The organism is Microbacterium sp. Soil_C_42, from assembly GCF_057656735.1.
On record NZ_JBDGJU010000020.1, the window covers coordinates 1 to 57,122 of the forward strand.

Sequence of the window (57,122 nt, forward strand, 5' to 3'; positions counted from 1 at the left end):
TCGGCCGGGACGGGCTCCGCGGGTGCGGGCTCCGCCGGTGCGGGCTCAGCCGGGGCGGGCTCCGCCGGTGCGGGGGGCTCGGGCGCGGGGAGGATCGACGCGTCCACGCCCCGGCTCTCACCGGGCGACAGCGTCTCGGCCATGAGCCCGCCGCGGTGGCCGGCGCCGAGCGCGTGTCCGACCTCGTGCCGCACGACGGTGAGGAGGTCCATGCGTGACCAGCCCCAGCCGGCGGCGTCATCGTCGATCACGATCGTGCGACCGGATGCCTCGCCGAGGCGGCCGTCCGGCAGCGAACCGACGGACGCGGTGATGCCCGAGACGTCCGCTCCGGTGTTCGCCCACTCGCCCAGGACCTGCGCCAGGGCGCCTGCGAGAGCGCCCGCGCCGAGGAACTGGTCGGGGCCGACGGGGTCGCCGGGCGCGCTGGACGCGGTCATGGGCTGCGCGGCGTCGTCCTCCCCGGCCGCAGGCGGCGCGGTCGGCGTCGGTGTCGGCGTCGTCGTCGGCGTTGGTGCGGGCGGGGGCGTCGTCACTCCCGCGCCGTCATCGCCCGAGATCGTCGCATCGCCGTTCTCCATCGGGCACGAGATCGACGCGGGCTGCCCGTTGGTCCCACCGACAGTGGTGCACTGACTCGTCGAGAGCGCCTTGGCAAGCGCCGCGAGCGCCTCCTGCAGCTTCGCATCGGCTTCCGCCTGGGCCTGCGCGGCCTGCTGGGCCACGGCCAGCTCCGTGACGTACGCACTCTGCTCCGTTTGCACCACGCGCTCGCGACGAGCCGCCTCCGTGCGCCGGTCCTCTTGAGCGGCGAAGACGGAATCGAGCGCTGCGCGAGCCTCGTCGCGGGGGAGCACCTGGACGACGACGACCTCGGCGTCGCGCAGGTGGATGATCTCGGCCGGGGTCTGCGCGGGAATCGTTGCGGGAGCTGTCTGCGCCACCGGCGCTCGCTCGACCGCGGGGGGCTCCGGGGCGGCGGCATGTGCGGGTGCGACGCCGGCGACGACGAGAGCGACGCTCACGAGGGCGGCGATGGCGGCGGAGCCGGCACCGTGCGCGCGCCGAAGAGCGGCGCTCTTGCGCGCACTCGATTCAGCGGCCCCCGACGGCACGATTCCCCCCACGCCTGACCCCACCACCCGAAGTGGGGTCGACGTCGCCGAGTATGGCACCGACCTCTGATCGCGTACAAGCAAAATCCTCAAACACCTGGACTTCTACGGCGTGTCGCGAAAGCTCGCCGGCGTGTCGCGAAGCTGTCGCCGGGGTCTTGGCTCTCAGGAGCCGCCCTGGCTCAGCGCGCAGGAATTCGGTCCCATCGTCGGTGCGGCGCCGCTGGAGACCACGATGCCGAACGGCACGTCTTGGCAGGCCACGCCGCCGATCCATCCCCCCGACTCGCCCCCGAGGATCACGGCCGCAGTGGTCGCGCCGCCGATGTCCATCCCGTCCACCGTGGGAGCCGCGGAATCGTCCGTCTGCAACGCGACCGACCCGCCGCTCGCAGTGGTCGACAACAGTGTCGGCGAGGCGGTGCCGGCGATCGCGACCCCGACCGTGTTGTCGGCAAACGTGCTCGAGCGCACCGAGCCGCTGGTCGCGTCCATGAACAGCAGTCCCACCTCGCCGTTGCCGGCGAACCGGGAGGCTTCGATGCTCACGCGGTGCCGGCCGGTCACCGCGAGGCCCGCCCACGCGTTCCGCTCGAACAGGGTGTCGGTGACCTCGAGCGTGGTCTGCTCGCCGGTGATGTCGTCCGCGCCGGCGGAAAGATACACGCCGGCCCCGCCGATGCCGTCGGCGATGGTCGCGCCTGCCACCCGCGCGCCGCTCAGCACGAGCGAGGCCCACGGACCGGCGACGACGGCCGATGCGGGATCGGCACCCGCGACCTCGACAGTCAGGTCGACCACCTGCACCAGGCCGGTCGCGGCGATCAGGACGGCGGCGTCGGACGCCGAGGAGCGCAGGACGGTGGCGTCCCGACCGGCGCCGCGCAGCGTCACGCCGTCGAGGAGGACGATGGTGTCGTCCGCCTCCACCGTCCCCGCCGGCAGTACGAGGGTTCCGCTTTCGGGGATCTGCGAGATCACCTCGGCGAGATCCTCGCCGGCCTCCAGCGTGCGCTCCGTCGTGTCCGCGGGGATGCGGCCGAGCAGCGTCGCCGAGACCCTGCGCCAGACGGCGGTCGCGATCGCGCCCTCGGGACGCACCTCGTCGAGCCCCGTCTGCAGGGCGTCCTCGAACCGGTCGGCGTCGCAGCCGAGGCGTTCGCGTGTCTCGCGCGCCGCGGCGACCGCGGCGGAGAGCGGGTCGCCGGACCCGTCGGCGTCAGGCGTTGCGCTCGGCAGCGGCTCCGGCGATGCCGTCATCGATCCGTCGGGACCCAACGGCCCTTCATAGCCGGCCACGACACCCGCGACCGCGTCCGAGACGGCGGCGGCCGCCGCGTCGCATTCCGCCAGACGGGTGTCTTCGGTGGGCGTCGGTCCGGGCGTCTCCGCGGCGGTGCACCCGCAGAGCAGCACGACCAGGCCCAGGACGGCGGCGGCACGCGGCAGCATCACATTGCGGAGCCTAGCGGCATGCCCGACGCACGGCCCGCGCCACCCGCGGGCCGTGCCGCCCGATCCGACGGGTACGCAGGGATAATTGACCCGTGCCCACCTACCGCGATGAAGTCGTGGTCCTGCGCACCCACAAGCTGGGGGAGGCCGACAGGATCGTGACGATGCTCAGCCGCCGTCACGGCAAGCTGCGCGCCGTCGCGAAGGGGGTGCGGCGCACATCGTCGCGGTTCGGCGCACGCCTCGAGCCCTTCATGGTCGCCGATGTGCAGCTGTACCAGGGGCGCTCGCTCGACATCGTCCAGCAGGCCGAATCGCTCGGCTCCTACGGCGCCGAGATCGTCGCCCACTACGACCGGTACACCTCCGCGCACGCCATGGTCGAGGCGGCCGATCGCCTCAACGAGGCCGAGGCGACGCCCCAGCAGTACCTGCTCCTCGTCGGAGGGCTTCGCGCGCTCTCACGGGGCGAGCACGCCTCGCGCAGCGTCCTGGATTCCTACCTGCTCCGCGCGATGGCACTGTCGGGCTGGGCGCCCGGCCTCGGCGAGTGCGCGCTCTGCGGTCGCCGCGGCCCCCACGACACGTTCGTCGCCCAGCAGGGAGGCATCGTCTGCCGCGACTGCGCTCCCACCGGAGCCGCCCGCGTCGACGCCGCCACGGTGTCACTCCTGCAGTCGCTGATGACGGGGGAGTGGGACGTGGTGGATGCCGCGGCACCGGGGTCGACCGCCGCCGCCTCGGGTCTCATCGCGGCCTACGCGCAGTGGCATCTCGAGCGCGGCATCCGTTCGCTCTCCCACGTCTCGGCAGCCCCGCAGGAAGGCCCCAGGTGACCCCGAAGCCCTACACGCACCGCGACGCGGTGCCGTACCGCCCGCTCGACTGGACCGGCGTCTACCCGCCGGAGTACCCCCGCGGTGCCGTGCCGAACCACGTGGCCATCGTGATGGACGGCAACGGCCGCTGGGCCAATCGCCGGGGTCTCACCCGCATCGAGGGACACAAGGCGGGCGAGGTCGCGCTGCTGGACGTCGTGGCCGGCGCCATCCAGGCGGGCGTGAAGCATCTCTCGGTCTACGCGTTCTCGACCGAGAACTGGTCGCGCTCGCCCGAAGAGGTGCGCTTCCTCATGGGCTACAACCGCGACGTGCTGCACCGTCGGCGCGATCAGCTCAACGAGTGGGGCGTGCGCATCCAGTGGGCCGGCCGCAAGCCGCGCCTGTGGGGGAGCGTCATCAAGGAGCTGCAGTTCGCGGAGCAGCTGACCGGCGGCAACGACGTGCTGACCCTCACGATGTGCGTGAACTACGGCGGCCGCATCGAGCTCGTCGACGCGATGCGGTCGATCGCCGACGACGTCGCGGCGGGGCGGCTCAAGCCGTCGGCGGTGTCGGAGAAGCTGATCCAGCGACGCCTCTACCGCCCGGACATGCCGGATGTCGACCTGTTCCTGCGGTCGAGCGGCGAGCAGCGCACGTCGAACTTCCTGCTGTGGGAATCGGCGTATGCGGAGTTCGTGTTCCTCGACACGCTCTGGCCCGACTTCACGCGAGAGGACCTGTGGCACGGCATCGACGCCTACCTCGGACGTGATCGCCGATTCGGCGGCGCTGTGGACGCCCCGGACGCCTCCACGTCCTGATGGCACGCCGGCGTCCGACGGGGTATCCAGCGAGCCCTCGCGCCCTCATCATTGACGTGAGCCGCGTATGCGGCCGGTCAGGAGGCGCGTCATGGCGCTGTCAGGGCCTCGGGTGGGCCTCGCTGCAATCCTGAGCCTTTTCGCGGCCTTCGCCCTGGTGGGCTGCGGGACGCCGGTGACCGTCGAGGACGCGGGACGCACCACCCCGGCAAGCCCTTCCTCCTCCGCGGACGCCGCGGACGAGGCCACCGCCGAAGGGGAGACCGACACCGGCGGCGGAGACCCGGGGCAGCCGGAGTCCGACGGCGGAGAGGATCCCGCCCAGGACCGTGTGCGCACCGGCCCCGTCGCCCAGTACGGCGGACCCGCCTACGGCGACCAGGGCACTGCCGAGGTCCTCGAGCCGGGGGTGTGGTGCAAGACCATCGCGGTGTTCTGGGGCGGCGAAGAGGTGCCGGACGGCGTCAGCTTCACGTTCGAGAACGCGGTGACCGATCGACCCGGCCTGCGGGTCGACGGCGGCGTTTGCGGAACCCGCGGCGCGGACCGCTCCTGCCTGGGCATGCTCGTCGCGGCGAACGAGTCCGGCATCTTCTGCAGCCTCGTCCTCCGCCCCGGCGGCGACTTCCAGGACGGCACCGCCATCACCTTCCGGGGCACGCTCGAGTGCCCCACCGCCGAGATCTGCGACGAGGTCGCGGTGCGCGAGGTCGACCCGGGACCCCCGATCATCGTCAACGACCCGGAGTCGTCCGCCGAGCAGGACCAGGAGCAGGTCGAGGACCCGGAGCAGCGGCCGCAGCCCTCCGATACGCCCACCACAGAGGGGGACGGCTGATGGCAGCTCACCCGTCTGCCGCAGCGGCGCCCGAGCCTCCGGCCGCGAGAGCAGCGGACGCCGCGGACCACGGCGCCCCCGCACCCGCCGGGCCCTCCGCACCGACGGCCGAGGAGCCGCTGCGGGTCGACCCCGGGCTCGGCTTCGAGAAGTGGATGGGCTTCCTCTCCTCCTTCGTGGCTCCGCTCACCCTGGTCACGGCGCTGCTCTTCTACTTCGGCTATGTGTCCACGCGCGAGTTCTTCCGCTACTTCGGCGTGGACGTCGACATCATCGGGCTGAGCTCTCAGGAGTTCGTCATGCGCAGCCCCGGCGCGCTGTTCATCCCGGTGATGGTGCTCACCCTGCTCGCCGCCGCCGCGATCCTCGGCCATCGCGCTCTGCGGAAGCGACTGCTGACGCAGGAGCGCCCCGCGCAGCGGCGGGTGATCGGCATCCTCGCCTGGACCGGGATCGGCTTCATCCTCGCGGGCCTCGTCCTGGCCTTCCTCGTGCCGTTCCTGCCGGGGTGGACGTACGGCCAGCTCCTCACCCCGCTCTTCCTCGCGATCGGTGCGGGGCTCGCGGCCTACGCCTCGGCCACCGTGCGCGCCCTCGACCGTTCGAGCGGCGGGCGCGGCGTGGTCGTGCTCCTCGTCCTCGTGATGATCGCCGGTACGTTCTGGTCGACCGCGACCATCGCGCAATGGTGGGGCCTCGGGCAGGCCCGCGCCCTCGCCGCCGATCTCACGACGCTTCCCGCCGTCGTGCTCGACACCCCCGAGCGGCTCTACCCCGGCAACGACGCCATCACCTTCCAGCAGCTCGGGCAGGAGGCATCCGTCGAAGATCCCGCAGCCCCGCCGCAGACGTTCGCGTACCGCTACTTCGGTCTGAGACTGCTCGCGCAGGGCGGCGGACGCCTCTACCTCGTGCCCGACGCCTGGTCGCCGGATGCCTCGACCCTGGTGGTGCCGTACGACGATGTGCGGGTGCGATTCCGGTTCGTGCCCGACGCCGATCCGCCGGTTCCCTGAGCATCCGCACCGGACCGACGCATTCGGCGGAATAGATGCGCGGACGTGCGCGGTTGTCCTCAGCATGACGGACGCCATCAAGATCGACGTGTGGAGCGACATCGCCTGCCCCTGGTGCTACATCGGCAAGCGCAACCTCGAGAACGGACTGGCCGCGGCATCCGCGGACGACGACGCCCCCGCTGTGGAGGTGACGTACCACTCGTTCGAGCTGTCGCCCGATACGCCCGTCGATTTCGAGGGCGATGAGCTCGACTTCCTCGCGAAGCACAAGGGCATGCCGCGCGACCAGGTGCAGCAGATGCTCGAGCGCGTGACCGGCGTCGCCGCCGACGCCGGGCTGGAGTACCGGTTCGACCTCCTCAAGCACACCAACACCGTGAAGGCCCACGAGCTCCTGCACTTCGCGAAGGAGCACGGCCGCCAGCACGAGCTGGCCGAGCGCCTCATGGCCGCGTACTTCACCGAAGGGCGCCACCTCGGGCGGCAGGACGAACTGGTCGACCTCGCCACCGATGCCGGACTCGACGCAGACGCCGCCCGGGAGTCCCTCGAGAGCGGCCGCTACCTCGACGCGGTGCGTGCCGACCAGGCGCAGGCCACGGCCTACGGCATCAACGGGGTGCCCTTCTTCGTGATCGACGGCAAGTACGGCGTGTCGGGTGCGCAGCCCGCTGAGGCCTTCGCGCAGATCGTGCGGCAGGTGTGGTCCGAGCACCGCGAGCCCGCCGACGTCGACGCCTGAGCCTCCGAACGAGAACGGGCCCGCCGCGATTCGTCGCGGCGGGCCCGTGGGATGTCTACGGGTCAGCGGGGCAGATTCGCCTCGATGACCTCGACGATCGCCGGGTCGTCGGGCTTGACGTTCGGACGGAAGCGGTGGATGCCGCCCTCCGGCGTCAGGACGAACTTCTCGAAGTTCCAGACGATCGGGCCCTTCTTGCCCTCGGCATCGCGCGACTTCTTCAGCGCCTTGTAGACGGGAGCGGCGCCCGGGCCGTTCACCCGGACCTTGTCGAAGACGGGGAACGTCACACCCCACGCGACCGAGCAGTATTCGAGGATCTCGTCCATCGATCCCGGCTCCTGCCCCATGAACTGGTTGCAGGGGAAGCCCAGCACCGTGAAGCCGCGGTCGGCGTACGCGCGCTGCAGCTGCTCGAGCTGCTCGTACTGCGGAGTCAGGCCGCACTTGGACGCGACGTTGACGACGAGGAGCACCTGGTCGCCGTACTCGGAGAGGGTCGCGGTGCCGCCGTCGGCGGTGGTGAAGGGGATCTCGCGCAGGTCGGTGATCGTGGCCTCGGTCATCCCCCCAGGCTAAGCCCTGTGCACAGGGGCGCGGCCGTTCAGCCAAGGGACGGATTCCTGTAAGAGAATGGAACGCGTGACTACTGCCCTCGCCCCCGCGCCGACACTGCGCATCGGGCCCATCGCACTCGACGCCCCCGTGGTGCTCGCGCCGATGGCGGGCATCACGAACACCGCATTCCGGCGCCTCTGCCGCGAATACGGGGCCGGCCTCTACGTCAGCGAGATGATCACGACGCGCGCCCTCGTCGAGCGCAACGCGACGACGATGCGCCTGATCACCCACCACGAGTCCGAGACGCCCCGCTCGATCCAGCTGTACGGCGTCGATCCCGCGACGACGGAGGCCGCGGTGCGCCTGCTCGTCGAAGAGGATCGCGCCGATCACATCGATCTGAACTTCGGATGCCCCGTCCCGAAGGTGACCCGCAAGGGCGGGGGAGCGGCCCTCCCGTGGAAGCTCGGCCTGTTCCGCGACATCGTGACGCGCGCCGCCCGCGCCGCCGGTGACGTCCCCCTCACGGTGAAGATGCGCAAAGGCATCGACGCCGACCACCTCACCTACCTCGACGCCGGGCGCATCGCCGAGGACGCCGGAGTGGCCGCCGTCGCCCTGCACGCCCGCACCGCGTCCGAGTTCTACTCCGGTCAGGCGGACTGGTCCGCGATCGCCCGGCTCAAAGAGACGGTCACCAGCGTCCCGGTGCTCGGCAACGGCGACATCTGGTCGGCCGACGACGCGGTGCGCATGATGGACGAGACCGGGTGCGACGGTGTCGTCGTCGGTCGCGGCTGCCTCGGGCGTCCGTGGCTGTTCGGCGATCTCGCCCGCGCGCTCGGCGGCCCCGGCGCCGCGCCGGCCGAGCCGGTCGACGCGACCCTCGGTTTCGTGTCGCGCGCGTTCCGCCGTCACGCCGAGCTGCTCGTCGAGTTCTTCGAGGACGAGGACCGCGGCTGCCGCGACATCCGCAAGCACGTCGCGTGGTACTTCAAGGGCTACCCGGTGGGCGGCGAGCTCCGCGCGAGCCTCGCCACCGCATCGAGCCTCACCGAGATCGACGACCTGCTCGCCACCCTCGACGCCGATGCTCCCTACCCGGGCGCGGCCGCCGAAGGCCAGCGAGGGCGCGCCGGAACCCCGAAGCGCCCCGCTCTGCCCGACCGCTGGCTCGAATCGCGCGAGCTCAGCGCCGAGGCCACCACCGCCATCGCCGAAGCGGAACTCGACAACAGTGGCGGGTGATCTGGCCGGCGCGTCCGAGCGCCCGATGGGCTACGACGACGCCGATGCCGCCCGCTTCCATGCCGAGCGCCACCGCTCTCAGCGCGACGACTTCGCGCGCGACCGCGCGCGTGTGCTGCACTCGGCCGCGCTGCGCCGGCTGGCCGCGAAGACCCAGGTGCTGAGTCCCGCCAGTCCCGCAGACTTCGCGCGGAACCGCCTCACCCACTCGCTCGAGGTCGCCCAGGTCGGCCGCGAACTGGCGACGGCCCTCGACCTCGCCGCCGATGTCGTCGACACCGCCTGCCTCAGCCACGATCTCGGACACCCGCCCTTCGGCCACAACGGCGAGCGGGCCATGAACGAGTGGGCCGAGGACGTCGGCGGCTTCGAGGGCAACGCGCAGACCCTGCGCATCCTCACACGGCTCGAGCCCAAAGTGGTCGACGACGGGCGCAGCTTCGGACTCAACCTCACGCGGGCGAGCCTCGACGCCGCCTGCAAGTACCCGTGGACGGTCGATCACCCGCTGCCCGATCCCGGCGGCCGGCTCAAGTTCGGCGTGTACCCCGAAGACGAAGAGGTGTTCCGCTGGGTGCGCGAGGGCGCACCGGGCCGGCTCCGCTGCATCGAGGCCGAGGTCATGGACCTCTCCGACGACATCGCCTACTCGGTCCATGACTTCGAGGACGCGGTCGTCAACGGCTACCTCGACCCGGCGCGCCTGGTCGACCCGCGCGAGCACGAATGGCTCCTCACCGCGATCCAGTCGTGGGTCGGCTTCGACTTCGCCCGCGACGAGCTCGAGGACGCGCTCTTCCGGCTCACCCGCATGCCCGAGTGGATCGATTCCTTCGACGGCACCCGCGCCGCGCTGGCGCGGCTGAAGAACCTCACCTCCGACCTCATCGGCCGCTTCGCGCGCGCCGCGACGACGGCGACACGCGAGTCGTACGCGACATCCGTGCTCACCCGGTATCGCGGCCACCTCATCGTGCCCCGCATCGTCGAGGCCGAGATGGCCGTGCTCAAGGGCATCATCGGCGCCGCGGTCGTGTCGATCGAAGGTCGCAAGGACCTCTACAAGGAGCAGCGACGCGTCCTCAAGCGCGTCGCGACAGCCCTGTGGGAGCACCCCGACGCGCTCGACGCGCTCCACGCCGAGGACTTCGCAGCGGCCGACACGGATGCGGCGCGCCGCCGTGTGATCGTCGACCAGGTCGCCAGCCTCACCGATCAGCTCGCGATCGCGTGGCACGGAGCGCTCGTGGGACCTGTGGACGCAGCATCCGTCGGCGTCTGGGCTCCCGGCGCACGGCCCATGGACACCGCCTCCCGCGCCTTCCGCGCGTCCGAGGCGCGCTGATGGCGGGGCGGATCCGCCAGGCGGACGTCGACGAGGTCAAGGCGCGCACGAACATCGCCGACATCATCGGAGAGCGGGTCGCCCTCAAGTCCGCCGGCGTGGGGTCGATGAAGGGGCTCTGCCCGTTCCACGACGAGCGCAGTCCGAGCTTCAACGTGCGCCCCCAGGCCGGCTTCTACCACTGCTTCGGCTGCGGCGAGTCCGGAGATGTGTACTCGTTCCTGCGTGCAATGGACCACGTGACGTTCACCGAGGCCGTCGAGCGCCTGGCCGGCCGCATCGGCTACGCCCTGCATTACGAGGACGGCGGCGCGGCCCCCGAGCACACGGGTCGCGCCCGCCTCTATGCGGCGAACGCCGCGGCCGCGGAGTTCTTCCGCGCGCAGCTCATGACGCCCGAGGCCGACATCGCGCGACGCTTCCTCGGTCAGCGCGGCTTCGATGCCGGCGCCGCGGCCCACTTCGGCGTCGGATTCGCCCCGAAGGGCTGGGAGGGCATGACAAAGGCGCTGCGCACCCAGGGCTTCACCGACGAGGAGCTCTCGTCCGCGGGCCTCGTGTCGCAGGGGCAGCGCGGCGTGTACGACCGCTTCCGCGGACGAGTGGTCTGGCCCATCCGCGATGTGACCGGGCAGGTGATCGGGTTCGGGGCGCGGAAGCTCTTCGACGACGACAACGGCCCCAAGTACCTGAACACGCCCGAGACGACCATCTACAAGAAGGCGCAGGTGCTCTACGGGCTCGACCTCGCCAAGCGCGAGGTGTCCCGCCAGCATCAGGTCGTCGTGGTCGAGGGCTACACCGACGTGATGGCGTGCCATCTCGCGGGCATCACGACCGCGATCGCGACCTGCGGCACGGCATTCGGCTCCGACCACATCACGGTGCTCCGGCGCGTGATGGGCGACGACTCCACGGCCGGCGAGGTCGTGTTCACCTTCGACCCGGACGCCGCGGGACAGAAGGCGGCGCTGCGCGCCTTCGCCGACGCCAAGCGGTTCAACGCGCAGACCTACGTCGCCACGGGTCCGGAAGGACTCGATCCGTGCGATCTGCGCCTGGCGCGCGGCGACGGCGCCGTGCGGGGGCTCCTGGAGACGAAGGTGCCGATGGTCGAGTTCGTGCTCGACCAGCGCATCTCGGGCTACGACCTGCGCAGCGTCGAAGGGCGTGTCGGCGCGCTGCGCACCGCCGCACCTGTCGTGGCGGAACTGCGCGATCCGCTGCTGCAGCCGGAATACGTGCGAGTGCTGGCCAGGCGACTCGGCATGGACACCGAGGACGTCCGCCGCGAAGTCGAGCGGGCGGGCCGCAGCAGCAGCGGCGGCCGGCGCGACGCCGGGCCCGGCGTGGCCGAGCCCGCGGATCCGCCGGTCGACGACGGCGCTCTGCGCGTGACGCTCGCAACCCTGCCACGCACCCCGGAGGTCGGGCTGGAGCGAGGCGCGGTGATGGGCGTGCTGCAGTTCGGCCATCGCATGGACCCGTCGCTCGTCGCGCGCGCCCTCGATCTGCCGTTCCGGCACCCGGCACTCGATGCCGTGCGCATCGCCGTGCGCGACGCTGCCGGCATGCAGCGGCCCGGCTGGGCCGTGGATGCCGTCGCCACCGTCCGCGAGCCCTACCGGTCGCTCGCAGCGGAGTTGCTCGCCGCCGATTTCCCGGCGCTGAGCGACGACGAGGCGGTCTCTTCGGCGAGCGACCTCGCGCGCAGGCTGGTGATGCGCGGGTTCGACCGCGAGAAGGCGGAGCTGCTCGGAGCGATCCAGCGCGTGCCGGCGGAGTCGGAGGAAGGCCGCACCATCCGGCTGCGCCTGCGCGAGCTCGACGCCCAGCGTCAGGCCCTCGCGGACGAGGCGTCCTGATCCGGTCCCGTCGGCTGGCGTCGACGCCTGTCACCAGGCAGGATGAGGAGATGGCTCACCGGCGAGATGCGGATGTCGCGATCGACTGTTCGGATCTGTCGATCGCCCGTTCCGGTCGCGGCGGTCCGTCGCAGCGCGTCGTCGACGGGGTGTCGTTTCGACTGCCGCACGGCGGCATCCTGGCGCTGATGGGCCCGACAGGCTCCGGCAAATCGTCGCTTGCCGCGGTGCTGGCCGGCGCCGATGAGCCCGGCCTCGCCGTCGTGGGCGGCCGCGGCATCGTCGAAGGCGTGGCGGTGCGGCGTCCCGGCCGCGCCCACCGCTACCTCACGTACTACGCCGGCTACGTCCCGCAGGCCGCGGGCGCCCACCTTCCGGCCCGTCTCACCGTCGCCGAGGTGATCGGCGAGCCGATCACCAGTCGCGACCGGCACGTCAGCGCGCGCGCGCTCGCGGTGCGGGTGGCGTCGCTGCTCGACGAGCTCATGCTGCCCCTCGGCGCCGCGCCCAAGTACCCGTACGAACTGAGCGCGGGCATGCGCCAGCGCGTGGCGCTCGCCCGAGCCCTCGTGCTGCAGCCCCGCGTGCTGATCGCCGACGAGCCCTTCGCCAACATGGACGTCGAGGTGCGCAAGGCCGCACGTGAAGCGGTGCTCCGCCGTCGACGCGAACTCGACATGGCCGCCCTCGTCGTGACCAACGAGCCGGAGGTCGTGAGCGAGCTGGACGCGGACGTCCTCGTGCTGCGCGCGGGCCACGCCGTCGCCTTCGGGCACGGCACCGAGGATCTTCTGTGGACGCCGGACGGGCAGGCCGATCGACGCATCGTCCACTCCTGATTTGGCCCCGCGTGGTCATGAGCACGGCTCGAGCTTTGCTAGTATGGACTGGTTGCCCGCGCGAGAGTGCGGAACATTCCTCCATAGCTCAATTGGCAGAGCAATCGGCTGTTAACCGATAGGTTCTTGGTTCGAGTCCAAGTGGGGGAGCGAAAGCCTCGGGGCTCCACCCCCGAGGCTTTCTCCGTCTCCGGGGATCACATCGAGGAGTGCACATGGCGGCTCGCGCGAAGCCTTCGCCGCGTCTGGCCGTCGAAGGCGGCGTCCCTGCGCCGGCGCCCGTCTATCGCTCGGTCCCCCTTCTGATCGCCCTCGCCGTCTTCGGCGGCGCCGTGCTGTGGGTCGGGCTCGTGGTGCTGTTCGGCGGGGAACCCTGGATGTTCCCGGTCTCCGCACCGGCGCCCTGGCTTTTCCTCGCGATCGTGCCGTCGATCATCGCGATCCTGCTCGCCGTCCGGGGGATCGTGCTGTGGTCGCTGCTGTCCGCCATGGCGAGCCTCTGGCTCGTTCCCACGGGCATCGCCACGATCGCCGTCGTCCTGGTCGCCCTCTGGACCGTGCGGGGCATCCGACGGCAGTGGGCCGCCCACGATCTCGATTCGGTGATCGCCACCGCCGCCGCGCACGATCTCCCGGTGCTCGTCGTGCAGCATGTCGCGGGCAAGCCCGGTGCGCGCAGACGCACCGACACCACCCAGGTGCAGGTGCGCGACGTCGACACCGGAGAGCTCTCCACCGCTCGCGTGTGGGGCCCGATGCGCATCGGCACGACCCTCGTGCGGCAGGGCATGAACGTCATCGCCCAGGCGCCTCCCGGAGCGGATGCGGAGCTGCGCCGGTGGGTCGAGCGCCAGAACCGCCGGAGCATGGCAGCCTCCGCCTGATCGCCGCCGGGTCTTGGGGTCGGAAAGGGCGAGCCGACTCAGGCGTCGATCTGGTCGACGCCCGGCGTCCACGAGCTTCCGGGACGCCCCCATCCCCGCTTGCGCGCGAGCTTCTGCACGGTCTTCCAGTCGCCGTCGTCGAGACGGTCGACGTAGAGGATTCCGTCGAGGTGGTCGAACTCGTGCTGCATGATGCGCGCCCGCCAGCCGTCGACCTGGACGCGGACCGGGTCGCCCTCGAGGTCGGTGCCGGTCACCAGCACTTCGTCCGACCGGCGCAGCGGGAACCGCTCGCCGGGGAACGAGAGGCATCCCTCGGACTCCTCGTCGGGGTCGGGCGCACCCGGTTCGAGCGGCCTCATCCAGAGTTCGGGGTTGATGATCACGCCCCGCCAGGGCGTACCGTCGTCGTCGGCGTAGTTGTACGTGTAGATGCGCAGCGGCACGCCGACCTGCGGGGCCGCGAGGCCCACGCCGGGAGCGGCATCCATCGTCTCGAACATGTCGGCGACCAAGGTGCGGATCTCGTCCGTGATCTCTTCGACGGCGGACGCGGGGGAGTGCAGGACGGGATCGCCCATGATGCGAATCGGGAGAACAGCCACGCCTTGAGCCTATCGACCGGTGCCTGCGGCTAGTGTCGATGTGTGGTGTGGACGGCGGTTGAGCTCGAGGACGTAGGCGATCAGCTCGTCGGCGCGTTCCAGAATCCCGGAATCCTCATCGGCATCCCGCTGGCGCTGCTCGGCGCGATCTTCATGTCGTTCGGCGCCCAGTACCAGCACCGCGGAGTGACGAAGGTCGAGCGTCTCTACGGCTCGCAGGGGAACGGCGGGCTGGGCGCGAACCACCTGCTGAAGCTCCTCTCTCGACCGTCCTGGGTGATCGGGACCGTCATGCTGGGGCTCGCGATCGTGTGCCAGCTCTCGGCGCTCGCGTTCGCGCCGCTCATCGTCGTGCAGCCTCTGGGGGCGATCGCCCTCGTGATCACGACGCTGCTGAACGCCCAGATCAGCGGGCACAAGCCCACCAGACGTTCGCTGATCGCGATCGGCGCCTGCGTGGGCGGCATCTTCATCTTCGTGACCATCGCGGCGCTGTTCGCGACCGAGAAGCCGGTGTCGAACGGTCAGCTGATCACGATCCTCGTGATGCTCGGGATCGTCACCGTCGTCTTCGCGGGCCTGTGGATCTGGCTGCGCTCGCGCATGGGCGCACTCTTCTACATCATCGCCGCCGGCGTCATCTACGGCTTCGTCGCGACGCTGGCCAAGGTCGTGATCGTGCGCATCCAGTCGCAGGACTTCGACTGGCTCACTTTCACGTGCCTCGCCGCGCTCATCGCGGGAGCCATCGTCGGCGCGTACTTCGTGCAGAACGCGTACGCCTCCGGGCCGCCCGACCTCGTCGTCGCCGGCCTCACCGTCATCGACCCGATCGTCGCGATCTTCATCGGCCTGACGGTGCTGCAGGAGGCGGCCGGCGCACCGGTGTGGGTCTACATCTCGTTCGCGATGGTCGGCGCTGTCGCGGTGTGGGGCGTATTCCAGCTCGCCCGCCATCATCCCCAGGTGCTGAGCGAGAGTCAGGAGCTCCCGATCCAGCGGGGAAGCGCCGGAGGGGCGATGGATGCTGCGCACCCGCGCACCGGATCCGTCAAGGTGACCGAGGCGGTCGCCAAGGTGTGGCCCGAACCGCCCGTCAAGGACCCCGCGGACGAGCCCGGGGGCACGGCGGGCAGGTAGGCTCGTCTCCGCGCGCCAGACGCGCACGGGGCGGTGGCCAAGCTGGTCAAGGCAGCGGGCTCATAACCCGACGATCGTGGGTTCAAGTCCCACCCGCCCTACGCATCGAGGTCCGTCGCAACCCACGGGGTTGCGACGGACCTCACTTCATCCCCGGCGCGGATCGCGGGTCGACAAGAAATTCGTTCATACCCCTAACTTTCGGAGGGGGACCCAGTGACGCGCGACGCGGTTTGGCTGTAGCGTCAGCGGCAGCAACTGTCCCTCGCGCCTTTTGGAGGCGAACAATGAAGTTCTTGCAGAGGCTCGGCAGGTCGATCATGCTCCCGGTGGCTGTGCTTCCGGTGGCTGCGATCCTGTCCGGCATTTCGTACTGGATCAGCGACGGCGGGAAGAGTCCCAACATCGCCTCGGCCTTCCTCGGCGCGGCGGGCGGATCGCTGCTCGACAACATGGCGCTGCTGTTCGCCGTCGGCATCGCCCTCGGCATGGCGCAGAAGTCCGACGGAACGTCAGCCCTGGCGGGGCTGGTGTCGTGGCTCGTGGTCACGACGCTCCTCAAGCCCGAGACGGTGGCGCTGTACACGGGCGTGGCGGACGTCAACGAGGTCGACCCCTCGTTCTTGAAGGTGCAGAACGTCTTCGTCGGCATCATCTGCGGCCTGATCGGCGCATTCTGCTACAACCGCTTCAAGGACACGAAGCTGCCCGATGCCCTGTCGTTCTTCTCGGGCAAGCGTTCGGTCGCGATCGTCACCGCCGGCATCTCGCTCGTCGTCGCCATCGCGCTGTACTTCGTGTGGCCGTGGGTGTACGGCGGACTCGTCACCTTCGGTGAGTGGATCGTGACGCTGGGAGCCTTCGGCACGGGGATCTACGGCTTCTTGAACCGGCTCCTCATCCCTGTCGGCCTGCATCACGCGCTCAACTCGGTGTTCTGGTTCGATGTCGCCGGCATCAACGACCTCAACAACTTCCTCTCCGGAGAGGGCACGTATGGCGTCACCGGCCAGTACATGACCGGGTTCTTCCCGATCATGATGTTCGGACTGCCCGGCGCCGCCCTCGCTATGTATCTCACCGCGAAGACCACGCGCAAGAAGCTCGCCTACGGCATCCTGTTCGCCGGCGCGGTCTCGTCGTTCTTCGTGGGCGTGACCGAACCTCTCGAGTTCGCTTTCATGTTCCTGGCGCCCGTGCTGTACGTGACCCACGCGCTCTTCACCGGCATCTCGATGGCGATCAGTCAGCTTCTGCCGGTGCGCATGGGCTTCGGGTTCTCGGGCGGCTTCGTGGACCTCGTCCTCAACTGGATGAACCCGATGGCCCAGAACCCGTGGCTCATCCCCGTGATGGGTGTGTTCTGGTTCTTCATCTATTTCGGGGTGTTCTACTTCTTCATCAAGCGGTTCAACCTGAAGACGCCCGGCCGCGAGGATGACGACATCCTCGGCGAGGGCACCGAGTACGACACGCACGCCGCGGACGACAAGTACCTCATCACCGGCAGCCGCTTCATCGACGCGCTCGGAGGCAAAGAGAACATCCTCGAGCTCGAGAACTGCGCGACGCGCCTGCGGATGGAGGTCGACGACGTCAGCAAGGTCGATGACACCGCCCTAAAGCGCGCGGGCGCGGCGGGCACGATGAAGCCCGGTGGCAAATCGGTGCAGGTGGTCTACGGCACGAACGTCCAGTTCGTCAAAGACGCGATGGAGCAGATCATTGCGGGCGAGGTGGTAGCCCCGACCGGTGCTGCGCCGGAGCCGGCCATCGCACCCGCTGCGGCCGGCACCGCGGTCCTGACCGGCACTCACGCCACGACGACCGTCAGGCTCCGCCAGCCGCTCGAGGGTGAGGTCGTGCCGCTGACGGCGGTGCCCGACCCGACGTTCGCGCAGGGGATCATGGGCCCGGGCGTCGCGATCGAGCCGACCGGCGACACGGTGGTCGCGCCCGCTGACGGCACCATCGGCGCCACGTTCGACAGCAGCCATGCGGTGGCGCTCGTCCTCGACGACGGCACCGAGCTGCTCATCCACGTCGGCATCGACACGGTCGGCATGAAGGGCGACGGCTTCCAGACCCTCGTCGAGAAGGGCCAGAAGGTCACGGCGGGAACGCCGCTCCTGCGCTTCGACCTCGCGAAGATCCAGGCCGCCGGGCACCCCGCGATCACGCCGGTGATCGTGCTCAACAACGAGAACGCCGCCGTCACCTTCGAGTGACGCCGGCGTCCCATGAACGGGACGGATGCCTCGGGGCGAGGCATCCGTCCCGTTCTCACATCGCGTTGCCGATGTAGGAGTACTTCACGAAGACCTCGGAGGCGAGCCCTGCCTCTTCCAGCACGCCCTGCACGGCGCTGAGCATGTAGCTGGAGTCCCAGCCCATGTAGAGCGAGTGCTCGTCGTCGAGACGGTCCCACTGGCCGTTCCAGGACTGCGCCGTGTAGACCGGACCACCCCGGCGCGCGCTGTACGCCAGGACCGACTCTCGGGAATCCGCCCACAGCCGCTTGAAGACGCGGTTGAAGAGGTACTTGACGTCGGGCACCTCCCAGTGCTCGCCGCAGTACTCGACATACGACCACTCCCGGTGCCATCCGGGAGGCCATCCACGACGGCGGACGGCGTCGAGGATCGGGGTGAGGCCGTCGTCGTCGATCGCCGGACCGCCCGGACGCTTCCAGATCTCGACGAACCGGCCGGTGAGCTGCGCCGAACGGTCCGCGATCGCCGCCGTGCCCCAGGACGGGAGCGCAGCGAGCTCGGCGGTGGTGGCGACGGCGCTGCGCGCGTAGAGGGCCTGCTTCTCGGGGAACGAGCGATCGAGAGCGCGGAGGGCGAGATCCTCCTCGAGGACGGTGAGATTGCCGATCGTGTTCGCGAGGGCGCGATGGCTGTTCTGCTCGTCGTCGGTGTAGGACGCCCACTCGCGCACACCGTCGCCCGACCAGCCGTCACCGGGGGCGAGCGGGAAGATGTGCTCGACGTCGAGCCCGCCCGCGCCGTCCACACCCGCGATGCGGCCGAGGACGTAGGCCGCGTGGGGGAGGTCCGAGTACTTCAGGGCGACCGCGATCCGCTCGTCGGACGGCGTGATGCGCGAGATCGCCGCGACGAGCGCTCCGGCACTCTCTTCGCGCGCGCGGCAGAGGCGCGCGACCAGGCGATCCACCCCGGTGCCGACCACCGCTCGGCGCACGAGCAGCGACTGCACCATCTCGAGCGTGTCGATCAGCCCGTCGCGCCCGAGCGACCCCAGCTCGAAGTCGCGGTACGCCCGCATCACGAGCGGGTACATGCCCGTGCCGAAGGTGCCGAGGTAGGCGAGGTGACGCGTGATCTCGGCGTCCGGCGCCTCTTTGGGCCGCAGCAGGATGCGGTACACGCGGGAGAGCTCTCGCCATTCGTCGGCGTGGCTCAGGAGTGCCTCGAAGTCGAGCCGCGGGAACTCGTGACGGAAAGCGTCGTACACGCCGCGGCCGCCGACGACGGTGACCTCTCGGCCTGTCCGCATGACGAGGTACTGCCGCCAGAACTCCGCGATCGAATCGCCGGTGTTCTGCTCGATCGCCTGCCAGTAGTCAGCCTCGATCTGCCGCTGCTCCGAGTGGTTGAGGCCCATCAGCACGTAGTTGTGGATGAGCTCGTGGTCGCGCAGCGGCTCGCCGGTCGAGTTGAGGCTCTCGAAGATTTGCTGGGCGTTGGCGCCGGCACCGAGCGTGATCGCCACGTGCTCGAGCTTCTGGAGCCCTCGCCAGATGTGAGGAGCCTCCTCGAGGCTGATCTGGCTGCGGAAGAACGCGTAGTTGTCATCGAACCGCGAATCACGGTGCTCACCCGCCGCGAGCGGGAGATCGAGCACGACGCGCTCGAACACCGCAGCCCATGCGCGGTGCGGGCGCAGCTTCGTGCGCGTCGCGTCGTGCGAATGGACGAGCACGCGCTGCAGCTGATCGGCGAGGTCTGGATCCGCCTCGCGCACGGTGTGATGCAGGGCGGCGACCAGCAGCATGAGGGTCGTGGTCCGCTGCTGCCCGTCGATCAGCACGAGTTCGGCGTCGGGCCCCTCGCCGCTCGCCGACGAGAGGATCGAGCCGATGAAGTGCATCTGCCGATCGTCGAGATCCGCCACCGCACGAATGTCGGAGAGGAGCTGTTCGCACCCGCCGATGTCCCACCGGTACTGCCGCTGATACACCGGGACGACGATCGTCCAGTCCGAGGCGGAGAGCCAGCCGATGGTATTGACAGCAGTGGCATCGACGTTCGTGGCAGTGACCATGGCCCGTCCAGTCTAGGCCGGGCTTCCCTGCTCGAAGCGGGCGCGCGACGGCCGCCGGTTATTCACGGCGGGGGCTTCGGGGCCGTTCAGACCCCCGAGGTAGGCTTGCCTAAGTTGAGCCTGTTAAAACGTGCTGGCTCACTGACCGAAAGGCATGATTCGTCATGGGTTACATCAAGTCCGCCGCTCTCGAAGAGACCGGCTTCGTGGTGCTCGACTCCTACAACGAGGAGATCGACCCGCAGGAGTGGCTGTCGATCGAGTACGTCGACTGGAAGTCGTCAGGCGACACCCGCTTCGCGCCCCTCGCGTCCGCCAAGGGCGAGATCGAGTGCAACGGGTTCTGGAACCACACGCCGCCGCGCACCGACAAGGACGGCGTCTGGATCCCCGAGCAGACCGAGAAGGCGCCGACCCTGACGCGTCGCGCACAGGAGCCGGGCGCGAACGTCGGTCGCTGCCGCATCATCGAACTGCAGCCCAACACCTACGCCGACGCACTGTACAACCTCCACCAGGACGACAACAACCGCCTCAACCCCGACGGCACCGGCTGGGTCGTGCGCGGCTTCTTCAACCTCACCGACGACAAGAACACCTACTTCGTGCTGCGTGAGAACCGCACCGACCCGAGCATCGAGTACCGCGTGGCGCTTCCCGCCGGCGCCCAGCTCATCGTCGACACGCAGCGCCTGTGGCACGCCGTGCACCACGACGGCACCGAGCCGCGCTACTGCCTCATCACCTCCTGGGAGTCGGGCCCCGAGCTCGACGCGTACATGGAGAAGTACCACGCCGTGCCGACCGCGCCGCAGTTCGAGGTCGCGCAGGAGGTGCTCGACGCCGGTCAGGCCGAGCAGGCCCGCCGTGACGCCGCGCGCGCCGCGTACTACGCCGCCAAGGGCAAGGCCGAGGTCCAGGCCATGAGCGAGGCCTGAGCACGGCACGCCTGATCGCGGAGGGCCCGGAAATCACAGTCTTGTGATTCCCGGGCCCTCTCCGCGATAATGGCGGCAGCACAACCGAACAGCACGTCATGACACCGTCACAGGTCGTAGGGGAAGACGCACCTGACGAACGGAGAGATCATGGCGACACAAAAGGCGCGTGGGGTGATCTTCATCCACTCCGCGCCACGAGCGTTGTGCCCCCACCTGGAGTGGGCTGTCGGGCGAGCCCTCGGCCGCGCCGTCAGCTTCGACTGGGCGGATCAGCCGGTGCTGACCGGCAGCCGGCGGTCCGAGTTCTACTGGGAAGGCACCGCCGGGACCGGCTCGGCCCTGGCCACTGCCATCCGCGGCTGGGAGCACCTGCGCTTCGAGGTGACCGAGGATCCCACGCCCCGCAGCGACGGCGGCCGTTGGCTGCACACGCCGGGTCTCGGCATCCATTACGCCCAGACCGATTCCGCCGGCAACGTCGTCATCGGCGAGGACCGCATCCGCTACGCGATGGAGATCGCCGGCGGCGACGCGTTCGAGCTGCAGCGAGAACTCGATGTCGCGCTCGGCGCGGCATGGGACGAGGAGCTCGAGCCGTTCCGCCACGCCAGCGACGATGCGCCCGTCGTCTGGCTGCACAAGGTCGGCTGACGCCCACAACCCCACAGCCGCAGGCGGCGTGAGGCGCCACTACCGAGGCTCGGAGGCCATGAATCCCGGGCCCTGGGAACGCGAACCGCCGCCTGACACGAAAGACGCCCCCGGCATCGCCGGGGGCGTCTTCGCGTGGAGGGTCGTCAGGCCGAGCGGAAGGCGACGACGGCGTTGTGACCGCCGAAGCCGAACGAGTTGCTGATCGCGAGCTGATCGCCCGCACCGAGGGCGATCGGGGCGTCCGAGATGCGCAGCGGGATGTCGGGGTCCTGCGTGCTGACGTTGATGGTCGGCGGCGCCTGGCGCTCGCGCAGCGCAAGGAGCGTGAAGATCGCCTCGAGAGCGCCGGTGCCGCCCAGCAGGTGACCGGTCGCCCCCTTCGTCGCCGAGACGGGGATCTCGTGGACGCGGTCGCCGAAGACGCTCAGGAGCGCCTTGTACTCGGCGATGTCGCCCGTGGGAGTGGACGTCGCGTGCGCGTTGATGTGCGTGACCTCGTCGGGCGTGGCGCCCGCCTGCTCGAGCGCGAGCCGCACGGCGCGCGAGGCGCCCAGGCCCTCGGGCTCCGGAGCCGTGATGTGGTAGGAATCGGCCGTCACGCCACCGCCGACGACCTCGCCGTAGATCTTCGCGCCGCGGGCCTTAGCGTGCTCCTCGGTTTCGAGGACCAGCGCTGCCGCGCCCTCGCCCATGACGAACCCGTCCCGGTCGACGCTGTACGGGCGCGACGCGGTCTCGGGGGAGTCGTTGCGCTTGGACAGCGCCTGCATCGCGGCGAAAGCGGCGATGGTGAGCGGGTGGATGACCGCTTCGGCGCCACCGGCGATGATGACGTCGGCGCGCCCCGCACGAAGGCTCTCGAACGCGTTGACGAGCGACTCGGTGCTCGATGCGCACGCCGAAGCCACGGTGCGCGCGTAGGCGCGGGCGTTCAGGTGCATCGAGACGGCCGCGGCCGGCGCGTTCGGCATGAGCATCGGGACGCTCATCGGCATGACGCGGCGAGGTCCCTTGGTCTTGAGCGTGTCCCAGCCCGCGAGCGTGGTCTGCAGGCCCCCGATGCCGGTCGCGAAGTCCACGGCGAACCGCTCGGGCTCGACCTCCGGCTTGCCCGCGTCCTCCCATGCCTCGAACGCCGCGACGAGCGCGAACTGCGCCGAAGGGTCGAGGCGGTTGGCCACAGGGCGCTCCAGCACGGAGTCGGGCCGGACGAGCGCCTGTGCGGCGAAGGTGACGGGGAGCTGGTACTCCTCGACCCATTCCTGCTCGATCGTGTGCGTGCCGGATGCTCCGCTCATCAGCGCCGACCAGCTCTCGGGGGCGGTGCCGCCGATGGGGGTCGATGCACCGATGCCGGTGACGACGATACGGGGTGTGCTCATGGAGATCAGAGTCCTCGTGATGATGGCCGGTGGGGGCCGCGGCCCCCACCGGGATGGTCCTACGCCTGGTTCGACGTGATGAAGGTGACGGCGTCGCCGACCGTCTTGAGGTTCTTGACCTCGTCGTCCGGAATGGTGACGCCGAACTTCTCCTCGGCGTTGACGACGATCGTCATCATCGAGATCGAGTCGATGTCGAGGTCGTCGGTGAACGACTTCTCCAGCGCGACCTCGTCGGCCGAGATGCCGGTCTCGTCGGTGATGAGCTCCGCGAGTCCCGCGAGGACCTCGTCGTTGGTGAATGCCATGGGATTCTCCTGTTTGTTGGGGGTAGGCGTGCCCGAGCGGGCCGGGAATCAGTCTAGGGTCGCGGTTCGCCGCGTCAGGGAAGGACGACCACCTGCGCGCCGAAGACCAGCCCGGCGCCGAAGCCGATCTGGAGCGCGAGGCCGCCGCTGAGCTCCGGGTGCTCCTCGAGCAGTCGGTGCGTGGCCAGCGGGATGGAGGCCGCCGAGGTGTTCCCGGTGGTCTCGATGTCGCGGCCGATCAGGACGGTGTCGGGCAGGCCCAGCTGCTTGGCGAACTCGTCGATGATGCGCATGTTCGCCTGGTGGGGCACGAAGGCGGCGAGATCGGATGCCTCGACCCCGGCGGCCTCCAGCGCCTGGCGTGCGACCTTCACCATCTCCCAGACCGCCCAGCGGAAGACGGTGGGGCCCTCCTGGCGCAGGGTCGGCCACGGTGCGACGCCGTCGCGGAACTCGGTCAGCGTGTGGTTCATGCCCACGGCCTCGGACTTCGAGCCGTCCGAGCCCCACACGGTGGGGCCGATGCCGGGCGTGTCGCTCGGGCCGACGACGACCGCACCCGCGCCGTCGCCGAGCAGGAACGAGATGCTGCGGTCGGCGGGGTCGACGATGTCGCTGAGCTTCTCCGTGCCGATGACGACGGCGTAGTGCGCGGCGCCGGCGCGGATGAGCGCGTCGGCCTGGGCCACGCCGTAGGCGAAGCCGGCGCACGCGGCGTTCACGTCGTACGCCGCGGCGGGGTTGGCGCCCACGCGATCGGCGACGATCGCCGACACCGACGGGGTCTGCTTCGGGTTGCTGATGGTCGCGACGATGACCGCATCGACCTGCGACGCGTCGACGCCGGACCGCTCGATCGCCTCGCGGGCGGCATCGGTCGCGAGATCGATCGCGTCCGTCTCGGCCAGCGCACGAGTACGCGTGACGATGCCCGTGCGCTGGCGGATCCACTCGTCGCTCGAGTCGATCGGGCCGATGAGGTCGTCGTTCGGCACCGCGATCTCGCCACGGGCGGCGCCGTAGGAATAGATGCGCGTGTGGGCGGCACCGGTGGGCTGAATGAGGCTGCGGGTCATGGGGGGGTACTCCGGTCAGGCGTCGGCGGCCACCAGCGCGGCGGCGGCCTCCAGGTCAGCGGGCGTCTTGACGGCGACGGCGGGAACGCCGCGGAGCGCGCGCTTCGCGAGCCCGACCAGCGTGCCCGCGGGGGACAGCTCCACGATGCCCGAGACGCCGGCGTCGGCGAAAGACGCCATGCAGAGGTCCCAGCGCACCGGCGAGGCGACCTGGTCGACGAGAAGGTCGACGAACGCACGGCCGGACTCCACGGCGGAGCCGTCGCGGTTGGTCCACAGGGTGACGCCCGGGTCCGAGACGTCGTGGTCGGTCGCGGCCGCACGCAGAGCCTCGACGGCGGGCGCCATGTACTGAGTGTGGAAGGCTCCCGCGACCTGGAGCGCGATCACGCGGGTTCCGGCGACCGGCTCGGTCGCGAGGGCCTGGAGCGCGTCGATCGCGCCGGCGACGACGAGCTGGCCGCCGCCGTTGTAGTTCGCGGGGGAGAGGCCCAGCTCTGCGAGGCGGGCGAGGACGGATGCCTCGTCGCCGCCGATCACGGCGCTCATGCCGGTCTCGGCGGCCGCTGCGGCCTCCGCCATCGCGCGGCCGCGGATACCGACGAGCGTGAGTGCGGATTCCTCGCTGAGGACGCCCGCCGCCGCGGCGGCGGCGAACTCGCCGACGGAGTGCCCGGCGACACCGCCGATGCGCTCACGGTCGGGCAGCGCGTTCCACGACAGCAGGCTGGCGGCGACGATGAGCGGCTGGGCCACCCGGGTGTCGCGGATCTGGTCGGCGTCCCACTCGGTGCCGGCTGCGACGAGGTCGACGCCGGACCACTCGGAGTACTGAGCGAGGCGATCCGCCGCGCCGTCCGATTCGAGCCAGGGAGTCAGGAAGCCGGGGGACTGGGAGCCTTGCCCCGGGAAGACCGCGATTCTCACTGTTCCATCCTGCCAAGGATCAGAAAGGTCGTTCTGGCGACACCGTCACAAGAATCACGCGCTGCTTTGTGCGCGGCCCACACCGACGGAGAGATCACGCGGGGTTGCGTCGGGGCGGCGGACGGCGGCGCGAGGCATCCGTCCCGATCGATCCGAGGATCAGCGCCGTCTGCAGGATCAGGGCTTCGCGGGGGCCGGTGGCGTCCCAGCCGATGACCTCGGACACCCGCTTGAGGCGGTAGCGCACCGTGTTCGGGTGCACGAACAGCTCGCGAGCGGTGGCCTCGAGCGAACGGCCGTTGTCGAGATAGGCCCAGAGCGTCGATACGAGGTCGGCGCTGTGAGCCTGGAGCGGGCGGTAGATGCGCTCGACGAGGGTGAGCTTGGCCAGAGGATCGCCGGCGAGGGCGCGCTCGGGGAGGAGGTCGTCAGCCTCCACGGGGCGGGGCGCGTGACGCCAAGCGCGCGCGACGGCGAATCCGGCGAGGGCGGCGCGCGCGCTCTGGCTCGCGTCGACGAGCGCCGGCACCGTCGGGCCGAGCACGAGGTACCCGGCGCCGAAGCCGGGCTCCAGGCGGCGCGCGATCTCGGCGAAGGGAAGGTCGGCCACGGCGTCGTCCGAGCCGGTCGACGCTTCGGAGCGCCCGACGACCAGCACGAGGCGCGAGCCCTGCACACCGATGAGGACGTCGACACCGAGCTTGCGCGCCGTACGACGGAGCTGATCGACGTCGAACTGCGGGGGAGTCGTGCCGACGAGCACCGCGACCTCGCCGTGGCCGTGCCAGCCCAGGGCGGCGATGCGGCTCGGCAGCTCCTCGTCGGCCTCGCCCGTGAGGATCGAGTCGACGACGAGCGCCTCGAGGCGCGCATCCCAGAGGCCCCGCGCCTCGGCTGCGCGGGCGTAGACGTCGGCAGCGGCGAACGCCACCTCGCGGGAGTACAGCAGGATCGCCTCGCGCAGGTGCTCGCCTTTGCCCGCGACCCGCTCCTCCGTCACCTCGACGGTGACGCGGATGAGCTGCAGAGTCTGCTGCAGGCTGACGCTGCGCAGCAGCTCGCGCGGGGCGGCCGCGAAGATGTCGGCCGCGATCCACGGCGTCGAGGCGGGGTCCTCGTACCACTGGATGAACGAGGTGATGCCGGCCTGGGCCACCAGCCCGACGGCGGACCGTCGGGCCGGTGGCATCTCGGCGTACCAGGGCAGCGTCTCCTCGAGGCGCTTGATGGTGACGGTCGCGAGGTCGCCGGAGATGCGTCGCAGCCAGGCGAGCGTCTCGACCTTGTCCATCACCTCGGTGGACTTGCCCATCCGCAGGTCAGCTCTCGCCGCCCGCGTTCCCGCTCGTACCGGCGGTCACGTCGTGCAGACGGTACTTCTGGATCGCCTGCGCGGCGAGGCTGCGGTCGACGGCGCCCTCTTCGGCCAGAGCCTGAAGCGTGCGGACCGCGACCGAGGGTCCGTCGATCTTGAAGAAGCGACGGGCCGCGGCGCGCGTGTCGGAGAAGCCGAAGCCGTCGGCACCGAGCGTCGCAAAGCGGTTCGGCACCCACGGACGGATCTGGTCCTGGACCGCGTGCATGAAGTCGCTGACCGCGACCACTGGGCCGGCGGCGTCCTTCAGCTTCTCGGTCAGGTAGGCGGTGTGCGGCTCGTCCTCCGGGTGGAGGAAGTTGTGCTCATCGGCGGCCAGGCCGTCGCGGCGCAGTTCGCTCCACGAGGTGACCGACCAGACGTCGGCCTGCACGCCCCAGTCGTCGCGCAGCAGCTGCTGCGCCTCGAGCGCCCACGGCACGCCCACGCCCGACGCGAGCAGCTGGGCCTTGGGGCCTTCGCCCTCGGCGGTCGAGACGCGGTGGATGCCGCGCACGATGCCGTCGACGTCCACGCCCTCGGGCTCGGCCGGCTGCACCAGCGGCTCGTTGTACACCGTGAGGTAGTACATGACGTTGGGGTCGGGGTGGTTGCCGCCGTACATGCGCTCGATGCCCGAGCGGACGATGTGCGCGATCTCGTACCCGTAGGCCGGGTCGTACGACACGGTCGCCGGGTTGGTCGAGGCGAGCAGCAGCGAGTGCCCGTCGGCGTGCTGGAGGCCCTCACCGGTCAGCGTCGTGCGTCCGGCGGTGGCGCCGATGATGAAGCCGCGCGCCATCTGGTCGCCCGCCGCCCACTGCGCGTCGCCGGTGCGCTGGAACCCGAACATCGAGTAGAAGACGTACACCGGGATGAGCGGCTCGCCGTGCGTGGCGTACGAGGTGCCCGCCGCGGTGAACGCGGCGACCGCGCCCGCCTCGTTGATGCCGACGTGGACGATCTGGCCCTGCGGGCTCTCCTTGTAGGCCAGGAGCAGCTCGCGGTCGACCGAGGTGTAGTTCTGGCCGTGCGGGTTGTAGATCTTCGCCGAGGGGAAGAACGCGTCCATGCCGAAGGTTCGCGCCTCGTCGGGGATGATCGGCACGATCCGGTGGCCGAAGTCCTTCGCGCGGAGGAGGTCCTTGAGCAGACGGACGAACGCCATCGTCGTGGCGATCTCCTGCGTGCCCGAGCCCTTCTTCGGCAGCGCGTATGCGTCGTCGCCCGGCAGCTGCAGCCCGACGTGGTGCGAGCGACGCTCCGGGAGGAAGCCGCCCAGCGCGCGGCGGCGCTCCAGCATGTACTGGATGGTCTCGTCGTTCGATCCGGGGTTGTAGTACGGCGGCAGGTAGGGGTTCTCCTCGAGCTGCGCGTCCGAGACCGGGATCCGCATCGAGTCGCGGAAGTACTTCAGGTCCTGCAGGGTCATCTTCTTCATCTGGTGGGTCGCGTTGCGGCCCTCGAAGTGATGCCCGAGGCCGTAGCCCTTGATCGTCTTGGCGAGGATCACGGTGGGCTGACCCTTGTGCTCGGTCGCGGCCTTGTACGCGCCGTAGACCTTGCGGTAATCCAGGCCGCCGCGGCGGAGCTTGCCCCAGATGTCGTCGTCCGACCAGTCCTTCACGAGAGCGGCCGTGCGCTCGTCGCGCCCGAAGAAGTGCTCGCGGATGAACGCACCGTCCTCCGCGCGATACGTCTGGAAGTCGCCGTCCGGCGTGGTGTTCATGAGGTGCACAAGGGCGCCGTCGGTGTCCTTGGCGAGGAGCTCGTCCCACCCGCTGCCCCAGACCACCTTGATGACGTTCCATCCGGCGCCGCGGAAGAAGCTCTCGAGCTCCTGGATGATCTTGCCGTTGCCGCGCACCGGGCCGTCGAGGCGCTGGAGGTTGCAGTTGACGACGAACGTGAGGTTGTCCAGACCCTCGTTGGCCGCGACCTGCAGCTGTCCGCGGCTCTCGACCTCGTCCATCTCGCCGTCGCCGAGGAATGCCCACACGTGCGAGTTCGACAGGTCCTTGATGCCGCGATTGGTGAGGTACTTGTTCGACATCGCCTGGTAGATGGCGTTGATCGGTCCGAGCCCCATCGACACCGTCGGGAACTGCCAGTACTCCGGCATGAGGCGCGGGTGCGGGTAGGACGGAAGCGCGTGGGGTGCCTTCGACTTCTCCTGGCGGAAGCCGTCGAGCTGCTCGGAGCTCAGGCGGCCTTCCAGGAAGGACCGGGCGTAGATGCCGGGAGAGGCGTGACCCTGGATGAAGATCTGGTCGCCACCGGTCGGGTCGTCGAGACCACGGAAGAAGTGGTTGAAGCCGACCTCGTACAGCGACGCGGAGGACGCGTACGTCGAGATGTGACCGCCGACGCCGATGCCGGGACGCTGGGCGCGGTGCACCGTGACCGCGGCGTTCCAGCGGATCCACCGACGGTACCGGCGCTCGAGCTCCTCGTCGCCCGGGAACTCGGGCTCGTTATCGGGGGCGATCGTGTTGATGTAGTCCGTCGTGGGAACCTGCGGAACGTTGAGCTGCAGCTCGTGGGAGGTCTGCAGCAGGCTCAGCATGATCTCGCGGCCACGTCCGTGGCCCTTCGCCTGCACGAGCTGCTGGAGGGATTCCTGCCACTCGGAGGTCTCATCGGGATCGCTGTCGAGGGGTTCCTGCGAGTACGGATCCTGATCGTTGACAGTCACAGAAGACCTTTCGTCGTCTGGCAGATCGTGCCAGGTAATCGCTACCGGAGCGGCGCGGGCGTTGTCTGCCCTGCACAAACGCACCACCTGCCAGCCTAGCGAGTTCGAGACGGTGCGGACGCACCTCGTAGACTGGCCGCGAGGGCCTTTAGCTCAGCTGGTAGAGCGCCACGTTTACACCGTGGATGTCGTCGGTTCGATCCCGGCAGGGCCCACCGAAGTCCCTTCAGGACCCATCCGCCCGCTGATCGGGGTCTCCGCCCCGATCGCCGTCGTCCCGCTGGTGCGAGACGACGTGCGGCAGCGCGAACTCCTCGTAGCCGGGCTGGCCGATCCTGGAGTGCCGGTGCGAGTACGCGAAGTAGATCACGAAGCCGATGGCGAGCCACACCAGGAATCGCAACCACGTCTCGACGGTGAGATTGAGCATCAGGTAGATGCAGATCGCCGCCGACAGCGCCGGAAGCCACGGGTTGAGCGGCACGCGGAAGCTGCGGTGCAGGTCCGGGCGCTTGCGCCGCAGCACGATGACGCCGATCGACACGAGCACGAACGCCGACAGGGTGCCGATGTTCACCATCTCCTCGAGCAGGCCGATCGGCGTGAAGCCCGCGACGACGGCGACGATGATCGTGACGAGGATCGAGATGACCCACGGCGTGCGGAACCGCGGGTGCACCTTCGCGAGCCGAACGGGCAGGAGCGCGTCACGCGACATCGCGAAGATGATGCGCGTCGCCCCGATCAGCAGCGTGAGCACGACCGTGGTGAGACCGGCCACGGCGCCCGCCGAGATCAGCGTCGCCATCCACGTCGCGCCGTGGAAGGCGAAGGCGTTGGCGAGAGCGGCCGCCGGGTCGAGGTCCTGGTAGGGGACCATCCCCGTCACCACCAGCGCGACGGCGCAGTACAGCAGCGTGCAGATCACCAGCGACGCGATGATGCCGATCGGCAGGTCGCGCTGCGGGTTGCGGGTCTCCTCCGCTGTGGTCGCGACGACATCGAATCCGATGTAGGCGAAGAACACGAGCGCGGCGCCGGCGAAGATGCCCCCGACGCCGAACGCGGTGGGCTCGACGCCGGAGAAGAACTGCAGCAGCGGCTGACTCAGTCCCGTCGCGGTCTCCCTCGGCGCGGGCGCCGGCACGAACGGCGACCAGTTCGCCGGATTCACGAACAGGAGGCCCGCGACGATCACGAACAGGACGATGAAGAGCTTCACGGCGACGAGCACCATGTTGACGCGCAGCGATTCCTTGATCCCGAAGGTCATCAGGCCGCCGAGCACGAGGACGAGGAGGATCGCCATGAGGTCGACGGTGCCGCCGTATCCGATCTCGGCGGGGATCGGCATCCCGAGCTGCTCGAAGAGCGTGCCGAGATACGCGCTCCATCCCTGCGCGACCACGCTCGCACCCAGGAACATCTCGAGGATGAGGTCCCACCCGATGATCCAGGCGAACAGCTCGCCGAGCGAGGAGTAGGAGAACGTGTAGGCGGACCCCGACACGGGCACCGTCGACGCGAACTCGGCGTAGCAGAGCGCCGCGAGCGTGCAGGCGATCGCGGCCACCACGAAGCTGATCACGATGGCGGGGCCCGCAACCTCGTGCGCGGCACGGCCGGTGAGGGTGAAGATGCCGGCGCCGATGACCACGCCGATGCCGAAGACGGTGAGGTCGAGGGCCGACAGGGACTTCTTGAGTCGGAATTCCGGTTCGTCGGTGTCGGCGATCGACTGCTCGACGGACTTGGTGCGGAGAACGCCCATGGTTCGCGCCTTTCGTCTTCGGAGGGGCCGGTCGTCGAATGCTAGTCCCCACCGCTCGCGCCGTCGATGCCCCACGGTAGGTTGGTGACGTGAACGCCAGCCCCGCAGACCAGCGCCGCCTCGTCGAGGTCGCCCAGCTCGACGCCCGCATCCGCCAGGCCGACAACGCACGCAAGAACCCGCCTCAGGCCGGTCGGGTGCAGGAGCTGCTGGGCCGGCGTCAGGAGCTCTCGCAGGAGCTCGGCGCGCGCCTCGGCGCCCGCGACGATCTGCGCACGGAACTGTCGCGCATCGAGTCCGACGTCGCCGTCGTGGACGCCCGCGCGGCTCGCGACTCGGACCGTCTCGCCGCCTCGACGAACTCGAAGGAGGCACAGGGGCTCGAGAGCGAGCTGGCCGCCCTCGCCCGCCGGAAGAACGACCTCGAAGACGCGGAGCTCGCCGTCATGGAGCGGCTCGAGATCGCCGACGCCGCCGTCGCCGAGCAGGAGTCGCTCATCGCGGCGACCAACGCCGAGGGTGCCGAGCTGAGCGCCGAAGGCAAGCGCGCCGTCGCCGAGGCGACCGCGGCCTTCGACGCCGCCACCCGTGACCGCGCGGCCGTCGCCGGCGGCCTCCCGGCAGACCTCCTCGCCCTGTACGACCGCCTCGCCGTCCGCAGCGCCGGTGCCGCGTTCCTGCGACGTCGCACGTGCGAGGGCTGCCACATGGTGCTCGCCGGCACCGACCTGCACGCGCTGCGCCAGGCCGGCGAGAACGACGTCGTGATGTGCCCGGAGTGCGGCTGCATCCTCGTCCGCGACGACGAATCCGGGCTGTGATCGCACCACGTCCCTCTTGCGGTGGGCGTGTCTGACGCCCCGGGCTGGATCGTCCTCGGGCGGACCGAACGCGGTGCCTCCGTCATCCTGCTCGACGCGAACGCTCACGAGGTCGGGCGCGAGGAGATCGGCAGCGGCGCGCTGACGTCGTGGATCTCGGACGCCGAGATCCGCTGGGCACCCCGATGGGTCTGGCACGACACCCCGCAGTGGTACGCCGCGCTGCTCGCCGACGGCATCCGCGTGGCCCGGTGCCATGACCTGCGCCTGTGCCACGCGATCCTCCGCGACTCCGCGCTGGTGCCCGAGACGGCTCCGGTGAGACGGTCGCGGGAGTGGGACGCCGCCCCGCACGTCGAGGCCGAAGAGTCCGCGCCGGCCTTGTTCGAGCTGGACGCCGTCGGGCGGCCCTCCGGTCCGCCCGCGGACGCCGACGCGGCGCTGGCCGAGTTCGTGCGGCAGCGCGACGCGATAGCCGGCAGCACCGAACCCGGCCGCCTGCGGCTGCTGACGGCGGCCGAATCGGCGGGCGCGCTCGTGGCCGCGGAGATGCGCGCCGCGGGACTTCCGTGGGACGCCGAGGCGCACGACCGCATCCTCGTCGAGACGCTCGGGCAGCGCCGCCCCGGCGGCGCGCAGCCCGCCAAGCTCGCCGCCGCGGCGGAGCGCGTCCGCGCGGCACTGGGCGACCCCGCGGCGAGTCTCGACTCGCAGCCGAAGCTGCTGCGGTCGCTGCACCGCGCCGGGGTTCTCGTCGACTCCACGAGCCGATGGGAGCTCGCCGAGCAGCGGCATCCCGTCATCGAACCGCTCCTCGAGTACAAGAAGCTCGCGCGACTGCTGTCGGCGAACGGGTGGACGTGGCTGGCCGAGTGGGTCGGCGACGGCCGGTTCCGTCCCGTCTTCGTGCCGGGCGGAGTCGTCACCGGGCGCTGGGCGTCGTCGGGCGGGGGAGCCCTGCAGCTGCCGCGCCAGCTGCGCGAGGCCGTGCGCGCCGACCCAGGCTGGCGGCTCGTCGTCGCCGACGTCGCGCAGCTCGAGCCGCGCGTGCTCGCGGCGATGTCGGGCGACACCGCGCTCGCGGCTGCGGCACGCGGACGCGACCTCTACGCCGGGATCGTCGACAGCGGCGCGGTGGCGACCCGGCAGGAGGCGAAGATCACTCTCCTCGGCGCGATGTACGGCGCCACGACGGGGGAGTCCGGCCGGCTGGTCCCCCGTCTGCGTCGCGCGTACCCCCGCGCGATGGGGCTGGTCGACGACGCCGCGCGCACCGGCGAGGACGGCGGCATCGTCTCCACGTGGCTCGGACGCACGTCGCCCGCGCCGTCACCGGACTGGTCGGCGGCGCAGTCGCGCGCGACCGAAGCCGAGGCATCCGGAGCCGACGAGGCCCGCGCCCGGCGCTGGGCGCGCGATCGGGGCCGGTTCACGCGCAACTTCGTCGTGCAGGGCACCGCCGCCGAGTGGGCGCTCGTGTGGCTGGCCGACCTCCGCGGGCGGCTGGCCGCCCTCCCGTCCGTGCCCGCGGAGCGGGGCGCGCCGCGCTCCGGACCTGCGTTCGCGCGACAGCCGCATCTCGCGTTCTTCCTCCACGACGAGGTGATCGTGCACACACCCGAGGAGCACGCGGATGCTGCCGCTCAAGCGGTGACGGAGGCGGCGGCCACCGCCGGGCACCTGCTCTTCGGCGGCTTCCCGCTCGACTTCCGGCTCGACGTGCGCATCGCCGAGACCGCGCTCAAGGACTGATGTCCCCAGCGCAACCTTCGCCGATGCGCACCTCTGCCGGATTCATGAGCGGCGTGTGCACGATGGCCAGGGATTCGGCGCCGCTCCGGGGCATCAGGAATCGGAACTCGAGCACATTCGCCTCACCGGGTGACAGGTTCACCCGCGCGGTGCTGGCGGCCCGGTCGACGTCGATCGCCGTCGGCGCCGGGTAGGGCTCGCCTTTGACATCCACGGCGCCGACGTACGAACCCGCGGGAGCGGTGACCGTGACGTTGGTGCCGATGTCGCCGACACCGACCCCGAAGTGTCCGCCTCCGGTGACGCTCACCGGCAGCGAGGCGACGTCCGCGGGTGCGCGGCTGGCCATCGTCAGGGTGACCGCGACCTCCGCGATGCCGTCCCCGCGGCAGCCGATCGTCCGCGTCTCGACGGCGATGTCCAGATAGTCCGCCATCTTGCCGCCGGTCGCGTCGTTGAAGTACACGGCGAACGCGCCCGGGCCCGCAGCATCCTGCCGCGCTCGAGGGCCACCGAGGACGCTGTGCTCGAGAAGCCGCTGCTCCACCGGATGCGCGCTCCAGGCGGACAGCCGCCCGTCAGCGGCGGGCTGCTCCAGTGCCCGCAGGAGTGCGAGCGGATCGACGGACCCGGATGCGAGACGAGTGAACACCGCTTCCGCCGCACTCGAGAACAGCGACGTCTGCTCATCCGAGGTCAGTGACAGGTAAGGGTCCACGAGAAGGCTGTCGAGCACGTTGCCGGCGTCCAGCACTGCGCCCGTGGAGAGCTCGACAGGACCCGTGACGGTCAGCAGCGCCTGCAGCACGAAGGGATCGACCGCCACCACCGTGTCAGGTGCATGACCGGTCAGGCCCGCCCACCACGCCGAGGCGATCCTGCCGGTGGCGGCGAAGTCCGGCGTCATCGCAGCGTTCTGCACGTAGCGTCCCACACCGTCTCCGTACAGCGCCGTCGTGGCTTCGGGAAGCTCCGCGACCGGATGCGTCACGGCGGCGAACTCGGACGACTCCGCCTGCCGGACCAGTGTCAGACGGCCGGCGTCAGCCCGCATTTCGACGAAGGTGCCCGAGATCCCCCCGCCTGTCCGCAGCTCGGCAGGATTGAGCACCATGACGAGGATCGACCGCTCGCCGCCGTCGCCGAGCGCGCCCGGGAGGATGCGCGCGGCGCCCGCCGCGGCGCCGGCCAGCGGCACGAGCTCGTCGACCGCTTCGCGCGCCTTCTCCACGCCGCGCGCCACGGGGCCGATCAGCTCGCCGGTGCGCAGCGCGTCCAGCGCCGTCGACGAGGCCTCGAGCGACGTCGCCGCATCCTCGGCGTCCGCGGACCCGGCAGCCAGTCGAGAGGTGTCCACGACCGCGCCGTCGGCGCGGTTCTCGAACCCGTGCGCGATCGTCAGCACGGCGGGTGCGGCTCCCGCGATCCGGCCGAGCTCCGCCGCCACGACGCGCACCGCAGTGAAGTTGGGTCCCGCGCCGGGCACCGCTTCGGCCAGGCGCCAGACCGGATCCGTCATGGCTGCGGATGCTCGGTCTGCCGAGGCGGCCATCGCCTGCGCAGCATCCGACAGCTCCGTCGGATCGCCGGCATCGATCGCCGCCCGTGCGTCGCTCGAGAGCGTGATGAGCTGGTCCAGTTCACCCTTCACCGTCCACACACGCCATCCGAGCCAGGCGGCGCCGATCACGAGCACACCCAGCGACAGCACGCCGACCCAGACCCATCGGCGACGCCTCTGCAGACGCCCCATCGCCGTCGAGGAACGTCAGCGCCGCGCTGCGCGCCGTCGCAGCAGGAACAGGACGAGCCCGGCGAGCACCACCGATGCTCCGACGGCTGCGATGGGCCCGACAGCGGCGGTCAAGCCGGTCGCCGGCAGAGCGGCCGATGCCGGCGAGGGTGAGCCCGGCGGATTCGCGTCGCACTGTGGCGTGGCCGGTGGGTACGACAACGGCACGACGACCGAGGGGTTGACCTCGATGGTGGCGGTGATCCTGCCGCGGGTCCACGCGAAGTTGCCGTCGATCTCGACCCACTGCCCGTTCTCGAATGCCCAGCCGGGCCATCCCGTCGCCTCACCCGCGGCGTTGACCGCGGCTCCGGGCCACAGCACCCGGCCCGCCAGCCTGCCGTCGACGAGCGTGCCCAGCGGGATGGTCGAGGTGTTGGTGCCATCGGTGAGGATGAGACTCGCTGAATTGCCCGTGACCTGCTCGTCGGGGTCGGTGAGCCTCACGTCGAAAGATATCCACGGCGCATCCTTGTCGCATACGCCGACGGCGGTCGAGCCGGCCAAGGTCGGCGTCTGACGCTCACTGGGCGTGTAATCCTCGGAATCTGCCTGAGCGGATGCCGGTGCTCCCAGCGCGACGAGGATCAGGACTGCGAGCACACTGAATGATGAACGCTTCACAACTGCCTCCCCAGAGGCTCGTGACCGGGCTCGGGTGGGCCCGGTGGACGATCCTCCTCCCCAGGAGGAGCGCGCGCGTGATTCTACTCCGACATTCAGCCGGGCGAAACCTCTCTCCCCACGCAAGCCTCGGGAGGATCGCCTAAGATCGGGCAAGCGAATGGGTCGGCTGGACGGTCGCGTCGCGAGCGGTTCGCCGCTCTGCGCCGAGGAACGTCCGGGCTCCACAGGGCAGGGCGGTGGGTAACACCCACCCGGAGCGATCCGCGAGACAGTGCCACAGAAAGCAGACCGCCCGGCTTCGGCCGGGTAAGGGTGAAAGGGTGGTGTAAGAGACCACCGGGGTCGTGGTGACGCGACCCGCACGGTAAACCTCGCCCGGAGCAAGGCCAGACAGGGGATGACGACGCGGCCCGCCGAGTCCCCGGGTAGGCCGCTGGAGCGGCACGGCAACGTGTCGCCGAGAGAGATGACCGTCCACGGGGCTCACGCCCCCGGACAGAACCCGGCGTACAGGCCGGCCCATTCGCCCTCTCCGTCGCCCGCGGCCGGCGCGGGCCGCCGTGTCAGCCGCGCGCGAGCGCCGCGGCGCCGATGATCCCCGCGTTGTTGCGGTGGACCGCCGGCACGATCGGCGTCGTGAGGTCGAGCAGGTGCAGGAACTTGTCGGCGTGCTTGGACACACCCCCGCCCACGACGAACAGGTCGGGGCTGAAGAGGAACTCGATGTGGCTGTAGTACCACTGCAGCCGCTTGGCCCACTGCTCCCACGAGAGGTCGTGCCGCTCCATCGCGGAGTACGCGGCGTATGCCTCGGCATCCTTCCCGTGCCGGGCACGTTGCACGTGACCGAGCTCGGAGTTCGGCACCAGCACGCCGTTGTACAGCAGCGCCGAGCCGATCCCGGTGCCGAGGGTTGTCAGGATCGTGAGTCCGGGACGGTCCTTCGCGGCGCCGTAGCGGACCTCCGCGACGCCAGCGACATCCGCGTCGTTCGCGAAGTGGATGTCGCGGCCCAGGCCGTCTTCGAAGAACTTCTCGGCGGCGAAGTCGATCCACGTGTCCGACACGTTCGCGGCCGACAGCGTGCGCCCGTTCTTGACGATCGCGGGGAAGGCGACTCCGAGCGCAATCGACCGGTCGTCGGCGACGCCGAGCGTCGACAGCACCTCCCGCACCGCGGCCAGCACGTCCGGCGGGTGCGCCCCGGCGGGAGTCGCGACCTTCACGCGGTCGCTGACGAGCTCGCCCTTGTCGAGATCGACGATCCCCGCCTTGATTCCGGTGCCGCCGATGTCCACGCCGACGGCGCGTGCCGCGTCAGATGCCATGTCGACAGCCTATCGACGCGGACGCCGTCGCCGACGAGGCGGGCGTCAGTAGGATCATGCTGACGGCGACCAGACCGCGATGCGAGGAGCGTGCACCATGACGAGCGGCAGCGAAAAGTACTGGTACAACCTCAAGACCGGCGAGGTCGAGAAGGGCTTCGAATCACCGGCCCCCGATCGCGCCGGCCCCTTCGACACTCCCGAGGACGCCGCGAAAGCTCCCGAGGTCATCAAGGAGCGCTCGCGCGCCTGGGCGGCGGAGGAGGCACGCGAGGACTCCTGGGGCTCCGACACGGTGTCCGGCGAGGGCGGCGACGACCAGTAGTCTGGCTTTCACCGCGGTCGTAGAGACGCCTCGGGGGATCCGGCACCGGAGAGGACGCGATGGACAAGCAGCGTGACTTCGTTCTGAGGACCATCGAAGAACGAGGCGTGAAGTTCGTACGGCTGTGGTTCACAGACGTGATCGGCACGCTGAAGTCCGTCGCCATCGCCCCCGCCGAGGTCGAGGGCGCGTTCAGCGAGGGACTCGGATTCGACGGCTCCGCCATCGAGGGTCTGACGCGCTCGTACGAGTCGGACCTCCTGGCGCACCCCGACCCGACCACGTTCCAGACCCTGCCCTGGCGCGGCGAGATCGATCCGACCGCGCGCATGTTCTGCGACATCACCACGCCCGACGGGCAGCCGGCCGTCGCCGACCCGCGCCACGTCCTCAAGCGGACGCTCGCGAAGGCCGCCGACGCGGGCTTCACGTTCTACACGCACCCCGAGATCGAGTTCTATCTGTTGAAGTCCTCGTCGTTCGGCACCGAGGGCCCCGAGCCGGTCGACTCGGCCGGCTACTTCGACAACGTGCCGGGCGGCACCGCCCATGACTTCCGCCGCCGTTCGGTCCGCATGCTCGAGGACCTCGGCATCTCGGTGGAGTTCAGCCACCACGAGGGCGGTCCGGGCCAGAACGAGATCGACCTGCGCTACGCGGACGCCCTCACCACGGCCGACAACATCATGACGTTCCGCACCGTCATCAAAGAGGTCGCGATCGAGCAGGGCGTCTACGCGACGTTCATGCCGAAGCCGATGACGGGCAAGCCCGGCAGCGGCATGCACACGCACATGTCGCTGTTCGAGGGCGACGTCAACGCGTTCTACGAAGAGGGAGCGCAGTACCAGCTCTCGAAGGTCGGCCGTCAGTTCATCGCCGGCCTGCTGCGCCATGCGAACGAGATCTCGGCGGTGACGAATCAGTTCGTCAACTCGTACAAGCGGCTCTGGGGCGGCGACGAGGCGCCCAGCTTCATCTGCTGGGGTCACAACAACCGGTCGGCGCTCGTGCGCGTGCCCCTGTACAAGCCCAGCAAGGGCCAGTCGTCGCGCGTCGAGTACCGCGCCCTCGACTCTGCCGCGAACCCGTACCTGTCGTACGCGCTCATGCTCGCGGCGGGCCTCAAGGGCATCGAGAACGAGTACGAGCTCCCGCCCGAGGCGGAGGACAACGTCTGGTCGCTGACGGATGCTGAGCGCCGCGCTCTCGGGTACGCCCCGCTGCCTGCGAGCCTCGACCACGCGCTGGAGTACATGGAGGAGTCCGAGCTCGTCGCCGAGACGCTGGGCGAGCAGGTCTTCAATCACGTGCTGCTCAACAAGCGCCGCGAGTGGCAGGAGTATCGCTCCCAGGTCACGCCGTTCGAGCTCAAGAGCAACCTCGAGCTGCTCTGAGACCGGCTGACGCATGTCTGCGAGCGACCGGCCGCGTTCCCTGACCCCGCTCGCCCGCCTCGGCTTCAGCCGCCTCACCGACGCCGAGGCGCTCCTCGCAGAACTGTCGGGGCTCATCGGCGCACCGCGGGACGCGCTGCTCGAAGGAGCCGTCGACGCGGCCGATCCGGACGAGGCGCTGCAGGCGCTGACGCGTCTCGCGCGTCGGGACGCCACGCCCGTCCACCGCGCCCGGGAACGGCCCGCGGCGTGGCGCGCGCTGTGGGCGCTGCTCGGCGCATCGACCGGCTTCGGAGAGTTCTTCTTCCGTCACCCCGCCGAGATCGACCAGCTCGCCGATGCGGGGGAGCGGCTGCCCACCCCCAACGAGCTGCGTGGGGAGCTGCTCGATTCGATCGGTGCGGTGGACGGGTTCGCCGCCGACGGCGGCGAGAGCGCCTGGGTCGCGCTGCGCGTGCGGTATCGCCGCATGCTCGCACGCATCGCCGCGTACGATCTCCTGAGCCCCGAACCGGTCGACGAGGTGGCAGCCGTGTCGGCACGGCTCGCGGATGCCGCAGGCGCGGCGCTCGAGGCATCCCTCGCGGTCGCCCGCACCCGAGTCTCGGGCGGCGCGGTCGGAGTCGGACTCTTCCCGCACGAGCAGGTGGCGCGTACGAAGCTCGCGATCATCGGCATGGGCAAGACCGGCGCCCGCGAGCTCAACTACGTCAGCGACGTGGACGTCATCTTCGTCGGAGGCGGAGACGACGACGCGGTCGAAGAGTTCGGCGAGAGCCGCATCGTGGACATCGCGACGCGGCTGGCGGTCCAGACGATGCGCGGCATCTCCGGCGTCGAGATCGAGCCTCCGTTATGGGAGGTCGACGCCAACCTGCGCCCTGAGGGCAAGCAGGGCGCCCTGGTGCGCACGCTCGACTCCCACCGGGCGTACTACGACCGATGGGCGAAGAGCTGGGAGTTCCAGGCGCTGCTGAAGGCTCGGCCCATCGCGGGCGACGCGGACCTCGCGCAGGCCTACATCGAAGCGGTGCAGCCGAAGGTGTGGACGAGCGCCGCGCGCGAGAACTTCGTCGACAGCGTGCAGCGCATGCGCGAGCGCGTCACCGAGCACATCCCGCCTGCCGATGTGCCGTACCAGCTCAAGCTCGGCCCGGGCGGCATCCGCGACATCGAGTTCACCGTCCAGCTCCTTCAGCTGGTGCACGGCCTCACGGACGACCGCATCCGCCAGCGCGGCACGCTCGAGGCGCTGGACGCCCTGGTCGCCGAGGGGTACATCGGCCGTGCCGAAGCATCCGCCTTCTCGCGCGACTACCGCGTCCTGCGGCTCCTCGAGCACCGCGTGCAGCTGCGGCAGCTGCGCCGCACTCATCTCATGCCGTCGCGTCCGGAGGAGCTGCGCGTCCTCGCGCGTGCGACGGGCCTCGCCGACACCGGCGAGGGGATCTGGGGCCTGTGGGAGTCGGTCAAGCGCGAGGTGCGCGACATCCATGTCCGGCTCTTCTACCGGCCGCTGCTCTCGGCGGTCGCGGCGCTCCCCGCCGATGAACGGGTGCTGTCGACCGCGCAGGCACACGACCGTCTCGCGGCCATCGGCTTCGCCGACCCCGCGGGGGCGCTGCGGCACATCGCTGCCCTCACCACCGGTCTGAGCCGCAAGGCGACGATCCAGCGCCACCTGATGCCCGTCATGATCCGCTGGTTCGCCGACGGCGTCGATCCGGATTACGGCCTTCTGGCCTTCCGCCGACTGAGCGAGCGACTCGGCGACACGCACTGGTTCCTGCGCATGCTGAGGGACTCCTCAGGGGCCGCGGAGAGCCTCTCCCGCGTGCTGTCGGGCTCCCGCTACGTCGGCGAGCTCATCGAGTGGATCCCCGAGTCCGCCGCGTGGCTCGACGACCCCGATCTGCTCCGTCCGCGCTCCGGTCTCGCGCTGCAGCAGGAGGCGCGGGCCATCCAGACCCGGCACAAGACTGTCATCGACGCGATGCGCGCGGTGCGGGCGCTCCGGCGCCGCGAGCAGCTGCGCATCGCGATGGGAGCGATCCTCGGCAGCGTCACGATCGAAGAGGTCGCGGACGCGCTCACGACGATCACCGATGTGACGATCCAGGCGACGCTGCGGGCGGTGCGCCGCGAAGTCGTGCCTCCGGAGGACGCGGCGCTCGACTTCTCCGTGATCGCGATGGGGCGCTTCGGCGGAGCGGAGCTCGGCTTCGGCTCGGATGCCGACGTCATGTACGTCTACCGCCCGAACGGCGTGGATCCGCAGCGCGCTCATGAGCTCGCCCTGAAGCTGGTCGCCGCACTGCGCACCCACTCCGAGGACCACCGCGTCCCGCTCGAGCTCGACGCCGATCTGCGCCCGGAGGGCCGCAACGGCCCGCTCGCGCGCTCCCTCGAGGCGTACGAGGAGTACTACCGGCGATGGGCGCTCTCGTGGGAGGCGCAGGCGCTGCTGCGGGCACGCGGCGTGGCCGGCAGCGTCAAGCTCATCGGCGACTTCATGAAGCTCGCCGACCGGGTGCGCTATCCCGAGAGCGTCGACCTCGCCGCCACCCGCGAGATCAAGCGCATCAAGGCGCGCGTCGAGAGTGAGCGCCTGCCGCAGGGCGTCGACCCCTCGCGGCACCTCAAGCTCGGCCCGGGCTCGCTCAGCGACGTGGAGTGGCTCGTGCAGCTCCTGCAGCTCCAGCACGCCCACGCGGTGCCCGAGATGCGCACGACGTCGACCCTCGGTGCGCTCCGCGCCGCCGAGGGCGCCGGGCTGATCCCCGCCGGCGCGGCGGACCGCCTGGCGGAGGCCTGGCGTCTCGCGAGCCGCCTCCGCTCGGCGAACACGCTCCTGTCGGGTCAGACGAGCGATGTCCTTCCCGTGGACCGCAAGAAGCTGGACGGGATCGGACGACTGCTGGAGTACCCGCCCCGTTCGGCCACACAGGTCGAGGAGGACTACCTGGGCACCACCCGCCGGGCACGTCGCGTCTTCGAGAAGCTCTTCTACGGCTGATCCGGATGCTGCGCCCCGCGGCCGTTCACGCGCCCGGGCAGTGCGGGATGCCGTCGATGCGGTCGCCCTCCAGCGGGTACCCGGTGACGGCCGCCACCACGCGGACCGCACGATCCCAGTAGCGGGCGTAGTGATCGGGGTCGGCGTTGATCTGGGTGCGGTGCGCGACGAGGGTCGGCTCCACCGCGGCCCGGTCGGGCACACGCTCTGCCATGGCGCGGTAGAACACCGTCGCGGCCGTGTACGGATCCAGGCGCGCTTCGCGCGTGCCCCAGGAGTCCTGCTGCTGGAAGAGGCCGATCGAGGTGGTACGGGAGCCGTCGGGGTTGGTCACGCCGCTCGTCTCCCAGTCGCCGTAGTCGATGTTGCGCAGCGACGACTCGCCCATCGCCGTCATGACGGCGATGGTCTGATCCCGCGCGTCGAATCCGAGGTCCCTGCCGGCGGCCAGGATCGTGCAGGCGTTCGTGAGCTGCTCGAACCGGTACCCGGCGACCGCGGGCTCGATGATCGGCGGCGGCGCGGGCGCACGATCGTCCGGAGCGAGTGCCATCTCGTCCGTCCAGGACATCCGGAAGCTCCCCGCGAGGACTGCCGCACCGACCAGGAGAGCGGCGAACAGGATCACCGGCAAGGCGATCGCCAGCGCGACGCCCGTTCGCCGGCCCCGCCGGCGGGCGTGTCGCTGCGGCCTGCGCCTGCGCGCCGGCGGCGACCGACGGGCGCTGCGCCGTCGTGTCGTCGCGGAGGTGCGGCTGGGCATCGTCTTCGCCTTCTGTCGGTACACGTTCCGGGCGCGGAGCGCTCGTTCAGCCTAGGCCGCGCCCCGTGCCGCGGCATCCTTCTCCCAGCGAACACGGAAGCGGGCCCCGGTCTCCCGGGGCCCGCTTCTGGTGCGGAAACGTCAGACGCCGAAGTACAGCTCGTACTCGAACGGGTGCGGACGCGCGTTGAGCGGCTGGATCTCGTTCTCGATCTTGTACTCGATCCACGTCTCGATCAGCTCGGGCGTGAAGACGCCGCCCTTGAGCAGGAACTCGTGGTCGGCGCGCAGCGCGTCGAGCGAGTCCAGCAGCGAGTTCGGCACCTGCGGGATGTTCTTCGCCTCCTCGGGGGGAAGCTCGTACAGGTCCTTGTCGACGGGCTCGTGCGGCTCGATGCGGTTCTGGATGCCGTCGAGGCCGGCCATGAGCTGCGCGGCGAACGCGAGGTACGGGTTGCCCGAGGCATCGGGGGCGCGGAACTCGATGCGCTTGGCCTTGGGGTTGGAGCCCGTGATGGGGATGCGGATGGCCGCCGAACGGTTGCCGGCCGAGTACACCAGGTTGACCGGCGCCTCGTAGCCCTTGACCAGGCGCTTGTACGAGTTGAGCGTCGGGTTGGTGAAGGCGAGCAGGGCCGGCGCGTGCGCCAGGATGCCGCCGATGTACCAGCGCGCGAGGTCGGAGAGCTGCGCGTAGCCCTTCTCGTCGTAGAAGAGGGGCTTGCCCTCGAGCCACAGCGACTGGTGCGTGTGCATGCCCGAGCCGTTGTCGCCGAAGAGCGGCTTGGGCATGAAGGTCGCGACCTTGCCCCACTCGTTCGCCACGTTCTTGACGATGTACTTGAACTTCAGGATGTCGTCGGCCGCGTGCACCATGGTGTCGAAGCGGTAGTTGATCTCCTGCTGGCCGCCGGTGCCGACCTCGTGGTGCGCGCGCTCGAGGAGCAGGCCCGACTCGATGAGGCGGAGGCTGATGTCGTCGCGGAGGTCGGCCGTCTTGTCGACGGGGGAGACCGGGAAGTAGCCGCCCTTGAAGGGGGTCTTGTTCGCGAGGTTGCCGCCCTCTTCGGCGCGGCCGGTGTTCCACGCGCCCTCTTCGGAGTCGACCGAGTAGAAGCTGGAGTTCTGCTTCACCTCGTAGCGGACGTCGTCGAAGATGTAGAACTCGGCCTCGGGCGCGAAGAACGCGGTGTCGGCGATGCCGGTCGAGGCGAGGTACTTCTCCGCCTTCTTGGCGACCTGGCGCGGGTCCTTCGAGTAGATCTCGCCGTTGCGCGGGTTGTAGATGTCGAAGACCATGATGAGGGTCTTCGCCTCGCGGAACGGGTCGAGATACGCCGTCGACACGTCCGGGATCAGCTGCATGTCCGATTCGTGGATGTTCGCGAAGCCCCGGATGGAGGAGCCGTCGAACAGCTGGCCGACCGTGAAGAACTCTTCGTCGACGGTGGAGGCCGGGATGTTGAAGTGCTGCTGCACGCCAGGAAGGTCCGTGAAACGGATGTCGAGGAACTTGACGTCCTCGTCCTTGATGAACTTCAGCACCTCGGATGAATCTTTGAACATGAAGACTCCAGAGGTAGGGCATTCGGATCCGCCCGTACGGGCCGGGCACTCTGGCAAGGTACCCGCAGGGCATTGCCCTCCAGTATCACCTGTGTTTCAGGGATGTTACGACGACCTGGGTACGCTGGGGAAGTGACGCAGAGCACCCAGGACTACCCCGGCGAACGCCTCGGACTGCCCCGCGAGGGCACCGGATCCATCGGCCGTCTGGGCCGCCGCATCGGCGCTCTCTGCCTCGATTACGGCGCCGCGTATCTCATCTCGGGCTTCTTCGGATGGGACCCGCTCGCGATCCTCGCGATCTTCGCCGCCATCCAGATCGTGTTCCTGCCGACGCTGCAGGGAAGCCCGGGCCACCGCGTCTTCGGCTTGCGCCTGGTGCGCCTCGACGGCGCGTGGGTGGGCCTGTGGCGGCCCGTCATCCGCACCGCGCTCCTGATCCTCGCGATCCCGGCGGTCATCTGGGACGCCGACCAGCGGGGCCTCCACGACAAGGCGGCAGGCACGGTGCTCGTCCGCTCGTGAGACAGAAGAACCCGGCCCGGCGTCTCCGCCGGACCGGGTTCACGCGCGATCGGCTCAGCGCGGACGCGGCGCGCGCACCTTCGTGGGGTCGATGCCCTTCGGGATCGGCAGCGATGTCAGCGACTGCGAGATCGATTCGATGCGCTTGATGACCGCGGCCATCGTGGCGCGGTCGATCTTGGTGGGCAGCGACTTGATGGTCGGCGCGAGCTTCGAGATCGGCGTCTCTCCCTCGCCGTGACCGACGTAGAGCACCGTCACGGGAACGCCCGACGCGACGCGCTGGATCTTCGAGCGCTCGTCATTCACCAGACGCGTGAGCCGCCCGCGGGCGCCTTCGCCCACGATCACGACGCCGCCGCGCCCGACGGCGCGGTAGACCGCTTCCTGCGTCTTGGGGTTGATGCCGACGGGCATCTCGCTGGCCTGCCACTTGCGGCCGAGCGAGGTCGACATGACGTGGCCGGTGGCCCCCGGCATCCCGTCGATCTTCTTGTACATCGCCCGGGTCGAAAGCCGGGTCATCGTCATCATCGACGCGAGGACGCCGAGCATGAGGCCGGTCACGCCCCACAGGATGACGCTCCAGACGGCGACCGGCGGGATGAGGAACCCGATGCCCACACCCACGGCGATGCCGAGGAGGAGGATGCCGACCAGGAGGAACGGCAGCCAGCGGAACTCCTTCTGGGTGAAGGTGTAGAGGGTGCGGATCTGGGAGAAGAATCCCGGGCCCTTCTCGGGGGCGGAACTGCGCGCGGCCATAGCTTCCAGCCTACCTTTTCGCGGGCCCCTGCTCGGCTCCTCCACAGTCGGGCACCGGCGCCGTTCTTCCACAGACGCCCGCCGGTCGGGGCCATCGCCTCTTGCACCATCGCACACTGGCATCATGACGACCGCCGACGGCTCGATCGGGAGCCGCTACCGCGCGATCCGCACGGTGCGCGCACGAGAGGACGGCCCGTGGCCGGGCACCCTCGTCCGCACCGCCGCCGGCGACGCCTGCGTGCTGGTCGACGCCGACGTCCTCGGCCCGCACTGGAGGGGATGGGATGCCGCGTCCGACGGGCACGTGCTGACTCCGAGCGACATCGTGCGACGCGTCGACGGCCACGACGTCGTGCTGCCGGTGTGCTCAGAGCGCCTCGAGGACTTCGTCCGGAGAAGGTCCGCCCGCATGCGCCTCAGCCTGGGCGAGGCCGTCACGCTGGGCGTGAGCGTGCTGCGCGGCTGCACCGAGGTCGCGAGCACACCCGATGCCGAGGGCGACTGGTGGCTCGACGATGCCGGCAGGCCGGTTCTGGCGACGGATGCCTCGGCTCGGCGCGTGTTCGAGGCATCCGCCGCCGTCCTCGAGCAGGTGAGCGTCGACCCGTCCGCGCAGCGCACCTGGCAGACCGCGCTGAGAGCCGTCACCGCGGAGCGCATCTCGGTCCATGAACTGGAGGCCGCGGAAGAGGCGCTGTTCGCCCTCGCCGAGGCAGAGCCCCTCAGCACCGTCAGCCTCAGCCCTCGCAGCGCGAGCGATGGAGTCGCACACCACGCGCACCAGGAGACGCGCCGGGCGACGGACGCACCGCACGACCCCGCACCCCGGTCGATGTGGCAGACGCTCGTGGCCGGCGTGGACGACGAGCTCTCCGACACCGTGTCACGGGCCACGACCGCGGTATGGCGCCGGCTGCGACGCACCGGCGGCACACCGAGATCCGGCACGCGACGCGCGCCGTGGCTGGTCGGAGGGGCCGTGGCGGCGGCGGTGCTGGCCGGCGGTGCGCTCTGGCCGACCGCGAGCGGAGTCGCCACCGATGCGAGACCGGGTGCTTCGCCGACCGCGACGCCCGGGTCGGCGGCAGCCGTCCCGGCGGATGCCGACCCGTCCGCGACACCCGGGAGCGACCCTCAACCCGGCGCGCCGGCCGACCTCGCCCTCCTCACCGGCGAGCTGCTGGACGCACGGATCGCGTGCGCAGGCGACGCCTCCTGCCTCACGACCGTGACGGTCGACGGGGCACCGCTATCCGGCGGCGCCATCGATCGCTCCGCGGCCGAGCGGACGGTCACGCTGCTCGACGACTTCGGCGACATCGCGGTGCTGCGGGTCGATGCGAACGACGGGTCCACGCCGTCGCAGATGGTGGTGATCCTGCGCAGAGACGAGAAATGGCTGCTGCGCGACGTCTCCGACGTCGCGCAGCAGCCCTAGAAGCGGGAACCGCTCCGGATCAGATGCCGAGCTGGCCCTCGAACGCGGCAGCCTCCAGGCGCGTCTTCACGGCGCCGAGGAAACGAGCGGCGTCCGCACCGTCGACGACGCGGTGGTCGTACGACAGCGCCAGGTAGACGTACGAGCGCACCGAGATCGCGTCCTTGCCGTCGACCGACACGACGCCGGGGCGCTTGACGACCACGCCGGTGCCGAGGATGGCGGTCTGGGGCAGGAACACGACGGGGGTGTCGAACAGCGCGCCGCGCGAACCGGTGTTGGTCAGCGTGAACGTGCCGCCCGCAAGCTCGTCGGGCTTCAGCTTGTTGTCGCGGGTACGCGCGGCGAGGTCGGCGATCTCGTGTGCGATCTGGGCGAGGTTCTTGCTCGCCGCGTCACGCAGCACGGGGGTGAGCAGGCCGCGCTCGGTGTCGACGGCGATCGACAGGTTCTCGGTCGCCGGGTAGACGATCTGGTCGCCGTCCACCGTCGAGTTGACGACGGGGTACGCCTGGAGCGCCTCGGCGGCGGCCAGCGCGAAGAACGGCAGGAACGACAGCTTGTCGCCGGTCTTGGCCAGGAAGTCGTTCTTCACCTTGTCGCGGAACGTCGCCAGCTTCGTGACATCGACCTCGACCACCGTCGTGAGCTGCGCCGTCGACTGCATGGACTCGACCGCACGAGAGGCCAGCACCTTGCGCAGGCGCGACATCGGCTGCGTCGTGCCGCGCAGCGGCGAGACCTCGAGCGGCGCGGGCGCGGCCGCAGCAGCAGGAGCTGCGGGAGCCGATGCGGCCTCCGCGGCCTTGAGCACGTCCTCCTTGCGGATGCGGCCACCGACTCCGGTGCCCTTCACCGAGCCGAGGTCGACACCCTGCTGCTGCGCCAGGCGGCGCACGAGCGGCGTGACGTACGTGATCCCGTCCTCCTCGGCGACGAGCGCCGGAGCAGCGGGGGCCGATGCGGCCGCGGGAGCCGGCGCCGGAGCTGCGGCCGGGGCGGGTGCCGCGGCCGGGGCGGGTGCAGCGGCCGGGGCGGGTGCAGCGGCCGGAGCCGGTGCCTCGGCAGCCGGAGCCGGTGCCTCGGCAGCGGGAGCCGGTGCAGCAGCCGGCGTCTCGGCGGGCGCGGCCGCGGCGGGCGCCGCGCCGGCCTCACCGATACGGGCGAGCGGGGCGCCGACGGCCACGGTCTCGTCCTCGGGGACCAGGATCTCGGTGAGCACACCGGCGAACGGCGACGGGATCTCGGTGTCGACCTTGTCGGTCGAGATCTCGAGGAGCGGCTCGTCCACGGCGACCTCGTCACCGATCTGCTTGAGCCAGCGGGTCACGGTGCCCTCGGTCACGCTCTCGCCGAGCTCGGGGAGGACGATCTCCTTCCCGTCGCCTGCGGGTGCGGCGGGCTGCTCGGCTGCCGGCGCCGGCGCCGCCTCAGCGGCAGCTTCCGCAGCCGGAGCCTCGGCGGCCGGAGCCTCGGCGGGGGCTGCGGGAGCGGCCTCGGCGGCAGCGGCCTCGGGGGCCGGGGCGGCCTCGGCGGCAGCGGAGCCGTCGCCGATCTTCGCCAGCACGGCGCCGACCTCGACGGTCTCGTCCTCCTGCACGAGGATCTCCTCGATCACGCCGCTGACCGGCGACGGGATCTCGGTGTCCACCTTGTCCGTGGAGATCTCGAGCAGGCCCTCGTCCGCCTGGACCGTGTCGCCGACGTTCTTGAGCCAGCGGGTGACCGTTCCCTCGGTCACGCTCTCGCCGAGAGCGGGGAGGACCACGGATGTGCTCATGAGGATGTCTCCTTCTGAAGAAATATCGGATCTAGCTTAGTGATGGGGCGCGGCCCGAAGGGTCACAGCGCGTGCAGGGGCTTGCCTGCGAGAGCGAGGAACGCCTCGCCGAGCGCTTCGGACTGGGTCGGGTGCGCGTGGATGAACGGCGCGATGTCTTCGGGGTGAGCCTCCCAGCCCACGACGAGCTGGCCCTCGGTGATGAGTTCGCCGACGCGGTCGCCGATCAGGTGGACGCCGAGGACCGGCCCCTCCTTCGCGCGCACGACCTTGACGATGCCGCTCGTGCCGAGGATCTCGCTCTTGCCGTTGCCCGCGAGGTTGTATTCGTACGCGACGATGCCCTCGGCGCCGTGCGCGTCGGCCGCCTGCGCCTCGGTAAGGCCGACCGACGCGACTTCGGGGTGGCTGTACGTGACCTTCGGGATGTGGGCGTCGGGAATGAGGACGGGGGAGAGTCCGGCGATCTCCTCGGCGACGAAGATGCCCTGCTGGAAGCCGCGGTGCGCGAGCTGCAGGCCAGGGACGATGTCGCCGACGGCCCAGACGTGGTCGACGCCGGTGCGCAGGCGCTCGTCGGCGATGACGAAGCCGCGGTCGATCGTCACGCCCGCCTCCTCATAGCCGAGATCCGCAGTCGCCGGGCCGCGCCCGACGGCGACGAGCAGGTAGTCGGCGGTGAAGGTCTTGCCGTCCTCGAGCGTGACGGTCACGGCGTCGGCGGTCTGCGTGGCGGTCTGGAAGCGCACGCCGAGCGAGTACTGGATGCCGCGTCGCCGGAACGCGCGCTCGAGGCCCTTGCTGAGCGACAGATCCTCGTTGGGCACGAGGTGATCGAGCGCCTCGACGATCGTGACGTCGGTGCCGAACGAGCGCCAGACACTCGCGAACTCGACGCCGATGACGCCGCCACCCAGGATCACGACGCTGCCGGGGACCTCGTCCAGCTCGAGTGCGTGCTCGCTGGTGAGGATGCGGCCGCCGAGCTCGAGGCCGGGCAGCGTCCGGCTGTACGAGCCGGTGGCCAGCACGACGTCGGTGCCGCGATAGAGGTCGTCGCCGACACGGACGGCCGGGCCGGCCTCGAGGCGCCCCTCGCCGTTCACCACGGTGATGCCGCGCGCCTTGACCAGGCCCTCGAGCCCCTTGTACTTCTTCGCGACGATGCCCTCACGGTACGCGCGGACGCCCGCGGGGTCGACGCCCTCGAAGGTCGCGCGGATGCCGATGGCCGAGGCATCCCGTGCCGAGTCGGCCACCTCGGCCGCGTGCAGCAGGGCCTTCGTCGGGATGCAGCCGCGGTGCAGGCACGTCCCGCCCACCTTGTCCTTCTCGACGAGGGCTACGGTCTTGCCGAGTTCCGCGGCGCGGAGCGCGGCCGCATAGCCGCCGCTTCCACCGCCGAGAATGACGAGATCGAAGGAGTGGTCGGTCATCGTGCCTCCTCATCGAGGTCTGCCAGGACGAAGCGGATCAGGCTGCGCACGGTGGCGGCAGTCGGTCCCTTGTCGGTGAAGCCGTACGGCGCGCCCTTGTGGGTCCCGCTGCCGGCGATGTCGAGATGCACCCAGGGGATTCGGGGCGCATCCGTCTCATCGGCCGTGCGGCCGACGAAGTGACGCAGGAACAGTCCTGCGAAGAGCGAGCCGCCCGCAGGGTCGCCGATCTTGGCGTTCTGCAGGTCGGCGATGGGGGAGTCGAGCTCCTCCGCCATGTGGGCGGGAAGGGGCAGCTGCCACGCGAGCTCGCCGGTCTCGGCGGCTGCGGCGAGGTAGGCGGCCACGGCTTCGTCATCGCCCATCACACCGGTGTGGCGCGTGCCGAGGGCGACGAGGATCGCCCCGGTGAGCGTGGCGACGTCGACGATCACATCGGGGTTCTCACGGCTGGCGGCGACCAGCCCGTCGGCGAGCACGAGACGGCCCTCGGCGTCGGTGTTGAGCACCTCCACGGTCGTGCCGTCGAGCAGGCGCAGCACGTCGCCGGGGCGCGTGGCGCGGCCCGACGGCATGTTGTCGGCCACGCAGAGCCACGCCGTCACCTTCACGGGAGCGCCGACGGACGCCACGGCGCGCAGCACGCCCAGGACCGTGGCGGCGCCCGCCATGTCGTACTTCATGCCGACCATCGAGGCGGCGGGTTTGAGCGACAGGCCCCCGGTGTCGAAGGTGATGCCCTTGCCCACCAGCGCGACGTGCCTGCGTGCGTCCGCGGGCGCGTACTCGAGGCGGACGAGGCGCGGCGGACGGTCCGATCCCTGCCCCACGCCGAGGATGCCGCCGAAGCCCTGCTCGCGCAGCGCCACTTCGTCGAGCACCTCGACGGTGACCGGCAGGTCCGCGACGGACTCGGTGGCGCGCTGTGCGACATCGGCGGGTCCGAGCCATTCGGCCGGGGTGTTGACGAGGTCCTTGACGAGGGCGACGGATGCCGCGGTCTCGACGACCAGCTTCAGCGCCGCGTCGTCCGGCTCGGCGCTGCCGTGGATGACCACGCGCTGCGCGCGCGGCTTCGGCGCCTCGGTCTTGTAGCCCTCGAAGCGGTAGCCGCCGAGGGCGGCGCCCTCCGCGGCGGCGGTCCACAGCGAAGGATCGGCGTACGGGGCGGCCACGGCGACCGTCGCGAAGCCGGTGATGGCGCGGATCGCCGCGCCCACCGCGTCGCGCAGGGTCGCGGCATCCGGAGCCGAACCGGTCCCGACGACGGCCAGCGGCAGCGTCGTCGCGTCCGGCGCGTACGCGCGCACCCAGGAACCCGCGGCGCCGGTGAAGCCCACCGCCGACAGCGCCTCGCGCAGGCCCGGCCAGTCGGAGAGATCCAGGGATCCCTCGGCGTCGAGCGGGGGGATCGCGAGGAGAAGAAGGTCGGCGTCGGACTCTCGGACAGGTGCAGTGCGGTACTCGAGGTCGGGGAACGACATGGTCTCCATCCTAGGGACGACGACTGTTCGCTCTGAGCGCGACCGACGCGACCCGACCTCGGCGGACGGCTCGTAGCATGGGTGCATGCCTTTTCCCGGCCCGCTGTTCGAGCGTGCGGCTTCAGCGCCCCCCGTCCCGCGCGGGTTGCCGCTCGTGATCGCCCTGACCGGGTTCACCGATGCCGGCAGCGCCGTGAGCCGCGTGATCGACTACTTCCGCGACGAGCTCTCGCCGTCGCCGCTTGCCGTGTTCTCCAACGACACGCTGCTGGACTACCGGGCGCGCCGCCCGGTCGTGTCCTTCGAGAAGGACCACCTCACCGACTATCGCCCCTCGCGCCTGGAGCTGTCGTTCGCCCACGACGCCCTCGGGCAGCCGTTCCTGCTGCTCGCCGGCTACGAGCCCGATTTCGCGTGGGATGCCTTCACCGAGGCGGTCCTCGAGTTCACGGAGGTGTACGGCGTCTCCACGGTGACGTGGGTCCACGCGATCCCGATGCCCGTGCCGCACACGCGGCCCATCGGCACGACGGTGAGCGGAACGCGGTCGGAGCTCACCGAGGCGCACTCGGTGTGGCAGCCCCACACCCAGGTGCCGGCGACGGCGGGCCACCTGCTGGAGTACCGCCTCGCGGCCGCGGGCGTGCGCGTCGCGGGTTTCGTCCTGCTGATCCCGCACTACCTCGGCGACACCGAGTACCCGGCGGCGGCTCTGGCCGCCCTCGACAGCCTCACCGTCGCGACGGGACTCGTGTTCGCGGGCGACGAGCTGCGTGAGGAGAACCGCGAGTACCTCGAGAAGGTCACCGAGCAGATCGAGGGCAGCGACGAGCTCGCGCGCATGGTGCAGGGCCTGGAAGAGCGCTACGACGCCTACATGGCGGGATCCACGCTGGCGACACCGATGATCCACACGGGCGATCTGCCCAGCGCCGATGAGCTGGCGGCCGAACTCGAGCGCTTCCTGGCGACGCGCCCCGGAGAGGACGACAAGCGCGGCTCGTGATCGTGCACGCCCCGCGCGTCGGCGGAATTCGACGCCGGTCCGGTGTGTTGACACCACCGATGGAGGTGCGCCGGTCTCAGCAGGGCGAATGCTGGCGGCGCACGGCAAGTATGAGATACTAGACGCTCTGACCCGTTGTCAACCGTCTTCGTGGGGCATCCTCTCGAAGACGTGGACTTGACAAGGGTCTTACTAGTGTCCGAAACCGACCGGAGAGGCGCAGGGCGCCTCGACCGGTGAAAGGCGAAACGTGACTCCAGGCACGAACACCAAGGCTCGCTCGGCCGCGAAGGACACCGAGACGGCCCAGGCGAAGACGGCGGCCCCCAAGAAGGCTCCGGCAGCCAAGGGCGCCGCGAAGGCCAAGGCCGCTCCGAAGACCGCGTCCAAGCGCGCGAAGAAGTCGGACGACGAGTTCGAGGACGACGTCGAGGAGCTCGACGACGACGTCGAACTCGAGGAAGACGGCGACGACACCGAGGGCGACACGGCGGAGGCCGGTGCGCCGGCCAAGGGCGCGAAGGCGCCGGGAGACGACGCCAATGCGACCGACGACGAGGAGGAAGAGGAGGAGAGCACCAAGCCGGCGTTCACCGAACCTCTCCCCACCGGCGCGATCGTGATCTCGTCGAGCGACGAGGACGACGTCCCGGTCTACTCGACCCAGATCACGGGCGCGACGGCCGACCCGGTCAAGGACTACCTCAAGCAGATCGGCAAGGTGCCGCTGCTGAACGCGGCCGAAGAGGTCGAGCTCGCGATGCGGATCGAGGCGGGTCTGTTCGCCGAAGAGAAGCTGTCGCACATGTCGGCGGCCGAGAAGACCTCGCAGCTCGGACTCGACCTGCAGTGGGTCGCCCGCGACGGCCAGCGCGCGAAGAGCCACCTGCTCGGCGCGAACCTGCGCCTCGTGGTGTCGCTCGCCAAGCGCTACACCGGCCGTGGCATGCAGTTCCTGGACCTCATCCAGGAGGGCAACCTCGGTCTCATCCGCGCGGTCGAGAAGTTCGACTACACCAAGGGCTTCAAGTTCTCGACGTACGCGACGTGGTGGATCCGTCAGGCCATCACCCGCGCCATGGCCGACCAGGCGCGCACGATCCGCATCCCCGTGCACATGGTCGAGGTCATCAACAAGCTCGCCCGCGTGCAGCGCCAGATGCTGCAGGACCTCGGTCGCGAACCCACGCCCGAGGAGCTCAGCCGCGAGCTCGACATGACCCCCGAGAAGGTCATCGAGGTGCAGAAGTACGGCCGCGAGCCGATCTCGCTGCACACGCCTCTCGGCGAGGACGGCGACAGCGAGTTCGGTGACCTCATCGAGGACACCGAGGCTGTGGTCCCCGCCGACGCGGTGGGCTTCACGATGCTGCAGCGTCAGCTCGAGTCGCTGCTCGACTCCCTGTCGGAGCGCGAGGCGGGCGTCATCCGCATGCGGTTCGGCCTCGGCGACGGCCAGCCGAAGACGCTCGACCAGATCGGCGACACGTTCGGGGTCACCCGCGAGCGCATCCGCCAGATCGAGTCGAAGACGATGGCGAAGCTGCGGCATCCGTCCCGCTCGCAGTCCCTCCGGGACTACCTCGAGTGAGCGAGGCGAACGCCGGCAAGGCGCTCACCGTCCAGGTCGAAGGCTCGTCGTTCGCACGCATCCCGATCCGCACGCGGGTCGTGATGCCGGGCGACGACCTCGACGCGTTCGTCCGCGAATACGCGACCGACGTCGTGCGCGAGGGCGACCTGCTGTTCGTGACCGAGAAGATCGTCGCGATCACGCAGGGTCGCTCGTACCTCGTGGATGACATCACGCCGCGCAAGCTGGCGCGCTTCCTCTCGAAGTACGTCACGCGCACGCCCTACGGCATCGGCCTGGGCATGCCCGAGACGATGGAGATGGCCCTGCGCGAGTGCGGCACGATCCGCATCCTGTTCGCGGCTGCCGTCTCCGCCGTCACCAAGCTGTTCGGGCGCAAGGGCGACTTCTACCGCATCGCCGGCGACAAGGCCCGGGCGATCGACGGACCGACGTCGGGCACGATTCCGCCGTACAACAAGGCGGTCGTGCTCGGACCCGAGCGCCCGCGCGAGGTCGCGACGCATCTCAAGGCGCTGCTGGGCGGCGTACCCGAGGTGGCCGTGGTCGACATCAACGACCTCGGCGGCAACATCCTCGGCTCCACGCTCGACAAGGGCGAAGAGAAGCGCCTCGTCTCGATCCTCAAGGACAACCCGCTGGGGCAGGGCCACCAGTCGACCCCGCTCGGGATCGTCCGCAGGATCTGACGGACTCAGCACGAAGGCGCGGCATCCTTTCGGATGCCGCGCCTTTCGCGTATGCGGTGAGTCCGCCTCAGAACCCGATCGCCGCGCGGTACCGCGGCTTGTGACCGGTGCGGATGCCGGTGACGCTCGGCTTGTTCTCATAGACACCGGCGCCCCAGTTGCCCTCGACGAGCACCGGTCCGTCCGGCGTGACGACGATGTCCCAGCCGACGTACTGGATCTGCGGCACGACTCGGGCCACCTGGTCGACGAACTCCTTGACCTGGTCGATCATCGGCAGCTGGAAGTCGGCGATGACGAAGCCGCTGTCGGGGTGCTTCTCGTGCACATGGCTGTGCGAGTCGTAGCCCGGTCCGACCGCATGACCGTTCTCGTCGAGCATCGTGTAGAAGCCGCCGAACGTCATCTGGTCGCTCACGGCTCCGCGTCCGAACTTCTGCGCCATCGCCAGGATGTGGGTCTTCTCGCCGTCGAAGAATGCGGTGACACGGGTCGTGTTCACGGTTCCCGGGCACACCGCGGCGAGGTCGGCGTGCTGGCGGATGACTTCCTCGATGAGCAGCTCGCCGCGGGAGAGCAGTCCGCGGTGGAACTCGTCCCAGTCCGAGACGTCGGCGGCGTGGTAGCGGTGCACGCCCGTGCCCGCCTGGCCCACCGGCTCCTTGGTGACGATCGTGCCGTGCTTCTCGGCGAAGGCGCGCACCGCGTCGGCGTTGCCCTCCTCGACCACCATCCAGTCGCGTCGCAGGAACGCGCTGAACGTGCGGTCGAACTCGACCTTGTCCTGGAACAGGCCGCGATAGTCGGGGTGATCGTACTTCTGCGAGATCTCGTTCGACACCGGGTGCGTCATATAGGTCGCCCGCTCGGCGCGGTTCAGGATGGCGAAGTCGTAGTCGACGTAATCCTGGAAGCCGACCTGCCGGAACCCGGCCGACCACAGCATGTCGACGAGGACCGCGGGGGTCCACTTGCCATGCGCGTGCGCGGTCTCTTTCGCGCGCTCCAGCACGGATCCGACATCGATGCGACGGACGCGCCAGGCGAGATAGCGAAGACGGTTCGAGAGGGCGAGGCCCTGAGAAGACATGCGTGCTCCGGGTTCGGTTCGGGGACCCCGATAGTCTAGAGGCGTGAGTTCCGCGATCCCTGGGCACGACCACGCCGTGCCGGGATCAGGCCCTCGCAGCGCCCCCGTCGCGCGGATCTCGCGGTCCGTGCTGACCGCGAACGCGCGCACCGCGTGGGATCGCGGCATCCGTTCCTACGACGCGTCGATCCTCGAAGCGGATGCCTGGGGCCACGGCGTGGAGCTCGTGCACGACGTGATGGCGACGGTGGGCCTCGAATCCCGAACGCACCATGTCGACCTGAACACGGGCGACTCGGCGCCGGTCGCGTCACGGACCGACATGCTCTCGGCGGCGGCGTTCTTCGGGCTCCCCGGTGCCGAGCACCCCGCCGTGCCCGCCCTGCGGCTGACGGGGACCGTGCTCTCGGTGAAGGACCTCCGCGAAGGCGAGGGCGTGTCGTACGGCTACGCGTACCGCGCGCCCGCGGACACGCGCGTCGCGCTCGTCACAGGCGGCTACGCGCAGGGCATCGTGCGCGCCCTCGGCGGCGCGGTGGGCGTCGCGATCGCGGGGGAGAGGCACCCCGTCGTCGGACGCGTCGCCATGGACGTCTGCGTGGTGGACATCACGGAAGCCGCGGTCCGGCGCGGCGACGAGGTCCTGTTCCTCGGCGACCCGGCGCAGGGCGAGCCGTCGCTCGTCGAGTGGGTGCGCGCGGCGGGGCTCACCCCCGGCGAGCTTGTCACCATGGTCGGACTGCGCGCCGGCCGCGAGGAGACCCCATGAGCGCGCTCCTCCATGTCGACCTCGACGCCCTGGTCGCGAACATCGCGAAGGTGAGGGCGACGGTGTCTCCCGCTGAGCTGATGCTCGTGGTCAAGGACGACGCCTACGGCCACGGCCTGGAGCCCGTCGTGATGGCGGCGGCCGCCGCGGGCGTCAGCTGGTTCGGCGCTTTCGACGTGCGGACGGGCTGCGCGGTGCGAGAGGCCGTCGGCGACGATGCCCGCATCTTTGCGTGGATCGCTGCCTCGAGCGATGACCTCGAGGCGGCCGTCGCGGCGCGCATCGACCTCGGCATCGGCGACGCCGCCCTGCTGGAGGAGCTCGCAGAGTCCGCCCGCGATGCCGGTGCCTCGGTGCGCGTGCATCTCAAGATCGACACCGGACTGCACCGCAACGGCGTGCGGCCGGAGCAGTGGCCGGCTTTCGTGTCGCGCGCCGCAGGCCTGGAAGCGGACGG

At 70.3% G+C, this 57,122-nt stretch carries 47 protein-coding genes, 3 tRNA genes, 1 other RNA gene and 1 pseudogene (1 of these 52 running past the window's edge); 30 read left to right on the forward strand and 22 right to left on the reverse strand.

Translation table 11 applies throughout. The annotated features are described in order from the left end of the window. Both AC3A46_RS12565 and AC3A46_RS12570 read right to left on the reverse strand, forming a co-directional pair. Positions 1-1,127, reverse strand: a pseudogene (locus AC3A46_RS12565) (hypothetical protein); the annotation flags it as partial. Between the two features lie 153 nt (positions 1,128-1,280). Beyond that, positions 1,281-2,567 (reverse strand): right-handed parallel beta-helix repeat-containing protein, encoded by a 1,287-nt coding sequence (locus tag AC3A46_RS12570; protein ID WP_487665537.1) that lies wholly within the window; start codon positions 2,565-2,567, stop codon positions 1,281-1,283. A gap of 95 nt (positions 2,568-2,662) precedes the next feature. Here AC3A46_RS12570 and recO point away from each other — a divergent pair, with 95 nt between their 5' ends. The 5 genes from recO to AC3A46_RS12595 all read left to right on the forward strand — a co-directional run bounded on the left by recO (position 2,663) and on the right by AC3A46_RS12595 (position 6,814). Beyond that, positions 2,663-3,406, forward strand: a complete 744-nt coding sequence (gene recO / locus AC3A46_RS12575) for a DNA repair protein RecO (RefSeq protein WP_487665484.1) — start codon at positions 2,663-2,665, stop codon at positions 3,404-3,406. Beyond that, entirely contained in the window at positions 3,403-4,215 is an 813-nt protein-coding gene (locus tag AC3A46_RS12580) for an isoprenyl transferase (RefSeq protein ID WP_487665485.1), read from the forward strand. The genes recO and AC3A46_RS12580 overlap by 4 nt, the downstream gene beginning before the upstream one ends. A gap of 91 nt (positions 4,216-4,306) precedes the next feature. After that, complete coding sequence (locus AC3A46_RS12585; protein ID WP_487665486.1) at positions 4,307-5,053, forward strand: hypothetical protein; 747 nt, start codon at positions 4,307-4,309, stop codon at positions 5,051-5,053. Beyond that, positions 5,053-6,069, forward strand: a complete 1,017-nt coding sequence (locus AC3A46_RS12590; RefSeq protein WP_487665487.1) for a hypothetical protein — start codon at positions 5,053-5,055, stop codon at positions 6,067-6,069. The genes AC3A46_RS12585 and AC3A46_RS12590 overlap by 1 nt, the downstream gene beginning before the upstream one ends. A gap of 64 nt (positions 6,070-6,133) precedes the next feature. Then, positions 6,134-6,814, forward strand: a complete 681-nt coding sequence (locus tag AC3A46_RS12595; protein WP_487665488.1) for a DsbA family oxidoreductase — start codon at positions 6,134-6,136, stop codon at positions 6,812-6,814. A 62-nt stretch (positions 6,815-6,876) separates the two neighbouring features. Here AC3A46_RS12595 and AC3A46_RS12600 read toward each other — a convergent pair whose 3' ends face one another. After that, positions 6,877-7,380: a glutathione peroxidase gene (locus AC3A46_RS12600; RefSeq protein ID WP_487665489.1), complete on the reverse strand. Its 504-nt coding sequence runs from the start codon at positions 7,378-7,380 to the stop codon at positions 6,877-6,879. A 67-nt stretch (positions 7,381-7,447) separates the two neighbouring features. Here AC3A46_RS12600 and dusB point away from each other — a divergent pair, with 67 nt between their 5' ends. The 6 genes from dusB (at position 7,448) to AC3A46_RS12630 (ending at position 13,556) form a co-directional block, all read left to right on the forward strand. Continuing rightward, on the forward strand, positions 7,448-8,623 hold the full coding sequence (gene dusB, locus AC3A46_RS12605) for a tRNA dihydrouridine synthase DusB (RefSeq protein WP_487665490.1): 1,176 nt from the start codon (positions 7,448-7,450) through the stop codon (positions 8,621-8,623). Beyond that, positions 8,613-9,968, forward strand: coding sequence for a deoxyguanosinetriphosphate triphosphohydrolase (locus AC3A46_RS12610; protein ID WP_487665491.1), 1,356 nt, complete (start codon positions 8,613-8,615; stop codon positions 9,966-9,968). Before dusB ends, AC3A46_RS12610 begins: the two co-directional genes overlap by 11 nt. Continuing rightward, the gene (dnaG, locus tag AC3A46_RS12615) at positions 9,968-11,833 is read left to right on the forward strand and encodes a DNA primase (RefSeq protein WP_487665492.1); all 1,866 of its coding nucleotides are present in this window, start codon (positions 9,968-9,970) and stop codon (positions 11,831-11,833) included. The genes AC3A46_RS12610 and dnaG overlap by 1 nt, the downstream gene beginning before the upstream one ends. Before the next feature lie 50 nt (positions 11,834-11,883). Further along, positions 11,884-12,672, forward strand: coding sequence for an ATP-binding cassette domain-containing protein (locus AC3A46_RS12620; RefSeq protein WP_487665493.1), 789 nt, complete (start codon positions 11,884-11,886; stop codon positions 12,670-12,672). A 77-nt stretch (positions 12,673-12,749) separates the two neighbouring features. Then, positions 12,750-12,822 (forward strand) — tRNA-Asn (locus tag AC3A46_RS12625). A 65-nt stretch (positions 12,823-12,887) separates the two neighbouring features. Further along, a complete protein-coding gene (locus AC3A46_RS12630; protein WP_487665494.1) occupies positions 12,888-13,556 on the forward strand; it encodes a hypothetical protein in 669 nt (222 codons plus the stop codon). A gap of 38 nt (positions 13,557-13,594) precedes the next feature. Here AC3A46_RS12630 and def read toward each other — a convergent pair whose 3' ends face one another. Beyond that, positions 13,595-14,161, reverse strand: coding sequence for a peptide deformylase (gene def, locus AC3A46_RS12635; protein ID WP_487665495.1), 567 nt, complete (start codon positions 14,159-14,161; stop codon positions 13,595-13,597). A gap of 42 nt (positions 14,162-14,203) precedes the next feature. Here def and AC3A46_RS12640 point away from each other — a divergent pair, with 42 nt between their 5' ends. From AC3A46_RS12640 to nagE, 3 genes are all read left to right on the forward strand, one after another. Then, positions 14,204-15,301, forward strand: coding sequence for a DMT family transporter (locus AC3A46_RS12640; protein ID WP_487665496.1), 1,098 nt, complete (start codon positions 14,204-14,206; stop codon positions 15,299-15,301). A 27-nt stretch (positions 15,302-15,328) separates the two neighbouring features. Next, positions 15,329-15,402 (forward strand) — tRNA-Ile (locus AC3A46_RS12645). A 186-nt stretch (positions 15,403-15,588) separates the two neighbouring features. After that, positions 15,589-17,529 carry an N-acetylglucosamine-specific PTS transporter subunit IIBC gene (nagE, locus tag AC3A46_RS12650; RefSeq protein ID WP_487665497.1) on the forward strand — a complete coding sequence of 647 codons (1,941 nt, stop codon included), beginning with the start codon at positions 15,589-15,591 and terminating at the stop codon, positions 17,527-17,529. A gap of 55 nt (positions 17,530-17,584) precedes the next feature. Here nagE and AC3A46_RS12655 read toward each other — a convergent pair whose 3' ends face one another. After that, complete coding sequence (locus AC3A46_RS12655) at positions 17,585-19,591, reverse strand: DUF262 domain-containing protein (protein WP_487665498.1); 2,007 nt, start codon at positions 19,589-19,591, stop codon at positions 17,585-17,587. A 164-nt stretch (positions 19,592-19,755) separates the two neighbouring features. Here AC3A46_RS12655 and AC3A46_RS12660 point away from each other — a divergent pair, with 164 nt between their 5' ends. Beyond that, on the forward strand, positions 19,756-20,529 hold the full coding sequence (locus AC3A46_RS12660; RefSeq protein ID WP_487665499.1) for a hypothetical protein: 774 nt from the start codon (positions 19,756-19,758) through the stop codon (positions 20,527-20,529). A gap of 150 nt (positions 20,530-20,679) precedes the next feature. Continuing rightward, positions 20,680-21,183 (forward strand): DUF3145 domain-containing protein, encoded by a 504-nt coding sequence (locus tag AC3A46_RS12665; protein WP_487665500.1) that lies wholly within the window; start codon positions 20,680-20,682, stop codon positions 21,181-21,183. A 146-nt stretch (positions 21,184-21,329) separates the two neighbouring features. Here the strand turns inward: AC3A46_RS12665 and AC3A46_RS12670 are convergent, their stop codons facing one another. The 6 genes from AC3A46_RS12670 to aceE form a co-directional block, all read right to left on the reverse strand. After that, positions 21,330-22,568, reverse strand: a complete 1,239-nt coding sequence (locus tag AC3A46_RS12670) for a beta-ketoacyl-[acyl-carrier-protein] synthase family protein (RefSeq protein WP_487665501.1) — start codon at positions 22,566-22,568, stop codon at positions 21,330-21,332. Between the two features lie 59 nt (positions 22,569-22,627). Then, positions 22,628-22,876, reverse strand: a complete 249-nt coding sequence (locus AC3A46_RS12675; protein ID WP_013586517.1) for an acyl carrier protein — start codon at positions 22,874-22,876, stop codon at positions 22,628-22,630. 74 nt (positions 22,877-22,950) lie between these two features. Beyond that, a complete protein-coding gene (locus AC3A46_RS12680; protein WP_487665502.1) occupies positions 22,951-23,952 on the reverse strand; it encodes a beta-ketoacyl-ACP synthase III in 1,002 nt (333 codons plus the stop codon). A 15-nt stretch (positions 23,953-23,967) separates the two neighbouring features. After that, positions 23,968-24,879, reverse strand: a complete 912-nt coding sequence (locus tag AC3A46_RS12685; RefSeq protein WP_487665503.1) for an ACP S-malonyltransferase — start codon at positions 24,877-24,879, stop codon at positions 23,968-23,970. Positions 24,880-24,973: 94 nt separating this feature from the next. Then, complete coding sequence (locus tag AC3A46_RS12690) at positions 24,974-26,191, reverse strand: PucR family transcriptional regulator (protein WP_487665504.1); 1,218 nt, start codon at positions 26,189-26,191, stop codon at positions 24,974-24,976. A gap of 7 nt (positions 26,192-26,198) precedes the next feature. Further along, positions 26,199-28,928: a pyruvate dehydrogenase (acetyl-transferring), homodimeric type gene (gene aceE / locus AC3A46_RS12695; RefSeq protein ID WP_487665505.1), complete on the reverse strand. Its 2,730-nt coding sequence runs from the start codon at positions 28,926-28,928 to the stop codon at positions 26,199-26,201. A gap of 142 nt (positions 28,929-29,070) precedes the next feature. Between aceE and AC3A46_RS12700 the strand changes: the two genes are divergently transcribed. Continuing rightward, positions 29,071-29,143 (forward strand) — tRNA-Val (locus AC3A46_RS12700). A gap of 11 nt (positions 29,144-29,154) precedes the next feature. Here the strand turns inward: AC3A46_RS12700 and AC3A46_RS12705 are convergent. Next, complete coding sequence (locus tag AC3A46_RS12705) at positions 29,155-30,699, reverse strand: amino acid permease (RefSeq protein WP_487665506.1); 1,545 nt, start codon at positions 30,697-30,699, stop codon at positions 29,155-29,157. Positions 30,700-30,788: 89 nt separating this feature from the next. On the opposite strand from AC3A46_RS12705, the gene AC3A46_RS12710 reads away from it, so the two are divergent. Both AC3A46_RS12710 and AC3A46_RS12715 read left to right on the forward strand, forming a co-directional pair. Next, positions 30,789-31,520, forward strand: a complete 732-nt coding sequence (locus tag AC3A46_RS12710; protein WP_487665507.1) for a zinc ribbon domain-containing protein — start codon at positions 30,789-30,791, stop codon at positions 31,518-31,520. 27 nt (positions 31,521-31,547) lie between these two features. Then, positions 31,548-33,272, forward strand: a complete 1,725-nt coding sequence (locus tag AC3A46_RS12715) for a bifunctional 3'-5' exonuclease/DNA polymerase (protein ID WP_487665508.1) — start codon at positions 31,548-31,550, stop codon at positions 33,270-33,272. On the opposite strand, the gene AC3A46_RS12720 is transcribed toward AC3A46_RS12715, so the two are convergent. After that, the gene (locus AC3A46_RS12720; protein ID WP_487665509.1) at positions 33,262-35,025 is read right to left on the reverse strand and encodes a DUF4012 domain-containing protein; all 1,764 of its coding nucleotides are present in this window, start codon (positions 35,023-35,025) and stop codon (positions 33,262-33,264) included. The genes AC3A46_RS12715 and AC3A46_RS12720 overlap by 11 nt on opposite strands. 15 nt (positions 35,026-35,040) lie before the next feature. Beyond that, on the reverse strand, positions 35,041-35,688 hold the full coding sequence (locus tag AC3A46_RS12725) for an LPXTG cell wall anchor domain-containing protein (protein WP_487665510.1): 648 nt from the start codon (positions 35,686-35,688) through the stop codon (positions 35,041-35,043). A gap of 161 nt (positions 35,689-35,849) precedes the next feature. Here AC3A46_RS12725 and rnpB point away from each other — a divergent pair. After that, an RNA gene (gene rnpB, locus AC3A46_RS12730) (RNase P RNA component class A) lies at positions 35,850-36,217 on the forward strand. Positions 36,218-36,254: 37 nt separating this feature from the next. On the opposite strand, the gene ppgK is transcribed toward rnpB, so the two are convergent. Beyond that, on the reverse strand, positions 36,255-37,019 hold the full coding sequence (gene ppgK, locus AC3A46_RS12735; RefSeq protein ID WP_487665511.1) for a polyphosphate--glucose phosphotransferase: 765 nt from the start codon (positions 37,017-37,019) through the stop codon (positions 36,255-36,257). Positions 37,020-37,116: 97 nt separating this feature from the next. Here ppgK and AC3A46_RS12740 point away from each other — a divergent pair, with 97 nt between their 5' ends. From AC3A46_RS12740 to AC3A46_RS12750, 3 genes are read left to right on the forward strand one after another with little or no spacing between them, the layout of a single operon-like run. Beyond that, positions 37,117-37,344: an SPOR domain-containing protein gene (locus AC3A46_RS12740; protein ID WP_487665512.1), complete on the forward strand. Its 228-nt coding sequence runs from the start codon at positions 37,117-37,119 to the stop codon at positions 37,342-37,344. Between the two features lie 59 nt (positions 37,345-37,403). Further along, on the forward strand, positions 37,404-38,741 hold the full coding sequence (gene glnA / locus AC3A46_RS12745) for a type I glutamate--ammonia ligase (RefSeq protein ID WP_056367346.1): 1,338 nt from the start codon (positions 37,404-37,406) through the stop codon (positions 38,739-38,741). 13 nt (positions 38,742-38,754) lie between these two features. After that, a complete protein-coding gene (locus tag AC3A46_RS12750; protein WP_487665513.1) occupies positions 38,755-41,757 on the forward strand; it encodes a bifunctional [glutamine synthetase] adenylyltransferase/[glutamine synthetase]-adenylyl-L-tyrosine phosphorylase in 3,003 nt (1,000 codons plus the stop codon). A 25-nt stretch (positions 41,758-41,782) separates the two neighbouring features. Here AC3A46_RS12750 and AC3A46_RS12755 read toward each other — a convergent pair whose 3' ends face one another. Continuing rightward, positions 41,783-42,328, reverse strand: a complete 546-nt coding sequence (locus tag AC3A46_RS12755; RefSeq protein WP_487665514.1) for a peptidase M23 — start codon at positions 42,326-42,328, stop codon at positions 41,783-41,785. Between the two features lie 333 nt (positions 42,329-42,661). Then, positions 42,662-44,086 (reverse strand): type I glutamate--ammonia ligase, encoded by a 1,425-nt coding sequence (gene glnA, locus AC3A46_RS12760; protein WP_056367344.1) that lies wholly within the window; start codon positions 44,084-44,086, stop codon positions 42,662-42,664. A gap of 132 nt (positions 44,087-44,218) precedes the next feature. On the opposite strand from glnA (AC3A46_RS12760), the gene AC3A46_RS12765 reads away from it, so the two are divergent. Beyond that, positions 44,219-44,611 (forward strand): RDD family protein, encoded by a 393-nt coding sequence (locus AC3A46_RS12765; protein ID WP_487665515.1) that lies wholly within the window; start codon positions 44,219-44,221, stop codon positions 44,609-44,611. A 54-nt stretch (positions 44,612-44,665) separates the two neighbouring features. Here the strand turns inward: AC3A46_RS12765 and AC3A46_RS12770 are convergent, their stop codons facing one another. Beyond that, positions 44,666-45,376: a DUF4191 family protein gene (locus AC3A46_RS12770; protein WP_487665516.1), complete on the reverse strand. Its 711-nt coding sequence runs from the start codon at positions 45,374-45,376 to the stop codon at positions 44,666-44,668. Positions 45,377-45,500: 124 nt separating this feature from the next. Here AC3A46_RS12770 and AC3A46_RS12775 point away from each other — a divergent pair, with 124 nt between their 5' ends. Then, on the forward strand, positions 45,501-46,817 hold the full coding sequence (locus AC3A46_RS12775; RefSeq protein WP_487665517.1) for a hypothetical protein: 1,317 nt from the start codon (positions 45,501-45,503) through the stop codon (positions 46,815-46,817). A 19-nt stretch (positions 46,818-46,836) separates the two neighbouring features. Here the strand turns inward: AC3A46_RS12775 and sucB are convergent, their stop codons facing one another. The 3 genes from sucB to AC3A46_RS12790 form a co-directional block, all read right to left on the reverse strand. Further along, positions 46,837-48,597 carry a 2-oxoglutarate dehydrogenase, E2 component, dihydrolipoamide succinyltransferase gene (gene sucB, locus AC3A46_RS12780; RefSeq protein ID WP_487665518.1) on the reverse strand — a complete coding sequence of 587 codons (1,761 nt, stop codon included), beginning with the start codon at positions 48,595-48,597 and terminating at the stop codon, positions 46,837-46,839. Between the two features lie 62 nt (positions 48,598-48,659). After that, a complete protein-coding gene (gene lpdA / locus AC3A46_RS12785; protein ID WP_487665519.1) occupies positions 48,660-50,033 on the reverse strand; it encodes a dihydrolipoyl dehydrogenase in 1,374 nt (457 codons plus the stop codon). Next, complete coding sequence (locus AC3A46_RS12790; protein WP_487665520.1) at positions 50,030-51,517, reverse strand: leucyl aminopeptidase; 1,488 nt, start codon at positions 51,515-51,517, stop codon at positions 50,030-50,032. Before AC3A46_RS12790 ends, lpdA begins: the two co-directional genes overlap by 4 nt. 85 nt (positions 51,518-51,602) lie before the next feature. On the opposite strand from AC3A46_RS12790, the gene AC3A46_RS12795 reads away from it, so the two are divergent. From AC3A46_RS12795 to AC3A46_RS12805, 3 genes are all read left to right on the forward strand, one after another. Further along, entirely contained in the window at positions 51,603-52,523 is a 921-nt protein-coding gene (locus AC3A46_RS12795; protein WP_487665521.1) for a proteasome assembly chaperone family protein, read from the forward strand. Positions 52,524-52,773: 250 nt separating this feature from the next. Next, the gene (locus tag AC3A46_RS12800) at positions 52,774-54,114 is read left to right on the forward strand and encodes an RNA polymerase sigma factor (protein ID WP_487665522.1); all 1,341 of its coding nucleotides are present in this window, start codon (positions 52,774-52,776) and stop codon (positions 54,112-54,114) included. Then, positions 54,111-54,806 carry a coenzyme F420-0:L-glutamate ligase gene (locus AC3A46_RS12805; protein ID WP_487665523.1) on the forward strand — a complete coding sequence of 232 codons (696 nt, stop codon included), beginning with the start codon at positions 54,111-54,113 and terminating at the stop codon, positions 54,804-54,806. The genes AC3A46_RS12800 and AC3A46_RS12805 overlap by 4 nt, the downstream gene beginning before the upstream one ends. 67 nt (positions 54,807-54,873) lie before the next feature. On the opposite strand, the gene AC3A46_RS12810 is transcribed toward AC3A46_RS12805, so the two are convergent. Next, positions 54,874-55,896 (reverse strand): sugar-transfer associated ATP-grasp domain-containing protein, encoded by a 1,023-nt coding sequence (locus AC3A46_RS12810; protein WP_487665524.1) that lies wholly within the window; start codon positions 55,894-55,896, stop codon positions 54,874-54,876. Between the two features lie 43 nt (positions 55,897-55,939). Here AC3A46_RS12810 and AC3A46_RS12815 point away from each other — a divergent pair, with 43 nt between their 5' ends. Further along, positions 55,940-56,665, forward strand: a complete 726-nt coding sequence (locus AC3A46_RS12815; protein ID WP_487665525.1) for an alanine racemase C-terminal domain-containing protein — start codon at positions 55,940-55,942, stop codon at positions 56,663-56,665. Continuing rightward, positions 56,662-57,122, forward strand: partial view of an alanine racemase gene (locus tag AC3A46_RS12820; protein WP_487665526.1) — the beginning only. The gene runs 589 nt beyond the window's last position; only the first 461 of its 1,050 coding nucleotides appear in the window; it begins with the start codon at positions 56,662-56,664; its stop codon lies beyond the right edge, outside the window. The genes AC3A46_RS12815 and AC3A46_RS12820 overlap by 4 nt, the downstream gene beginning before the upstream one ends.

What these genes read in the sequence shown, in the direction of transcription:
- AC3A46_RS12770 (WP_487665516.1), bottom strand. Translation starts at nt 45,376, where the DNA reads ATGGCCGCGCGCAGTTCCGCCCCCGAGAAGGGCCCGGGATTCTTCTCC.
- AC3A46_RS12720 (WP_487665509.1), bottom strand. Translation starts at nt 35,025, where the DNA reads ATGGGGCGTCTGCAGAGGCGTCGCCGATGGGTCTGGGTCGGCGTGCTG.
- AC3A46_RS12600 (WP_487665489.1), bottom strand. Translation starts at nt 7,380, where the DNA reads ATGACCGAGGCCACGATCACCGACCTGCGCGAGATCCCCTTCACCACC.
- AC3A46_RS12790 (WP_487665520.1), bottom strand. Translation starts at nt 51,517, where the DNA reads ATGTCGTTCCCCGACCTCGAGTACCGCACTGCACCTGTCCGAGAGTCC.
- lpdA (WP_487665519.1), bottom strand. Translation starts at nt 50,033, where the DNA reads ATGACCGACCACTCCTTCGATCTCGTCATTCTCGGCGGTGGAAGCGGC.
- AC3A46_RS12585 (WP_487665486.1), top strand. Translation starts at nt 4,307, where the DNA reads ATGGCGCTGTCAGGGCCTCGGGTGGGCCTCGCTGCAATCCTGAGCCTT.
- AC3A46_RS12655 (WP_487665498.1), bottom strand. Translation starts at nt 19,591, where the DNA reads ATGGTCACTGCCACGAACGTCGATGCCACTGCTGTCAATACCATCGGC.
- AC3A46_RS12570 (WP_487665537.1), bottom strand. Translation starts at nt 2,567, where the DNA reads ATGCTGCCGCGTGCCGCCGCCGTCCTGGGCCTGGTCGTGCTGCTCTGC.
- AC3A46_RS12595 (WP_487665488.1), top strand. Translation starts at nt 6,134, where the DNA reads ATGACGGACGCCATCAAGATCGACGTGTGGAGCGACATCGCCTGCCCC.
- AC3A46_RS12705 (WP_487665506.1), bottom strand. Translation starts at nt 30,699, where the DNA reads ATGGGCGTTCTCCGCACCAAGTCCGTCGAGCAGTCGATCGCCGACACC.
- AC3A46_RS12755 (WP_487665514.1), bottom strand. Translation starts at nt 42,328, where the DNA reads ATGTCCTGGACGGACGAGATGGCACTCGCTCCGGACGATCGTGCGCCC.
- AC3A46_RS12795 (WP_487665521.1), top strand. Translation starts at nt 51,603, where the DNA reads ATGCCTTTTCCCGGCCCGCTGTTCGAGCGTGCGGCTTCAGCGCCCCCC.
- AC3A46_RS12750 (WP_487665513.1), top strand. Translation starts at nt 38,755, where the DNA reads ATGTCTGCGAGCGACCGGCCGCGTTCCCTGACCCCGCTCGCCCGCCTC.
- AC3A46_RS12630 (WP_487665494.1), top strand. Translation starts at nt 12,888, where the DNA reads ATGGCGGCTCGCGCGAAGCCTTCGCCGCGTCTGGCCGTCGAAGGCGGC.
- AC3A46_RS12775 (WP_487665517.1), top strand. Translation starts at nt 45,501, where the DNA reads ATGACGACCGCCGACGGCTCGATCGGGAGCCGCTACCGCGCGATCCGC.
- glnA (WP_056367344.1), bottom strand. Translation starts at nt 44,086, where the DNA reads ATGTTCAAAGATTCATCCGAGGTGCTGAAGTTCATCAAGGACGAGGAC.
- dusB (WP_487665490.1), top strand. Translation starts at nt 7,448, where the DNA reads ATGGAACGCGTGACTACTGCCCTCGCCCCCGCGCCGACACTGCGCATC.
- AC3A46_RS12665 (WP_487665500.1), top strand. Translation starts at nt 20,680, where the DNA reads ATGGCGACACAAAAGGCGCGTGGGGTGATCTTCATCCACTCCGCGCCA.
- AC3A46_RS12690 (WP_487665504.1), bottom strand. Translation starts at nt 26,191, where the DNA reads ATGGGCAAGTCCACCGAGGTGATGGACAAGGTCGAGACGCTCGCCTGG.
- AC3A46_RS12680 (WP_487665502.1), bottom strand. Translation starts at nt 23,952, where the DNA reads ATGACCCGCAGCCTCATTCAGCCCACCGGTGCCGCCCACACGCGCATC.
- ppgK (WP_487665511.1), bottom strand. Translation starts at nt 37,019, where the DNA reads ATGGCATCTGACGCGGCACGCGCCGTCGGCGTGGACATCGGCGGCACC.
- AC3A46_RS12740 (WP_487665512.1), top strand. Translation starts at nt 37,117, where the DNA reads ATGACGAGCGGCAGCGAAAAGTACTGGTACAACCTCAAGACCGGCGAG.
- glnA (WP_056367346.1), top strand. Translation starts at nt 37,404, where the DNA reads ATGGACAAGCAGCGTGACTTCGTTCTGAGGACCATCGAAGAACGAGGC.
- sucB (WP_487665518.1), bottom strand. Translation starts at nt 48,597, where the DNA reads ATGAGCACATCCGTGGTCCTCCCCGCTCTCGGCGAGAGCGTGACCGAG.
- AC3A46_RS12675 (WP_013586517.1), bottom strand. Translation starts at nt 22,876, where the DNA reads ATGGCATTCACCAACGACGAGGTCCTCGCGGGACTCGCGGAGCTCATC.
- AC3A46_RS12620 (WP_487665493.1), top strand. Translation starts at nt 11,884, where the DNA reads ATGGCTCACCGGCGAGATGCGGATGTCGCGATCGACTGTTCGGATCTG.
- AC3A46_RS12660 (WP_487665499.1), top strand. Translation starts at nt 19,756, where the DNA reads ATGGGTTACATCAAGTCCGCCGCTCTCGAAGAGACCGGCTTCGTGGTG.
- AC3A46_RS12590 (WP_487665487.1), top strand. Translation starts at nt 5,053, where the DNA reads ATGGCAGCTCACCCGTCTGCCGCAGCGGCGCCCGAGCCTCCGGCCGCG.
- nagE (WP_487665497.1), top strand. Translation starts at nt 15,589, where the DNA reads ATGAAGTTCTTGCAGAGGCTCGGCAGGTCGATCATGCTCCCGGTGGCT.
- dnaG (WP_487665492.1), top strand. Translation starts at nt 9,968, where the DNA reads ATGGCGGGGCGGATCCGCCAGGCGGACGTCGACGAGGTCAAGGCGCGC.
- AC3A46_RS12670 (WP_487665501.1), bottom strand. Translation starts at nt 22,568, where the DNA reads ATGAGCACACCCCGTATCGTCGTCACCGGCATCGGTGCATCGACCCCC.
- AC3A46_RS12810 (WP_487665524.1), bottom strand. Translation starts at nt 55,896, where the DNA reads ATGTCTTCTCAGGGCCTCGCCCTCTCGAACCGTCTTCGCTATCTCGCC.